General features: G+C 66.4%; 48 protein-coding genes (2 of these 48 running past the window's edge). 28 read left to right on the top strand and 20 right to left on the bottom strand.

From position 1 onward, the window contains the following. Both BHK69_RS16465 and BHK69_RS16460 read left to right on the top strand, forming a co-directional pair. Positions 1-114, top strand: partial view of a Gfo/Idh/MocA family protein gene (locus BHK69_RS16465; RefSeq protein ID WP_069691039.1) — the final stretch only. It extends 939 nt beyond the left edge of the window; only the last 114 of its 1,053 coding nucleotides appear in the window; the start codon falls outside the window, past its left edge; its stop codon occupies positions 112-114. Positions 115-119: 5 nt separating this feature from the next. After that, the gene (locus BHK69_RS16460; protein WP_069691038.1) at positions 120-1,994 is read left to right on the top strand and encodes a bifunctional sugar phosphate isomerase/epimerase/4-hydroxyphenylpyruvate dioxygenase family protein; all 1,875 of its coding nucleotides are present in this window, start codon (positions 120-122) and stop codon (positions 1,992-1,994) included. Positions 1,995-2,099: 105 nt separating this feature from the next. Here BHK69_RS16460 and BHK69_RS16455 read toward each other — a convergent pair whose 3' ends face one another. Continuing rightward, positions 2,100-3,113 carry an MBL fold metallo-hydrolase gene (locus tag BHK69_RS16455; protein ID WP_244548221.1) on the bottom strand — a complete coding sequence of 338 codons (1,014 nt, stop codon included), beginning with the start codon at positions 3,111-3,113 and terminating at the stop codon, positions 2,100-2,102. A 381-nt stretch (positions 3,114-3,494) separates the two neighbouring features. Between BHK69_RS16455 and BHK69_RS16450 the strand changes: the two genes are divergently transcribed. Beyond that, positions 3,495-4,457 (top strand): LysR family transcriptional regulator, encoded by a 963-nt coding sequence (locus BHK69_RS16450; RefSeq protein WP_069691037.1) that lies wholly within the window; start codon positions 3,495-3,497, stop codon positions 4,455-4,457. 200 nt (positions 4,458-4,657) lie between these two features. Then, the gene (locus tag BHK69_RS16445) at positions 4,658-5,782 is read left to right on the top strand and encodes a zinc-dependent alcohol dehydrogenase family protein (protein ID WP_069691036.1); all 1,125 of its coding nucleotides are present in this window, start codon (positions 4,658-4,660) and stop codon (positions 5,780-5,782) included. Here the strand turns inward: BHK69_RS16445 and BHK69_RS16440 are convergent. The 7 genes from BHK69_RS16440 to BHK69_RS16410 form a co-directional block, all read right to left on the bottom strand. Beyond that, positions 5,769-6,494: a class I SAM-dependent methyltransferase gene (locus BHK69_RS16440; RefSeq protein ID WP_069691035.1), complete on the bottom strand. Its 726-nt coding sequence runs from the start codon at positions 6,492-6,494 to the stop codon at positions 5,769-5,771. The two genes, BHK69_RS16445 and BHK69_RS16440, sit on opposite strands and share 14 nt — an antisense overlap. A 113-nt stretch (positions 6,495-6,607) precedes the next feature. Continuing rightward, entirely contained in the window at positions 6,608-8,041 is a 1,434-nt protein-coding gene (locus BHK69_RS16435; protein ID WP_069691034.1) for an aldehyde dehydrogenase family protein, read from the bottom strand. 131 nt (positions 8,042-8,172) lie between these two features. Next, positions 8,173-8,892, bottom strand: a complete 720-nt coding sequence (locus tag BHK69_RS16430) for an ABC transporter ATP-binding protein (RefSeq protein WP_199578912.1) — start codon at positions 8,890-8,892, stop codon at positions 8,173-8,175. Positions 8,893-8,894: 2 nt separating this feature from the next. Next, positions 8,895-9,644, bottom strand: a complete 750-nt coding sequence (locus tag BHK69_RS16425; protein WP_069691033.1) for an ABC transporter ATP-binding protein — start codon at positions 9,642-9,644, stop codon at positions 8,895-8,897. After that, on the bottom strand, positions 9,641-10,588 hold the full coding sequence (locus tag BHK69_RS16420) for a branched-chain amino acid ABC transporter permease (RefSeq protein WP_069691032.1): 948 nt from the start codon (positions 10,586-10,588) through the stop codon (positions 9,641-9,643). Before BHK69_RS16420 ends, BHK69_RS16425 begins: the two co-directional genes overlap by 4 nt. Further along, positions 10,588-11,481: a branched-chain amino acid ABC transporter permease gene (locus BHK69_RS16415; protein ID WP_244548220.1), complete on the bottom strand. Its 894-nt coding sequence runs from the start codon at positions 11,479-11,481 to the stop codon at positions 10,588-10,590. Before BHK69_RS16415 ends, BHK69_RS16420 begins: the two co-directional genes overlap by 1 nt. Positions 11,482-11,673: 192 nt before the next feature. After that, entirely contained in the window at positions 11,674-12,978 is a 1,305-nt protein-coding gene (locus BHK69_RS16410; protein ID WP_069691030.1) for an ABC transporter substrate-binding protein, read from the bottom strand. A gap of 237 nt (positions 12,979-13,215) precedes the next feature. Between BHK69_RS16410 and BHK69_RS16405 the strand changes: the two genes are divergently transcribed. From BHK69_RS16405 to BHK69_RS16395, 3 genes are all read left to right on the top strand, one after another. Then, a complete protein-coding gene (locus BHK69_RS16405; RefSeq protein WP_069691029.1) occupies positions 13,216-14,406 on the top strand; it encodes a CaiB/BaiF CoA transferase family protein in 1,191 nt (396 codons plus the stop codon). Positions 14,407-14,561: 155 nt separating this feature from the next. Next, a complete protein-coding gene (locus BHK69_RS16400) occupies positions 14,562-15,719 on the top strand; it encodes an acyl-CoA dehydrogenase family protein (RefSeq protein WP_069691028.1) in 1,158 nt (385 codons plus the stop codon). Between the two features lie 194 nt (positions 15,720-15,913). Next, a complete protein-coding gene (locus BHK69_RS16395; protein ID WP_069691027.1) occupies positions 15,914-16,774 on the top strand; it encodes an HTD2 family dehydratase in 861 nt (286 codons plus the stop codon). A gap of 6 nt (positions 16,775-16,780) precedes the next feature. Here the strand turns inward: BHK69_RS16395 and BHK69_RS16390 are convergent, their stop codons facing one another. Beyond that, positions 16,781-17,407, bottom strand: a complete 627-nt coding sequence (locus tag BHK69_RS16390; RefSeq protein ID WP_069693719.1) for a glutathione S-transferase family protein — start codon at positions 17,405-17,407, stop codon at positions 16,781-16,783. A 112-nt stretch (positions 17,408-17,519) separates the two neighbouring features. Here BHK69_RS16390 and BHK69_RS16385 point away from each other — a divergent pair, with 112 nt between their 5' ends. The 3 genes from BHK69_RS16385 (at position 17,520) to BHK69_RS16375 (ending at position 21,591) form a co-directional block, all read left to right on the top strand. Then, positions 17,520-19,475 carry a bifunctional 2',3'-cyclic-nucleotide 2'-phosphodiesterase/3'-nucleotidase gene (locus tag BHK69_RS16385; RefSeq protein ID WP_069691026.1) on the top strand — a complete coding sequence of 652 codons (1,956 nt, stop codon included), beginning with the start codon at positions 17,520-17,522 and terminating at the stop codon, positions 19,473-19,475. Between the two features lie 2 nt (positions 19,476-19,477). Next, entirely contained in the window at positions 19,478-20,089 is a 612-nt protein-coding gene (locus BHK69_RS16380; protein WP_069691025.1) for a hypothetical protein, read from the top strand. A 170-nt stretch (positions 20,090-20,259) separates the two neighbouring features. Beyond that, positions 20,260-21,591, top strand: coding sequence for a GDSL-type esterase/lipase family protein (locus BHK69_RS16375; protein ID WP_083269486.1), 1,332 nt, complete (start codon positions 20,260-20,262; stop codon positions 21,589-21,591). A 211-nt stretch (positions 21,592-21,802) separates the two neighbouring features. Here BHK69_RS16375 and BHK69_RS16370 read toward each other — a convergent pair whose 3' ends face one another. After that, positions 21,803-22,702 carry a LysR family transcriptional regulator gene (locus BHK69_RS16370; RefSeq protein ID WP_069691024.1) on the bottom strand — a complete coding sequence of 300 codons (900 nt, stop codon included), beginning with the start codon at positions 22,700-22,702 and terminating at the stop codon, positions 21,803-21,805. 108 nt (positions 22,703-22,810) lie between these two features. Here BHK69_RS16370 and BHK69_RS16365 point away from each other — a divergent pair, with 108 nt between their 5' ends. After that, positions 22,811-23,821 carry a bile acid:sodium symporter family protein gene (locus BHK69_RS16365; protein ID WP_069691023.1) on the top strand — a complete coding sequence of 337 codons (1,011 nt, stop codon included), beginning with the start codon at positions 22,811-22,813 and terminating at the stop codon, positions 23,819-23,821. A gap of 57 nt (positions 23,822-23,878) precedes the next feature. On the opposite strand, the gene BHK69_RS16360 is transcribed toward BHK69_RS16365, so the two are convergent. The 3 genes from BHK69_RS16360 to ccrA form a co-directional block, all read right to left on the bottom strand. Continuing rightward, complete coding sequence (locus tag BHK69_RS16360; RefSeq protein ID WP_069693717.1) at positions 23,879-25,567, bottom strand: acyl-CoA dehydrogenase family protein; 1,689 nt, start codon at positions 25,565-25,567, stop codon at positions 23,879-23,881. A 166-nt stretch (positions 25,568-25,733) separates the two neighbouring features. Next, entirely contained in the window at positions 25,734-26,618 is an 885-nt protein-coding gene (locus tag BHK69_RS16355) for a DMT family transporter (protein WP_069691022.1), read from the bottom strand. 343 nt (positions 26,619-26,961) lie between these two features. Then, the gene (gene ccrA, locus BHK69_RS16350) at positions 26,962-28,224 is read right to left on the bottom strand and encodes a crotonyl-CoA carboxylase/reductase (protein ID WP_069693716.1); all 1,263 of its coding nucleotides are present in this window, start codon (positions 28,222-28,224) and stop codon (positions 26,962-26,964) included. 429 nt (positions 28,225-28,653) lie between these two features. Here ccrA and BHK69_RS16345 point away from each other — a divergent pair, with 429 nt between their 5' ends. After that, the gene (locus tag BHK69_RS16345; RefSeq protein ID WP_069691021.1) at positions 28,654-28,962 is read left to right on the top strand and encodes a hypothetical protein; all 309 of its coding nucleotides are present in this window, start codon (positions 28,654-28,656) and stop codon (positions 28,960-28,962) included. Positions 28,963-29,063: 101 nt separating this feature from the next. Here the strand turns inward: BHK69_RS16345 and ubiG are convergent, their stop codons facing one another. After that, positions 29,064-29,819: a bifunctional 2-polyprenyl-6-hydroxyphenol methylase/3-demethylubiquinol 3-O-methyltransferase UbiG gene (gene ubiG / locus BHK69_RS16340; RefSeq protein WP_069691020.1), complete on the bottom strand. Its 756-nt coding sequence runs from the start codon at positions 29,817-29,819 to the stop codon at positions 29,064-29,066. A 152-nt stretch (positions 29,820-29,971) separates the two neighbouring features. On the opposite strand from ubiG, the gene BHK69_RS16335 reads away from it, so the two are divergent. Beyond that, a complete protein-coding gene (locus BHK69_RS16335; RefSeq protein WP_069691019.1) occupies positions 29,972-31,210 on the top strand; it encodes an aspartate kinase in 1,239 nt (412 codons plus the stop codon). Between the two features lie 137 nt (positions 31,211-31,347). Here the strand turns inward: BHK69_RS16335 and BHK69_RS16330 are convergent, their stop codons facing one another. Next, on the bottom strand, positions 31,348-32,145 hold the full coding sequence (locus BHK69_RS16330) for an NAD(P)H-dependent oxidoreductase (protein ID WP_069691018.1): 798 nt from the start codon (positions 32,143-32,145) through the stop codon (positions 31,348-31,350). 93 nt (positions 32,146-32,238) lie between these two features. Between BHK69_RS16330 and BHK69_RS16325 the strand changes: the two genes are divergently transcribed. The 9 genes from BHK69_RS16325 to BHK69_RS16285 all read left to right on the top strand — a co-directional run bounded on the left by BHK69_RS16325 (position 32,239) and on the right by BHK69_RS16285 (position 42,372). Further along, positions 32,239-33,165 carry a LysR family transcriptional regulator gene (locus BHK69_RS16325; RefSeq protein WP_069691017.1) on the top strand — a complete coding sequence of 309 codons (927 nt, stop codon included), beginning with the start codon at positions 32,239-32,241 and terminating at the stop codon, positions 33,163-33,165. 226 nt (positions 33,166-33,391) lie between these two features. Further along, complete coding sequence (locus BHK69_RS16320) at positions 33,392-34,741, top strand: methyl-accepting chemotaxis protein (RefSeq protein WP_069691016.1); 1,350 nt, start codon at positions 33,392-33,394, stop codon at positions 34,739-34,741. Between the two features lie 161 nt (positions 34,742-34,902). Continuing rightward, a complete protein-coding gene (locus BHK69_RS16315; RefSeq protein ID WP_069691015.1) occupies positions 34,903-36,468 on the top strand; it encodes a GMC family oxidoreductase in 1,566 nt (521 codons plus the stop codon). A 61-nt stretch (positions 36,469-36,529) separates the two neighbouring features. Continuing rightward, on the top strand, positions 36,530-37,573 hold the full coding sequence (locus BHK69_RS16310; protein WP_069693715.1) for a phosphotransferase family protein: 1,044 nt from the start codon (positions 36,530-36,532) through the stop codon (positions 37,571-37,573). 12 nt (positions 37,574-37,585) lie between these two features. Further along, positions 37,586-38,860 (top strand): acyl-CoA dehydrogenase family protein, encoded by a 1,275-nt coding sequence (locus BHK69_RS16305; RefSeq protein ID WP_069691014.1) that lies wholly within the window; start codon positions 37,586-37,588, stop codon positions 38,858-38,860. Between the two features lie 50 nt (positions 38,861-38,910). Beyond that, complete coding sequence (locus tag BHK69_RS16300) at positions 38,911-39,468, top strand: GbsR/MarR family transcriptional regulator (protein WP_069691013.1); 558 nt, start codon at positions 38,911-38,913, stop codon at positions 39,466-39,468. Between the two features lie 89 nt (positions 39,469-39,557). Continuing rightward, positions 39,558-40,226: a DUF4166 domain-containing protein gene (locus tag BHK69_RS16295; RefSeq protein ID WP_069691012.1), complete on the top strand. Its 669-nt coding sequence runs from the start codon at positions 39,558-39,560 to the stop codon at positions 40,224-40,226. Further along, entirely contained in the window at positions 40,223-40,651 is a 429-nt protein-coding gene (locus tag BHK69_RS16290) for a thiol-disulfide oxidoreductase DCC family protein (RefSeq protein ID WP_069691011.1), read from the top strand. The genes BHK69_RS16295 and BHK69_RS16290 overlap by 4 nt, the downstream gene beginning before the upstream one ends. Beyond that, positions 40,648-42,372, top strand: a complete 1,725-nt coding sequence (locus tag BHK69_RS16285) for a saccharopine dehydrogenase family protein (RefSeq protein WP_069691010.1) — start codon at positions 40,648-40,650, stop codon at positions 42,370-42,372. The genes BHK69_RS16290 and BHK69_RS16285 overlap by 4 nt, the downstream gene beginning before the upstream one ends. 18 nt (positions 42,373-42,390) lie before the next feature. Here the strand turns inward: BHK69_RS16285 and BHK69_RS16280 are convergent, their stop codons facing one another. The 5 genes from BHK69_RS16280 to BHK69_RS16260 form a co-directional block, all read right to left on the bottom strand. Then, positions 42,391-45,480, bottom strand: a complete 3,090-nt coding sequence (locus tag BHK69_RS16280; RefSeq protein WP_069693714.1) for an efflux RND transporter permease subunit — start codon at positions 45,478-45,480, stop codon at positions 42,391-42,393. A gap of 44 nt (positions 45,481-45,524) precedes the next feature. After that, positions 45,525-46,742, bottom strand: coding sequence for an efflux RND transporter periplasmic adaptor subunit (locus BHK69_RS16275; protein WP_069691009.1), 1,218 nt, complete (start codon positions 46,740-46,742; stop codon positions 45,525-45,527). Between the two features lie 20 nt (positions 46,743-46,762). Next, positions 46,763-47,245 carry a MarR family winged helix-turn-helix transcriptional regulator gene (locus BHK69_RS16270; protein ID WP_069691008.1) on the bottom strand — a complete coding sequence of 161 codons (483 nt, stop codon included), beginning with the start codon at positions 47,243-47,245 and terminating at the stop codon, positions 46,763-46,765. Positions 47,246-47,389: 144 nt separating this feature from the next. Next, positions 47,390-48,040 (bottom strand): transglutaminase-like domain-containing protein, encoded by a 651-nt coding sequence (locus BHK69_RS16265; RefSeq protein ID WP_244548219.1) that lies wholly within the window; start codon positions 48,038-48,040, stop codon positions 47,390-47,392. A gap of 111 nt (positions 48,041-48,151) precedes the next feature. Further along, positions 48,152-49,354 carry a pyridoxal-phosphate-dependent aminotransferase family protein gene (locus BHK69_RS16260; protein ID WP_069691006.1) on the bottom strand — a complete coding sequence of 401 codons (1,203 nt, stop codon included), beginning with the start codon at positions 49,352-49,354 and terminating at the stop codon, positions 48,152-48,154. Between the two features lie 191 nt (positions 49,355-49,545). Between BHK69_RS16260 and BHK69_RS16255 the strand changes: the two genes are divergently transcribed. From BHK69_RS16255 to BHK69_RS16230, 6 genes are all read left to right on the top strand, one after another. Then, complete coding sequence (locus BHK69_RS16255) at positions 49,546-50,241, top strand: GntR family transcriptional regulator (RefSeq protein WP_425285573.1); 696 nt, start codon at positions 49,546-49,548, stop codon at positions 50,239-50,241. 234 nt (positions 50,242-50,475) lie between these two features. Next, a complete protein-coding gene (locus BHK69_RS16250) occupies positions 50,476-51,474 on the top strand; it encodes a Bug family tripartite tricarboxylate transporter substrate binding protein (RefSeq protein WP_069691005.1) in 999 nt (332 codons plus the stop codon). Between the two features lie 215 nt (positions 51,475-51,689). Continuing rightward, positions 51,690-52,190, top strand: a complete 501-nt coding sequence (locus BHK69_RS16245) for a tripartite tricarboxylate transporter TctB family protein (RefSeq protein WP_069691004.1) — start codon at positions 51,690-51,692, stop codon at positions 52,188-52,190. A gap of 19 nt (positions 52,191-52,209) precedes the next feature. Next, positions 52,210-53,733: a tripartite tricarboxylate transporter permease gene (locus BHK69_RS16240; protein WP_069691003.1), complete on the top strand. Its 1,524-nt coding sequence runs from the start codon at positions 52,210-52,212 to the stop codon at positions 53,731-53,733. Positions 53,734-53,886: 153 nt separating this feature from the next. Beyond that, positions 53,887-56,823, top strand: a complete 2,937-nt coding sequence (locus BHK69_RS16235) for an FAD-binding and (Fe-S)-binding domain-containing protein (RefSeq protein ID WP_069691002.1) — start codon at positions 53,887-53,889, stop codon at positions 56,821-56,823. A gap of 210 nt (positions 56,824-57,033) precedes the next feature. Continuing rightward, a protein-coding gene (locus BHK69_RS16230; RefSeq protein ID WP_148663458.1) for a beta-propeller fold lactonase family protein crosses the window boundary here: on the top strand, positions 57,034-57,036 show its 5' end (the start). Its footprint extends 1,266 nt past the window's final position; 3 of the gene's 1,269 nt are visible here — the first part of the coding sequence; the start codon lies at positions 57,034-57,036; its stop codon lies beyond the right edge, outside the window.

Below are 57,036 nucleotides of genomic sequence, written 5' to 3'. Positions count from 1 at the left end.
CAGCCCATCACCAGCGCCGCTGACGCCGCCCGCACGCTTGCGGTCGTCGAGGCCATCAGTGAGGCTGCGCGGCGTGGAAGCCTCGTCACCATCGACCACCAGGCAAGGGCGTAAGCGGCATGAACCCGACCTCGATCGCGACCGTCTCGCTCAGCGGCGATCTCACGGAGAAACTACAGGCCATCGCCGCAGCCGGGTTCGACGCGGTCGAGGTCTTCGAGAACGATTTCCTGACCTTTGACGGCAGCCCGCGCGACGTCGGCAAGATGATCACCGATCTCGGCCTTACGATCTCGGCCTTCCAGCCTTTCCGCGACTTCGAGGGCATGCCCGAGCCGCTGCGGGCGCGAACCTTCGCCCGGGCGGAGCGCAAATTCGCGATCATGAACGAGCTCGGTGCCGAGCTGATGCTGATCTGCTCGAATGTCTCGCCGCAATCGCTCGGCGGCATCGACCGGGCAGCGACCGATCTGCGTGAACTCGGCGAGCTCGCGGCGAAATTCGGCGTGCGCGTCGGCTTCGAGGCGCTGGCCTGGGGCCGCCACGTCAACGACTATCGCGACGCCTGGGAGATTGTGCGCCGCGCCGGTCACGCGCGCATCGGGCTGATCCTCGATTCCTTCCACACGCTGGCGCGCAACTCGCCGGTGGAGCCGATCGCCTCGATCCCCGGCGACCGCATCTTCCTCGTCCAGCTCGCCGATGCGCCCAAGCTCGACATGGATGTGCTGAGCTGGAGCCGGCATTTCCGCTGCTTTCCCGGCCAGGGCGATCTTGCCGTCGCCGATTTCGTCAGGGCGGTCGAGGCGACAGGCTATTCCGGGCCGCTCTCGCACGAGATCTTCAACGACCAGTTCCGGGCGGGCTCGGCCCGCCGGCTCGCGACCGACGGCATGCGCTCGCTGATCGCGCTCGCCGACCAGACCACGCCGCATCTGCCGCCGCGCGCGCATGTCGAGGGCGTCGAGTTCCTCGAATTCGCGCTGGACGAGGATACGGCCGCCGATCTCGCCGCGCTGTTCAAGGCGCTGGGCTTCCAGCAGACCGGCACGCATCGCAGCAAGATGGTGACGCGCTGGAGCCAGGGCGGCATCAACCTCGTGCTCAACACCGAGAAGGACGGTTTTGCCCAGTCGCATGCGATCATGCATGGGCCCGGCGTCTGCGCGATCTGCCTGCGCGTCGACAATGTCGAGCAGACCATGGCCCGGGCGCGGGATTTAAAGATCACGGCCTTCGAGCAGCCCGTCGGCCCCGGTGAGATGCATATCCCCGCCATTCGCGGCGTCGGCGGTTCATTGATCTATTTCACCCAGGCCACTGGCGAGCTCGCCCATATCTGGGAGAAGGACTTCGTCGCCAGGCCCGATGGCGCCGCGCCTGCGCCCGCCCTCCTGCAAAGCGTCGATCACATCTCCCAGTCGATGGACTATGAGGAGATGCTGTCCTGGCTCTTGTTCTACACCTCGCTCTTCCATCTCGAGCGCATCCCGCAAACCGCGATCGCCGATCCTGCCGGCCTCGTCGAGAGCCGCCCGATCGTCAGCGCCGACGGCTCATTGCGCTTCGTGCTCAATGGCTCTCAGGCGACGCGGACCCTGTCCTCGCGCTTCGTCTCCGAGCATTTCGGCTCGGGCGTGCAGCATATCGCCTTCAGCGCGCCCGACATCTTCGCGGCGGTGACGGCGATGCGCGCTGCGGGCCTCTCCTTCCTCGACATTCCCGAGAACTATTACGAGGATCTGGAGGCGCGGCACGGGCTCGATCCGGATTTCATCGACGCCTTGCGCGATCACCACATCCTCTATGACCGCGACGGCGAGGCCGAGTTCCTGCAGGTCTACACCCATGTCTTCGCGCAGCGCTTCTTCTTCGAGATCGTCGAGCGGCGCGGCGGCTATGCGGGCTTCGGCGCGGTGAACGCAGCCGTCCGCCTCGCCTCGCAGGCGAGAGAGGCGCGGCCCGTGACGGTGCCGCGGCCGTTGAGGGATTGAGGTGCTACCGTCATTGCGAGGAGCGCAGCGACGAAGCAATCCAGGGGGACTGAGCCCTGTCCTCTGGATTGCTTCGCTTCGCTCGCAATGACGGGTTCCGCACCGTTACCCCCGCAGCATCTGCATCGGCGTCGGATAGTAGCGGAAGCCGTCGCCGGCCTTGGCGAGGTTGCCGAAGCCCGGCCAGGCGAAGTGGTAGGACATCACCGGCGTCTTCTCGTCGGCCAGGATGGTGAGCAGCTTCACGCGCGATTCCACCGCCTGTTTCGGGTCGAAATCATAGGCGAATTCAAGCCGGGGCTTCTCGGTCAGCAGGATCGCGTGATGGGTCAGATCGCCGAGGAAGGCGAAGGATTTGCCTGAGGACGCCACCCTGAAGATGTGGTGCCCCGGCGAGTGGCCGGGAGCCGCGATCGCCTGCACGCCCGGCAGGAATTCCTGGCCGTCCTTGAAGAAGACGATGCGGTCCTTGACCGGCCTGAGATTGGCGCGGGCATGCTCGCCGAAGGCCTTGAACGGCGTGCCGAGCCGCGCATCGTCGAGCCAGAAATCATAGTCGATCTGGCTGATATAGATCTGCGCGTTCGGGAAATGCGGCTTGCCGTCCTGGGAGGAGATGCCGCCGATATGGTCGATATGGGCGTGGCTGATGACGATGGCGTCGATATCCTCCGGCTTGATGCCGGCTTCCGCCATGCTCTTCAGCAGGCGGCCCGTGGTCGGGCCGAAGGCCTTGGAGAAGCCCATGCCGGTGTCGAACATGACGAGCCTGTCGCCGAAATTCACGATCGGGACGTTCTGCTCGAGGACGACATTGTCCTTGGCCAGGAAGTTGTTCTCCAGCATGCCGTAGACGGTTTCCTTGGGCACGCCGAGGAAGCTCGCGCCGGGATCGCCCAGCGGCAGCGGCCCGTCGGAGACGACCGTGACCTCGGCCGTGCCCAGCATGAAGCGGTAGAAATAGCCGGACTGGGTGTTGGACAGCGGCGCCTTGGCCAGGGCCGCGCCTCCGAGCGGAAGCGTGGCGCCCGCAGCAAGCGCGGCGGCGCCACCGAGAAATCCGCGGCGGCTGGCATGGGCGATGCTGGAATGGGGATGCATGATCGTATCCTCGGACATTGCGCTTCCTCCTGAGTGAAACGGTTCCAGCGTTACCGCTGGCATTCTTGTCGACGGAGACCGGGTGGCCTGGAGCGGCCTTGTTGCAAACCCATACCTCTCGAAAGCCCTGCCTCGCGCCGGAGGATGCACCTGCCCCAAGGGCGTGACCAATATCCCTTCGCTCTATCCGGCATAAGCGAAAGCTGGGGCCGGAGAGGTTCCCCTGGCGCGCAAACTGATTCAAGCGATCGCACCAAACGCCTGTGATCGTTCCGATTTCGGGAATCGACCCGGGAGACGCATGCCGCTGCGCCAGGCCCGCTCTGGCCATCGCGTGCGGGCGACGCTACCAACGTCAGGGAGGCCTCAGCGGCCGGCCAGAAACTGAGAAACCCAGCGATGGATTTGCGCCAGCTTCGCTATTTCACCGCGATCGTCGAACAGGGCTCGTTCTCGAAGGCCGCCACCAAGTTGCGCGTGGCGCAGCCGGCGTTGAGCCAGCATCTGCGCCATATGGAAGACGAGCTCGGCGTTGCGCTGCTGCATCGCGGCACGCGCGGCGTGCTGCCGACGGAGGCCGGCGAGCGGCTCCTGCTGCGCGCCCGGGCGATCCTGGCGGAGTTCGCCGAATTGCGCGACAGCGTCCGCGGTGAGGCCGCCGCGCCCGGCGGCGAGGTCCGCATCGGCCTGCCCGGCACGGTCAGCGAGCAGTTCAGCGTGCCCCTGATCCAGGCGGCGCGCGAGCGTTATCCTGCCGTGCGCATCCGCATCGCCGAGGCGATGAGCGGCTTCGTGCTCGACTGGCTGCGCCGGGGCGAGGTCGATCTCGCCGTGATCTATGCGATCTCGGATCCGAAGGGGCTCGGCATCCATCATATCCTGACCGAGGAGCTCTGCCTGTTCGGCCCGCCCGCGCTCGACGCGGTGAAGACGCCGCCCGGCGGCACGGTGACGCTCGCCGAGGCGGCGGCTGTCGACCTCATCCTGCCCGGGATCGGCCATGGCCTGCGCGACCAGATCGACGAGGCGGCCGCCGGCGTCGGCGCCACGATCCAGCCCGCGATCGAGATCGAATCCTATACGCAGATCAAGCGGCTGGCCGAGCGCGGCCTGGGTTACGGCATCCTGCCGCGCATGGCGGTCCGTGCGCAGGAGAAGGCAGGCCTCTTCCAGACCTGGCGCATCGAGCAGCCCTCGCTCTACCGCAAGGTCTATCTCGCCTATTCGACCGAGCGGCCGATGCCGGCGGCGGCGCGCGCCATCGGTCAGCTCTCCTGGGAGATCCTGCGCGGGCTCGTCAGCGACGAGAGCTGGACGGCGACGCTGGGCGAGGATGGCGATCCGCCCGCCTTATATGGCTGATCGCGTTTTCGTCTTTGACAGACGCCAGCGGCCACCCGAATTTCGCAACCGAGAGCCGAAGCCGTCATTGCGAGCGCAGCGAAGCAATCCAGGAGCGGCAGTACTCTACGTCCTCCTGGATTGCTTCGTCGCTTCGCTCCTCGCAATGACGGCCAGTAGAACCGCAGGCCAGACACTGCAAAATCCGAGGAAACACGCCTTTGAAAATCCGTGCCGCCGTCCTGAATGCCAGCCCTGTCGCCGCGCCCTATGCGCTGAGCAAGCCGATGTCGATCGATGAGGTCGAGCTCGCGCCGCCCGGCCCCGGCGAGGTGCTGGTCAGGGTGCGCGCGGCGGGCTTATGCCACTCCGACCTCTCGGTGATCGACGGCAACCGCCCTCGCCCCGTGCCGATGGTGCTCGGCCATGAGGCGGCGGGCGAGGTGGTCGGGACCGGCCCGGGTGTGCAGGACCTCAAGCAGGGCGACCGCGTCATCATGGTCTTCGTGCCCTCCTGCGGGCATTGCTCCCCTTGCAGCGAGGGGCGCCCTGCCCTGTGCGAGCCCGGCAATGCCGCCAACGGCATCGGCGAATTGATCGGCGGCGGGCGAAGGCTCTCCGCGGGGGGCAAGCCGGTGCATCACCATGTCGGCGTCTCCGCCTTTGCCGAATACGCCGTGATCTCGCGCCATTCGCTGGTCAAGATCGAGGCCGACATCCCCCATGAGATCGCGGCCTTGTTCGGCTGCGCCGTGCTGACCGGCGTCGGCGCAGCGGTGAACACGGCAAAGATCCGCGCCGGCGAAACCGTCGCCGTCGTCGGCCTCGGCGGGGTGGGCCTGAGCGCGCTGATGGGGGCGGCAGCCTGCGGCGCCTCGCGCGTCATCGCGGTCGATCTCGCGCAGGACAAGCTCGCAATCGCGCGCGAACTGGGCGCGACCGATACGTTCAACGCCGGCGATCCCGGCGTGGTCGAGGCGATCCGGGCGGCGACCAAGGGCGGCGTCGATCATGGGCTAGAGATGGCGGGCTCGGTCAAGGCGCTCGACCTCGCCTATCAGATCACCAGGCGCGGCGGCACGACCACGACGGCTGGCCTCGCCAACCCGGCACATACGCTCTCGCTTTCGCCCGTCAGGCTCGTCGGCGAGGAGCGCACGCTGAAGGGGTCCTATGTGGGCTCCTGCATCCCCGTGCGCGACATCCCGCGGTTCATCGAGCTTTACCTGCGCGGCAAGCTGCCGGTCGACAAGCTGCTGACCAGCACCAGCGGGCTCGACGGCATCAATGAAGGGTTCGATGCGCTGAACGAAGGGCGCACGATCCGGCACGTCATCCGTATGTGAGCGGGTTGACGACCGGTGGCGGGCCGACCGGCACCTTGAGATGGTGCAGCCGCAGGGGCTGGCGCAGCAGATAGCCGCGCACGTCCCGCTCCGAGAGCGTCTCGAACCGGGCCAGCATCTTCCCCAGCGCCTCCCTGGCCCGATCCTGGCGCGTCGTATCGACGCCGACGGCGCGCTCGATGAAGGCCGAGGCATCGGCAAAGGCCTCGACGCGGTCGTACTCCATGCAGCGGCACTCGCTCAGGATGCCGCGCCGCCCGGCGCGGATGATCGCGTCCTGCGCGGCCTGGCGCACCACCGTCTCGTCCTCGATCAGCCGCAACGCATCGTAGAACGTGCCCTCGGACAAGGGCTCGATGACGACGACGCTGCCGCCCTTGCCGACAACGCGGGCCGCCTCTTCCAGCGCAAGCAGCATGTTGGGCACCGGCAGATGGTGCAGGCTGTTGAGGAAGACCGCGACATGGATGCTCGCGTCGTTGAAGGGCAGCTGCTCGGCGCCGGCCTTCTGCACATAGGCTGTCGGCACCGCACGGCGCGCCGCCTCCACCGCAGTCTCGTCGATGTCGATCCCGGCAACACGCGCGCCGCGTTCGACGAGGCCCTGCATGAGATGGCCGCCACCGCAGCCGATGTCGAGCATCCGCCGCCCCTGCAACGGTGCAAAGAGGCTTTCGAGGATGTCGAGGGTATCGCCTGCGGGTCGATTCATGATTCTGGCAATGGTTGCTCTGACGGCGAGCCGGCGCAAGGTCGCGTTTTCCGCCCCCTGCGCCGCCTCTCTCGCCGTTTAGTAGCTCTCGCCCTCGACCTGCAAGCTCACATCTAGCCGTGCTTGTGCACGATCGTCTTGGTCACCGCGAACTCCTCCAGCGCGATGAAGCCCTTCTCGCGGCCATGGCCGCTCTTGCCGGTGCCGCCGAAAGGCAGTTCGATGCCGCCGCCGGCGCCGTAGCCATTGATGAAGACCTGCCCTGCCCGGACGCGCCGCGAGACGCGCTGCTGGCGGCCGCCATCCCTGGTCCAGACCGCGGCGACGAGGCCGTAATCGGTCGAATTGGCCAGCTTGATGGCGTCCTCCTCATCCTCGAAGGAGAAGGCGGACAGCACCGGGCCGAAGACCTCCTCCTGCTCCAGCCGGTTGCCGCGCGGCACCTGGCCGAACAGGGTCGGCGCGACGTAGAAGCCGCCATTGGGCACGCCCTGGGCGATCTGGCCCTCGGCCAGCACCGGGATGCCCTGCTCGCGCGCCTGGTCGATGAAGCTCTGCACGCGACCGCGCTGCTTGGCGTTGATCACCGGCCCGCAATCGAGATCCATCTCCGGCGTGCCGGCGCGCAGCTTCGAGAACTGCTTGGCGACCGCGCCGACGAACTCGTCATAGACGCTCTTCTGCACCAGCACGCGGCTGCCGGCCGAGCAGGTCTGCCCGGTGTTCTGGACGATCGCCTTACAGACGATCGGCACGGCTGCATCGAAATCGGCGTCGTCGAAGACGATCTGGGGCGATTTGCCGCCGAGTTCGAGCGTGCAGGGGATCAAGTGGTCGGCGCAGGCGTGCTGCACCATCTTGCCGACCTCGGGCGAGCCGGTGAAGGACATGAAGGCGATGCCCGGATGCGAGCAGAGCGCCGCGCCGGCCTCATGGCCGCGCCCCGCGACGACGTTGATCGCACCGTCCGGGAAGCCGACCTCGCTCGCGAGTTCGGCAAGGCGAAAGGCCGTGGCGCAGGCATCCTCGGCCGGCTTCAGCACGACCGCATTGCCCATGGCGAGAGAGGCGGTGAGCGAGCGGCCGAACATCTGCGCCGGGTAGTTCCAGGGCAGGATATGGCCGGTGACGCCATGCGGCTCATGCACCACGCTGACGCTGTAGCCGTTCAGGAACGGAATGACGTGGCCATGCACCTTGTCGGCAGCGCCGCCATAGAACTCGAAATAGCGGGCGGTCGCGTCGATATCGGCCCTGGCCTGCGCCATCGGCTTGCCGGTGTCGCGCGCCTCGAGCTTGGCGAGCTCCTCGAAATAGTCCTGCAGCTTGAGCCCGAGCTTGGAGATCAAGCGGCCGCGCTCGGCTGCCGTCAGCTTGCCCCAGGCGCCGTCGAAGGCGGCGTGGGCGGCCTTGACCGCGGCGTCGATGTCAGCGGCGTTGCCGCAGGCGATGCGGGTGAATTCCTCGCCCGTCGCGGGCGCCAGCTTGGCGATGGTTTCGCCCGTCTGGCCAGCGACATAGCGGCCGTTGATGAAGTGCTGATTCATGGGCGTTTCTCCTGTTCCGTCTTTGCGTCAGCGTCATTGCGAGGAGCAAAGCGACGAAGCAATCCAGGGGGACGCAGCGCGGCCCCTCCTGGATTGCTTCGCTGCGCTCGCAATGACGGCGCCGGCGCGTCTCAACGCATCCCCGCCGCTGCCAGCGAACTTGCCGCGAGCCCGCCCTCGACTTCGGTGACCTCGCCGCGCTCGATCGCATAGGCGCGCTCGGCGAAATTGCGCAGCAGGCTGGGGTTGGATTCGGTGATCAGCAAGGCGATCTCGGGATGGCTGTCGCGCAGGGTGCGCAGGGCAGCGGCATAGCGGTTGGCCAGCACCGGGGCCAGCCCCTGAAACGGCTCGTCGAGCAGGATCACCCGGTTACCGATCATCAGCGCGCGCGCCAGCGCCGCCATCTTGCCCTGCCCGCCGGAGAGGCCTGCCGCGGGGCGATGGCGTAGATCCGCCAGTTCCGGCAGCACGGCGTAGATACCGTCGAGCCGCCGCGCGATCTCGGGCGCGCCGAGCTTCATCACCTCGGCCGGCAGGCGGATATTCTCCTCGATGGTGAAGGTCGAGAACAGGCGGCGATCTTCGGGCGCATAGCCGATGCCCAGCCGCGGCCGCTCATGCGGCTTCACCTCCAGCAGCGGCCTGCCGTCAAAGGCGATCGCGCCTGCCGTGACCTTCATGAAGCCCATGATCGCGCGCAGCAGGCTGGTCTTGCCGGCGCCGTTGCGGCCGATCAGGGCGACCGTCGCGCCCTCGGCCAGGGCGAAATCGACCTTGCGCAAGACCTGCACGCCCTCGATCTCGGCCGAGAGGCCCTTGATCTCCAGGATGTCCTTGGTGCGCGGCATGATCAGACGACCTCCCCGATCACGCTCTCGCGCACGTCCGGATGGTTCAGGATCTCCTCGGGCGAGCCTTCCAGCGCGATCCTGCCGCCCGACCAGACGGCGACGCGATTGGCGTAGCGCGCGACCACATCCATGTCGTGCTCGACGAAGATCGCGGTGGTTGCGCGGGCGTCGAGCGCGCGGGTCAACGTATCCATGACCTGGAATTTCTCATGGCTGGAGACGCCGCTGGTCGGTTCGTCCATGAAGATCAGATTCGGCTCCAATGCGAGCGCGAGCGCGATATCGATCAGCTTGCGCATGCCCTCAGGCAATTCGCGCACGATGCGGTGGCCGGTGTCCTTCAGCCCGACGATCTCGAGCAGCGCCCACATCTCATCGATCTTGGGATGCTTCGTGAGCTTGAGGAAAGGCGACCAGCTGCCCTCGCGGGCGCTCAGCGCCAGCAGCAGGTTCTCGATCACCGTGTTCTCGAGGAAGAGCTGCGGGATCTGGAAGGAGCGGCCGATGCCGAGCCGGGTGATCGCGCGCGGCGAGAGCGCGGTGATATCCTGGCCTGCGAAGATGACCCTGCCCGACTGCGGCTTGATGTAGCCGGTGCAGAGATTGATGAAGGTGGTCTTGCCGGCGCCGTTGGGGCCGATGATGGCGATGCGCTCATTGGCCCGGACCTGAAGGCTCGCGCTATTGGCGGCCTGCACGCCGCCGAAGCGCAGTTCAAGGTCGCGGGCTTCGAGGATGAACTCACTCATCGCGCGGCCTCCCCGGAGGCGCGCTTGCGGCCCGCGATCAGCCCGTAGAGCCCGCTCGGGGCGAAGAAGATGATCACGAGCAGCATGATGCCGAGCACGGCGTGCCAGGTCTCGGGCGCATAGACCGCCGCATAGCCGCGGATGATCTGGAACATCAGCGCGCCCAGGAACGGGCCGGCGACGCCACCGACCCCGCCGAGGATGGCGATGAAGACGAACTCGCCCGAGCGTATCCAATAGGCCAGCTCCGGCGTGACATGCCCGGAGACCAGCGCGATGATCGCCCCGCCCAGCCCCGCCAGCAGCCCTGAGAGCAGATAGGCGCCATAGAGCACCTTGCGGCTGGAGACGCCGAGATATTCGAGCCTGGTCTCGTTCGACTTGATCGCCTCCAGCGCCTTGCCGCCGGGCGAGGCGAGATAGCGCGCCACGAACAGCGCGGCGACCGCGGCCAGCGCCAGGGTGATGTAGAACATCCAGAACTCGAAGCTCTCGCGCTCCAGCGTCATGCCCAGAAGCGTCGGGCGCGGCACGCGCTTGCCGTCGGCTCCGCCGGTGATCGAGAACAGCTTCTCCAGCAGCGAGAAGAACACCATCGAGATGGCGAGGTTCAGCATGCCGAAGAAGATCGCCCGGTAGCGCACGATGAAGAGGCCGACCAGCGCCGCGACAAGTCCCGAGGCGGCGGTCGCGATCGGCACCAGCAGCAGCACTTCATGGCCGAGATGGGCTGCGGCCATGAAGGCGACGACATAGGCGCTGAAGGCGAAATAGAGCCCATGGCCGAAGGAGACCTGGCCGGCGCGCAGCAGCACCAGGATGCCGAGCGCCGCCAGCCCCTCGCAGAGCGCGACCGTCAGGATCACCGTCGACCAGGGGGAGAGCAGCGGGAAGGCGACGAGCGCGATCAGGAGCCCCGCGCCGATGAGATATTGGCGCGACATCAGACCTTCCTCGTCTGCACGGTGGTGAAGAGGCCTTCCGGCTTGATCAGCAGCACGACGACCATGATGAGATAGGGGATCAGCACGTCGAATTCCGGCGCGAAATAGACTGCGGCGGAGCGCCCGAGCCCGATCATCAGCGCCGCCACCGCCGCGCCCTCGATGCGACCGAGCCCGGCCGTGGCCGCGACCGCGAAGGATAGCACGATCATCCCTGAACCGATGCCGGGCGTCAGCGAGGTCGTGGCCGAGGACAGCGCCCCGCCGAGTGCCGCCAGGCTCGCGCCGATGATGAAGGTGAAGAGGTAGATCCGGGTCGCGTCGATGCCCATCGCCATCGCCGCCTCGCGGTCCTGCGTCACCGCGATGATGGCGCGCCCGAAACTCGTCCGGCGCAGAAACCAGCGCAGGCCCAGCAGCACGACAAGCGCCACCAGCGGGATCAGGATGAGCTGATAGCTGGTGTAGAAGATGCCGAAGACCTCGACGGTGCCGAGCCAGTTCATCGGCGCATTGGCGAAGAGCGGCTGTGTGCCGAAGACGACCTTCTGCGCATCCTCCAGGATCATGAAGACGGCGAAGGTGACGAGGAGCTGCAGCACCTCCTCCTTGCCGTAGATGCGCCGCAGCAGCAGCGCCTCGACCGTGCCGCCGACGACCACGCCGACGAGAACGGCCGAGATCAGGAACAGGGGGAAGGCCAGCCAGGTCGGCAGTCCCATCCCGGCCGCCGCCAGCACGGCCGAGGCCGCGACATAAGCGCCGATCGCATAGAACGAGCCGTGGGCGACGTTGAGCACGCCGAGCACACCGAAGATCAGCGACAGCCCGACCGCGACCAGGAAGATCAGCGAGCCATAGGCCAGGCCGTCGAGCGCGGCGAGAAGGATCATTTCTGGAGGCATTTAGGGATCGTTCTTGGGTTTTCGATTCAAGCTCTCGCCGTCTTTGCGAGGAGCAAAGCGACGAAGCAATCCAGGGGCGTCGAGCGAGACCTCTGGATTGCTTCGCGGAGCCTGTACTCGGGCTTGCCGAAGGCAAGACCCGGGTGCTCGCAATGACGGGAAGGGTTCAGAGCGAGGCCGTCACTTCACGTAGTCGAACGTCTCGATCGACTTGTCGTTGACCAGCTCCGGCTTGACCTTGGCGAACCAGTCCAGCGACTTCTCGCCGAGCGGCGTGGTCACCAGCTTGCCGGGGTAGAGCGCGATCTTGTCGTAGACCGCGAAGGGGTATTCCGGCACGCGCTTGGTCGTGCCGAGCATCTGGTCCTCCAGCCCCTGATGGTCGGAGCGGATCGTGATGGTGCCGGTCAGCGACTTGAACTCCAGCCCTTCGAAGGCTGCGATGACCTGCTCCTTGCTCGGCCATTTGCCGCCAGCCGCGGCTCCGGCCTTCTCATAGGCCTTCACCAACCCGGTCACGGCCTGGTTCATATGGAAGGTCGGATAGATCGGATAGGCGCCGGTCTTGGCCTTGTAGGCCTTCACGAAAGACTGCATCTCGGCTGTGTTCTTGTATTTCGGATGCAGGAAATAGTGGTCGCCGCGCGAGCCGACGATGACGCCCTCCGGCAGGACGGCGCCGAGACGCTCCAGCGAGCTTTCGGCCAAAGGCAGCACGAAGGTCGACTGCTTCAGCAGCCCGCGCGCCGCCGCCTGCTGCACGAAGGTGTCGAGATCGCCGCCCCAGGAGGTCGAGATCACGACATCGGGCCGCAGCGCCGAAAGCCTGGTGATCTCGGTCGAGAAATCGGGCGCGCCGAATTTCGGGAAGAGCTCGGCGACGATCTTCACATCGGGCTTCAGCGCCTTGAGCCCGGCCTGGAGCAAGGCCCAGGATTCACGGCCCCAGGCATAGTCCTGGTTGACCACCGCCACCGTCTTGAAGTCGGGCTTCACCTTCATCAGGTAGAGCAGCGTCGCCATCATCTCGGCGCCCGCATGGCCTTGGGTGCGGACCGAGTATTTCCACTTGCCCTCTTCGAAGATGGTCTGAGTGCCGCAATCCCACATCACATTGACGACCTTGAGGTCCTCGGCGACGGGGGCGAGCGCATTGCAGGAGCCCGACGAGATCGCGCCCAGCATGATTTGCGCGCCCTGATCCTGCACGACGCGGCGATATTCGGAGATCAGCTGGTTGGTGCCGGCGCCCTCATCGACATAAACCGGCTTCACCGGCACGCCCAAAATGCCGCCCTTGGCGTTGATCTCCTCGAAGAACAGATCTGCCGCGGCCTTGCCGGGTACGCCGAACACCGAGGCCGGCCCCGACAGGAAGGTCGCGATGCCCACGACCAGCTCCTTGGGCTTCTCCTGCGCGGCGGCCGGCAATCCCAGCAGCGCCGTTGCCGCAAACAGCGCAGCCGCCAGCTTCGTCCTGACCATGTTTCTTCTCCCTGAATTCCTCGTGGAACGCGCTCTTGCCGGCGCGTTGCCTAGGTCGAAGGGGCGCATGGGCGAGGTAAAGCCACAAGTAGGATAAAGCGATGAAGGCCATAGCGAGAACCTATAGAACACCGCCGCCCGCCCGGTTTTCGCTATGGTCCCCATCGCAAAACGCTATTTGACTTGCGACGTCGAGATGGTCGCTTTCGGCCGTATCAAAGACAGGCCGGCTCAACGATGACGAATGCTCTCGATGGAATTCTGGTAGTGGCGCTGGAGCAGGCGGTGGCGGTGCCCACAGCAACCTGCAAGCTCGCCGATGCGGGGGCGCGCGTCATCAAGCTGGAGCGGGCCGAGGGCGATTTCGCGCGCGGCTATGACGACTACGCCCGCGGGCTCTCCTCCTATTTCGTCTGGATCAATCGCGGCAAAGAATCCTGCCGGGTCGACCTGAAGCAGCCGGACGACCGCGCCATGGTCGAGGCCATGCTGGCTGAAGCCGATGTCTTCATCCAGAACCTCGCGCCCGGCGCGACGACGCGTCTGGGCTTGGGCGCGACCGAATTGCGCCAGCGCTATTCCAAGCTGATAACCTGCGACATCTCCGGCTACGCGCCCGGCACGCCGCATCACAGCCGCAAGGCCTATGACCTGCTGGTGCAGGCGGAATCGGGTCTTTCGGCCATCACCGGAACCGAGGATTCCGGCCCCTCCCGCATCGGCGTCTCGATCGCCGACATCGCGACGGGCCAAGCCGCCTATGCGGCGATCCTGGAAGCCCTGCTGCGGCGGGCGCGGACCGGCCAGGGCTCGGCGATCCAGCTCTCGCTGTTCGACACGCTCGGCGACCTGATGAACGTGCCTTATCTGACGCGCCGCTATGGCGGCATCGAGCCGCCGCGCGTCGGTCTCGCCCATCCCTCGATCGCGCCTTATGGCGTCTTCGCCACTGCCGACGGCAACATCCTGATCTCGATCCAGAGCGAGCGCGAATGGCAGATCCTGGCGCGCGAGGTGCTGGGCAGCGAGGCACTGGCGAGCGATCCGCGTTACGCCAGCAATGTGCTGCGCGTGCGCGAGCGCAAGGCGCTCGATGCGGCGATCGGGGCGATCCTGAGCGCGCGGCCCTTCGCCGAGGTCGCAGCCGCGCTCGACCGCCACGCCATCGCCTATGGCACGGTCTCCAGCGTCGGAGACCTGATCACACATGTTGCGGCGACCACGCTGACGGTGGAGACGCCGGCTGGCCCCGTCGAGGTGCTGGCGCCGCCGGTAATCGTCGATGGCGAGCGCATCGCGATGCGGCGCGTGCCGGCGCTCGGCGAGCATGACGAGGCGTTGAGGGCCGAGTTCGGGGGCCCGTCGCATGGTTCAGGAACCTCGCCGTCATCCCGGGCAAGCGCAGCGCAGACCCGGGATCCATCGTAGGGCCAATCCTTTGACGGGTCTGGCTCTACGATGGATCCCGGATCGGCGCGGCGGAGCTGCGTCCTTGGGCCGGCCGAAGGCCGGACCCGAGGGCCGCTTGTCCGGGATGACGCGGAGGTTGGTCAGACACAGCAGCGAGACGAGCCACGAAGACCATGCAACACACTCCCAATCACACCGATATCCGCGACGCCGTCGCAAAACTCTGCGCCGGCTTTCCCGGCGAATACTGGCGCAAGCTCGACCGCGAGATGGCCTATCCGACAGAGTTCGTCGCTGCGCTGACGCAGAGTGGCTTTCTCTCGGCGCTGATCCCGGAGGAGTATGGCGGGGCGGGCCTCTCGCTCTCGGCCGCCACCGTGATCATGGAGGAGATCCAGCGCCAGGGCTGCAACGGCGCCGCCTGCCATGCGCAGATGTACATCATGGGCACGTTGCTCAGGCACGGCTCACTTGGGCAGAAGCAGAGCTATCTGCCTGGGATCGCCTCGGGTGAATTGCGCTTGCAGGCCTTCGGCGTCACCGAACCGACGAGCGGCACCGACACGACGTCGCTGCGCACGACTGCGCGACGCGAGGGCGACCATTACGTCGTCAACGGCCAGAAGATCTGGACGAGCCGGGCGGCGCAATCGGACCTGATGCTGCTGCTCGCCCGCACCACGCCGCGCGAGGAGGTCGCCAAGCGCACCGAAGGTCTCTCCGTCTTCGTGCTCGACATGCGCGAGGCCTCGAAGGCCGGCCTGACCATCCGGCCGATCCGCACGATGATGAACCACGCCACCACCGAGGTGTTCTTCGACAATGTCCGCGTGCCGGCGGAAAACCTGATCGGCGAGGAGGGCAAGGGTTTCCGCTACATCCTGTCGGGCATGAACGCCGAGCGCATCCTGATCGCCGCCGAATGCGTCGGCGACGCCAAATGGTTCATCGAGAAGGCCTCCGGCTACGCCAAAGAGCGCCAGGTCTTCGGCCGGCCGATCGGCCAGAACCAGGGCGTCCAGTTCCCGATCGCCAGGGCCTACGCCAATATGCGCGCCGCCGAATTGATGGTGCGCGAGGCGGTCAGGCTCTATGAGGCTGGCGAAAACTGCGGGGCGGAAGCCAACATGGCCAAGATGCTGGCGGCGGACGCCTCTTTTGAGGCGGCCAATGCCTGTATCCAGACCCATGGCGGCTTCGGCTTCGCCGAGGAATACGACATCGAGCGCAAGTTCCGCGAGACCCGCCTCTACCAGGTCGCGCCGATCTCGACCAATCTGATCCTGTCTTATCTCGCCGAGCATGTGCTGGGCATGCCCAGGTCGTATTGAAACCTGTTTTGAGGAAGGGCGCGGGGAACCCCTCTCCTGTAAGGAGAGGGGCAGGGGTGAGGTGTAGGCCAGATATCGTTGGCTTGAGCCGTCCGCGGTGAGACCGTCGCTTGGCTGGTCAAAGGGCCGACCCCTCACCCTGCCCTCTCCCTACGGGAGAGGGTTCCCCGCGCCCATACATCCAAGGACGCGCTATGAACATCACCCACCTCAAATCCTGGATCGGCAAGTCGATGGAGGCCTCCGACATCGTGACGCCACGTCTCGTGCAAAGCTTCGCCGCGACCTTCGCGCCGCATCTGGCGCCCTATCCCGAGGGCGAGGCGCCGCTCGCCCTGCATTGGTGCCTGGCGCCGCCGATCTCGCCGATGAACGCGATCGGCAGCGACGGTCACGCCGCCAAGGGCGAATTCCTGCCGCCCGTGCCATTGCCGCGCCGGATGTGGGCCGGCGGGACGATCGAGACGCTGGCCCCCTTGTGCGAAGGCGATCTGGTGACGCGCCGCTCCAGCATCGCCGATGTCAGCTTCAAGGAAGGCCGCACCGGGCCGCTCTGCTTCGTCGCGGTCGATCATGAGATCGTCACGGAGCGCGGCGTGGCGCTGCGCGAGCGCCACGATATCGTCTATCGCGAGGCGGCAAAACCGGGCGATCCGGCGGCTGCGCCCGCCCCAATCGAGACGCCTGCCCTAGCCGAGCCGGAAGCCGCCGATCTCGCCTGGGAGGTCGCGTCGAGCCCGGTCTTCCTGTTCCGCTATTCGGCGATCACCTTCAACAGCCACCGGATCCATTACGACCTGCCCTATGTCACGAGCGAGGAAGGCTATGCCGGCCTCGTCGTGCATGGGCCGATCCAGGCGACGCTGATGCTCAACATCATCGCGACGCTCTCGGCCGGCGAGCCGATCAAGTTCGACTATCGCGGCGTCAGCCCCCTGATCGCGGGCGAGCCCTTCAAGGTGAAGGCCAGGCGGCTGCCCGATGGCGCGATCAAGGCCTGGACGGAAGGCGCGGACGGGCGCCTGCGCATGGAAGGCGTCAGCCGGGCGGGCTGACGCATCTCAGGACGGCGGAATGAAGGGCTGGGAGATCTCCTGGAACAGCGGCAGGGCTTCGTGCCGGTCGGCATGGGCGGCGAGCGCTGGGTATTCGGCCCAGGACACCAGCCCCGGATGCGCCTCGCCCAGAAAACGCAGCGCGACCGCAACGGCGATATCGGCATGGCCGATCCCGCCACTGAGCCAGTATTCGCCCGCTCGGCCGGCGCGATCGGTTTCGAGGACGCCGAGAACGGCGAGGATCTGGACGCGGCACCTGTCGGCCCAGAGATCCGAGATCTCCCGGTGCAGCCGCTGCTCGTAGAACAGGCTGACGGCCTTGTCGGCGAGCCCCATGGCGAGCGCCGCGACCCTCACAGCGCGATGCCGGGCCGGCTCCTGCCGCGGGAACAGCGCGCGCTCGGCCGGCACGAGACCGTCGAGGAAATCGATCGCGCTCGGGCTGTCGACCAGCACCGCGCCATCGTCCAGAACCAGCGTCGGCACGCGCGTCAACGGGTTATAGCTGCGGATCTTGTCGGCGTCGCCGAAGACCGACCAGGGCCGATGCTCGAAGGGCAGGCCGTAGAGCTTCAATGCAATGGCAACGCGCCGCACGAACGGGGAATCATACTGGCCAATCAGGATCATCGCGCGCCTTGTCGAATTGCCGCCTTCCGGCCGGAACAGCGTCATCTTCCACGTGTCACGCCAGCGCCGCAATGCTAGCTTCTCGTCCGCCCAACGAGATCAGGAGCCAGCTATGTCAGGCGAAACGCAATTCAACCGCCGTGACACGCTGAAGGCGGGAGCAGCGATAGCCGCAAGCGCCGCCCTGCCCACGATCGCCACCGCCCAAGCTCCCGCACGGATGAAACTGCGCCTGCTCGAGACGACCGATCTCCACGTCAATGTCGTGCCTTACGACTATTTCCGCGATGCAGCCGACGACACGGTCGGCCTTGCCAAGACCGCGAACCTGATCAAGGCGGCCCAGGCCGAGGTCAAGAACAGCATGCTGTTCGACAATGGCGACTTCCTGCAGGGTTCATCGCTCGGCGACTACATCGCCTACAAGAAGGGGCTGAAGGCCGGCGACACCCACCCCATGCTCGCCGCCATGAACGCCCTGCCCTATACCTGCGGCACCTTCGGCAATCACGAGTTCAATTACGGGCTCGAATTCCTCGACAACGGCATCGCCAAGGCCGAGTTCCCGCTGGTCTGCGCCAATATCGAGATGACCAGCGGCTATCCGATGGTCGATCCCTGGCGCTTGTTCGAGCAAAGCTTCGAGGACGAATCCGGCGCCCAGCACGTCCTCAAGATCGGCGTGATCGGCTTCGTGCCGCCGCAGATCATGCAATGGGACAAGGCCAATCTCGACGGCAAGCTGGTCGCGGGCGACATCATCAATGCGGCGACGAAGCATCTGCCGGAGTTGCTGAAGGCCACGCCCGACATCGTCGTGGCGCTCTGCCATTCCGGCATCGCCGGCGGCGAACGCAAGGGCATGGAGGAGAATGCGGCGCTGCATCTGGCCAAGCTCGACGGCATCGACGTCGTCCTGACCGGCCACCAGCATCTGGTCTTCCCCGGCGGCAAGGCCTTCGACGGCATTGCCGGCGTCGACAACGTCAAGGGTTCGCTGCACGGCAAGCCGGCTTGCCAGCCCGGCTTCTGGGGTTCGCATCTCGGCATCATCGACCTCGATCTCGAAAAGCGCGGCGAGCGCTGGCAGATCGCCGATTTCAAGGTCGAGCCGCGGCCGATCTACGAGCGCACGCCCGACCGCAAGATCGTGCCCAAGGCCGCAACCGACGCCGCCATTCTCGCCTCGGTGAAGACCGACCATGAGGCGACGCTGAGCTATATGCGCGAGCCGGTGGGCGCGACCCTGAGCCCGATCAACAGCTTCTTCGCGCTGGTCACCGACGATCCCTCGATCCAGATCGTCACCGACGCCCAGGCGGCCTATGCCAAGGGGCTGATGGCGCAGACGCCGATGAAGGCGCTGCCGATCCTCTCGGCCGCCGCGCCGTTCAAATCCGGCGGGCGGGCGGGGCCGGCCTTCTTCACCGACATTGCCGCCGGGCCATTGGCGCTCAAGAACATCGCCGACATCTATCTCTACCCGAACACGGTGCAGATCGTGAAAATCACCGGTGCGCAGGTGCGCGAATGGCTGGAGCGCTCGGCCGGCATCTTCAACCGCATCGACCCCGCCAGGACCGAGGAGCAGCCGCTGATCAACGAGGGTTTCCCGGCCTTCAATTTCGATGTGATCGACGGCGTGACCTATCACATCGATGTCACCAAGGCCTCGCGCTATGACGGCGACGGCAAGCTCGTCGCGCCCGATGCCCACCGCATCGTCGACCTCGCCTTCCAGGGCAAGCCAATCGACGAGGCAGCCGAGTTCATCGTCGTCACCAATAATTACCGCGCCTCGGGCGGCGGCAATTTCCCGGGCACCAGGACGACCGTGGTGCTGGAGGCGCCCGACCTCAACCGCGACGTGGTCGTGCGCTACATCCTGGAGAAGAAGACGATCGATCCCAAGGCCGATGGCAACTGGGCGATCGCGCCCTTGCCGGCCGGGGTCAACGCCACCTTCGTCACCTCGCCGGCTGCCGCCGGAAAGCTGCCCGCGGGGCTGAAGGCCGAGGCTGCGGGCGATGGCGGCGAGGGCTTTGCGAAGTGGCGGTTGAGGGGCTGAGCGTGAGGGCTTTTGCCGCCGCGCTCTCGTTCTGCCTGCCTCTCGCGGCGACCTGCGCTGCCCAGCAGCCCGAGGTGCTGAGTTGCATCGGCCCTTTCGCCCGCGCTGCCAACGAGGCGGCGCTGGTCAAGGCGTTCGGACAGCAGAATGTCGCGCGCGCCGAGATCGATGTCGGCGAGGGCATGACCGAAGCGGGAACGATCGTCTATCCGCGCGACCCGAAACGGCGGCTCCAGGTGCTCTGGCACGAGAGCAAGGCGCGCAGCCGGCCTGCCTCGATCAGCATCCCACTGGGCGCCATCTGGCGCATCGACGTGCCCGGCGTGCAGCCTCCGATCCGCCAGGGCATGACGCTTGCCGAGGTCGAAGCCGCGAATGGCCGCCCCTTCGAGATTCTGGGCTTCGGCTGGGACCGGGGCGGCCATGCCGGGGACTGGAAAGGCGGCCGCCTTTCCAAGCCCGACGGTGGCTGCGAATTGTCGCTCCGGTTTGATCCCGAGCCCGGCTTCCTGGCCATGGAGGCGATTTCGGGCGACAGGCCGTTCAGTTCGGCCGATGCACGGATGCGGGCGGTGAAGCCGGTCGTCGTCGAGGTCCGGCTGAACTGGCCGTGAGAGTAGGTTGGGGTGTTGTCCCGCTAGCTCACGCGCGGCACGCCGCAGAGCGCGCGGCACGCTACTGCTCGGATGAGCCCAAGGACTTGTGGGCCCAAGCACTTCTGAGCCCAAGGACTTGCCGCATCTCCTGCGAGCCAGCATGCTCTCGAAAAAATCGGGAGGACCACATGCTGCGGATCATCTTGGCCATCATGACGCTTCTATCGGGACTGGCGGGCGACGCCATGGCGCAATCGGGCACTCTTGCCTGGAAGACGAGTTGGACTGCCTCCGCGCAAGGGCCCTACCCCATCGGGAATCCTTCAGCCCAACCCGACCAGCGCTTCGCCTTTCCCGATCCGGCCGCGGGCGCGAACGACCAGAGCTTTCGCCTGATCCTGCGCCCGAGCCTGTGGGGGCGACAGGCCCGGATCCGCCTGACCAATGCCTTCGGCACGAGACCCGTGACCTTCGATGATGTCCATGTCGGGCTGCAGCTCGGCTCGGCCGCGCTTGTTCCCGGCAGCAACCGGCCCGCGACCTTCGCCGGCAAAGCCTCCTTGACGCTCGAGCCCGGTGCGTCGGCCTGGAGCGACCCGGTCGATCTGCCCTTCGCGAGCGATCCGGCCTCGCCGCTGCTGCAGGGCCGCAAGCTCGCGGTCTCCCTGCATGTCGCGGGCGAAAGCGGCCCGATGACCTGGCATGCCAAGGCGCTGCAGACCTCCTATGTCACAGCGCCGCGCACTGGGGCAAAGGGTTCGGAGGAAGGCGAGGACGCCTTCATCAACCCCACCGCCTCCTGGTTCTTCGTCGATGCGCTCGACATGCAGGCGCCGGCCGACACGCCGGTGGTCGTCGCCTTCGGCGATTCGATCACGGACGGCACGGCCTCGACCATGAATGGCGACGATCGCTGGCCCGACGTGCTGGCGCGCCGCCTCTCCCAACATTTCGGCGTCAACCGCGTCGCCGTGGTGAATGCCGGCATCGGCGGCAACCAGATCGCGGGACCGGCCGAGTATTCCCCAACCAAGCCCTTTCCGGGCGGCCCGGCGGCCACCCAGCGGCTGGAGCGCGACGTGCTCTCGCTTTCGGGCGTCACCAGCCTGATCTGGCTGGAAGGCATCAATGATTTCAGCAAGAACGGCAACGCAGCGGCTGAACCCGTTCAGAACGCCATGCGCGACGGCATCGCCAAGCTGCGGGCGCGCGGCATCCGTACCGTAGGGGCAACGGTCGTATCGGCCCTCGGCAGCACGAGCCCGGCCCATGGCCACCCCGAGCAGGATGAGAAGCGCAAGGCCCTGAACGCCTTCATCCGCAGCCCCGGCAGCTTCGACGCCGTGGTCGATTTCGACGCGGCGACGCTCGATCCCGCGACCGGTGGCCTCAAACCCGCCTTCGTGCCGGAGGCGACGACGGGCGGGCCGGGCGACAAGCTCCACCCCAACCGGACAGGCTATCAGGCGATGGGCTTCGCCATCGATCCCGCCGCGGTCGTGCTAGGGCTGAAGCGGTAGACCGCTTTCCGCACAGCCTGAATCGTCATTGCGAGCACCCGGGTCTTGCCTTCGGCAAGCCCGAGTACAGGCTCCGCGAAGCAATCCAGGGGACGTAGAGCGAGACCTCCTGGATTGCTTCGCTGCGCTCGCAATGACGGCGAGGTTCAAGCTAAATCATCGGAATCGAACAGCGCGGGGCCGGCTCAGTGCGCCAACCAGGAGCGGGGCGTCAAACACCGCCCGCGACATTGACTGCTGCCATCAGGCGCATCCGGGTCAGCCTGCCCCGGCTCTCGACCAGGGCATCAGCGAGAGCAGCCGCCGGGCCGCGCAGGACGCGCGCCGAGCCGACCACCACGAACTCGACTTGGCCAAGCGCCGGCAGGCCGCTCGCCGCCGATATGTCGGTGAGGCCCTGTGGCATCAATCGGCGCGAATGCGGCATGACGCCCAGGCCAGCGAAGACAGCGGCGCCGAGCCCACTCAGGCTGCCGGAGGTGCAGGCGATGCGCCAGGAACGGCCGGCCCGATCGAGCGTCGCGATAGCGATCTCGCGGGTGACGCTGGGCGGCGGGTAGAGCACAAGCGGCACGGGCTGCTTCGGATCGAGCGCCTGACCAGCCCCGACCCAGGCGAGATCGTCACGCAGCACCGAGCGGCCACGGGCATCACCCTCGCGGCGCTTGCAGAAGATCAGGTCGAGCGCACCGTGATCCAGCGTCTCGTAGAGCGTCTCGCTCAATCCCACGGTCAGTTCGAGATCGACGAGGGGATGACCGCGCACGAAGTCGCGCAGCAAATTGGGCAGGCCCGAGAGCACGAAATCCTCCGAAGCGCCGAAACGCAGCCTCTCGCGCGTCTTGGCACCGGTGAAGTAGCTCCGCGCCCGCGCATCGGCATCGAGGATGCGGCGGGCGAAGCCCAGCATCGCATCGCCGTCGACGGTCGTTTCCAGCGAATGCGTGTCGCGGTTCAGGAGTTTGCGACCGGCCGCAAGCTCCAACCTTCGGACATGGTGGCTGACCGTCGGCTGGCCGAGATTGAGGCGCGCAGCGGCCCGGGTGAAGCCGCCCTCCTCCACCACCGTAATGAAGCTGCGCAGCAGGACAGGGTCGAAAGGGTGCGGCATGGCTGGCGCCTTTCATTGCGAAACGTAATGACAATTAGCATATCATGTGGCGTTCCGTCATAAGCCGAAATGCGGGATATAGCGGCCCTCAATCAAGGAGTGCTCCCGATGCGATCCCTGCTCGCCCGCTTCGCGCCAGATCCCTACATCATGGCGCTGCTCGGCACGGTCGCCTTCGCCTCCGTCCTGCCGGCCCATGGCGAGGGTGCCCATGTCATCGGCCTCGTCACCAACCTCGCCATCGGCCTGCTGTTCTTCCTCTATGGCACGCGGCTTGCGCCCAGCGCGGCGCTGGAGGGCTTGCGCCACTGGCGGCTGCACAGCCTCGTGCTGGCGGCGACCTTCCTCGCTTTCCCGGCGATCGCCCTGCTCCTGCGCCTGCTGATGCCGTCCCTGCTGACGCCCGGGCTGTGGGCGGGACTGATCTTCCTCTCGGTGCTGCCCTCCACCGTGCAGTCCTCGATCGCCTTCACCTCGATCGCCGGCGGCAATGTTCCAGCCGCGCTCTGCGCGGCCTCGGCCTCCAACCTCATCGGCATCGTGATCACGCCGCTGCTGGCGGCGCTGCTCCTGACCACGCAGGGGCACGGCTACCAGGCCGGCGCTGTCGGCGACATCCTGGTGCAATTGCTGCTGCCCTTCGCCGCCGGCCAGCTGCTGCGGCCCTGGATCGGCGGCTGGATCGCCAGCCACAAGCGCATGCTCGGCTTCGTCGATCGCGGCTCGATCCTGCTCGTCGTCTACACCGCCTTCAGCGAGGGCGTGACCCAGGGCATCTGGCACCAGCTCGATCTGGAGCAGCTCGGCGCGCTCGTCCTGGTCAATGTGCTTCTGCTCGCGACCGTGCTCGCCGGCACCCGCCTGCTGTCGCGCGCGCTCGGCTTCTCCCGGCCCGACGAGATCACCATCGTCTTCTGCGGCTCGAAGAAGAGCCTCGCGAGCGGCCTGCCGATGGCGAGCATCCTCTTCGCCGGCCAGTCGGTGGGCCTGATCGTGCTGCCGCTGATGCTGTTCCACCAGATCCAGCTCATTGCTTGCGCCGTGCTGGCGAAGCGCTATGCCGCAGCGAACGCGCCGGCGCCTGTGTTGGCAGGCAGCGAGGCGGTGGCGCGAAGCTGACGCGTCAAGGAGCTTCTTTCAGAGGCTGCGCCGGAAAAGAAACCGGTTCCAGCCCCCTCACCCCTCCACCAGCCTGCGCGCGATCACCTGCGCCTGGATCTCCGCCGCGCCCTCGAAGATGTTGAGGATGCGCGCGTCGCAGAGCACGCGGCTGATCGGATATTCCAGCGCGAAACCGTTGCCGCCATGGATCTGCAGCGCGTTGTCGGCTGCGGCCCAGGCGACGCGAGCGCCCAGCAGCTTGGCCATGCCGGCCTCGAGATCGCAGCGGCGCTCGGCGTCCTTCTCGCGCGCAGCGAAATAGGTGAGCTGGCGGGCGATCAGGATCTCGACCGCCATCATGGCGAGCTTGTCGGCGACGCGCGGGAAGGCGATCAACGGCTTGCCGAACTGGATGCGGTCCTGGGCGTATTTCAGGCCGAGATCGAAGGCCGATTGGGCGACGCCGACGGCCCGCGCCGCCGTCTGGATGCGAGCGGCCTCGAAAGTCTGCATGAGCTGCTTGAAGCCCTGTCCTTCGACGCCGCCGAGCAGGTTTTCCGCCTTGACCTCGAAGCCGTCGAAGGCGAGCTCGTACTCCTTCATGCCGCGATAGCCGAGCACCTCGATCTCGCCGCCGGTCAGGCCTGCAACCGGGAACGGGTCTTCGTCCGTACCGCGCGGTTTCTCGGCGATCAGCATGGAGAGGCCGCGATAGCCGGCCGCATCCGGGTCGGTGCGCACCAGCAGCGTCATGATGTCGGCGCGGACGGGATGAGTGATCCAGGTCTTGTTGCCTGAGACCTTCCAGACGGCCGCATCCCCCTGGCCATGCTTCACCGCCTTGGTGCGCAGGCTGGCAAGGTCCGAGCCGGTGTTGGGTTCGGTGAAGACGGCCGTCGGCAGCACCTCGCCGGCAGCGAGCTTGGGCAGCCACTTCTGCTTCTGTGCGTCCGTGCCGCCGCAGAGGATGAGTTCGGCCGCGATCTCGGACCGCGTGCCGAGCGAACCGACGCCGATATAGCCGCGAGACAACTCCTCCGAGACGACGCACATCGAGACCTTGGAGAGGCCCATGCCGCCGAATTCCTCGGGGATGGTCAGGCCGAAGACACCGAGCTCGGCCATCTTCTCGACCACCGGCATCGGGATGTAGTCGTTCTCGAGGTGCCATTCATGGGCGTGGGGCGTCACTTCGGCGGCGCAGAAGCGGCGCATCTCGCTGCGGATCGCCTCAAGCGTCTCGTCGAGGCCGGGATCGCCGACGCTGATCAAGCCATGGTCCTGGCTGAAGAGCGACACGAGGCGGGCGCGGTTCTCAGGCGTATTGCCTTCCGCGATCAGCGTCTCGGCCGCGTCCGAACGGGCAGCAGTGATCGCCTTGGCCGGGAGCCCGAGCGCGCCAAGCCGCACAATCTCGCCTTGGCTCATCGGGATGCCGCCGAAGATCTGCGCGGCATATTCGCCGGCGCCGATGCGGATGGCGTAGTCCTCGGTCGCACCGTAGCGGCCCTCGGCCTGGAGGCGCTCGCCATAGGCCTTCATCTCGCGCAGCGCCATGACATAGGTCGCAAGCCAGGAGAGACCGTGAGCGGCGTGCTGTTCGGCTTCGAGCTTCGCCGCGGAAATCTTGCCGTCGATCGTGACCTTCTGGCGCACCGCTGCGATCGCCTGCTCCAACAGCGTCTCGAAGCCGGGCAAGGCCGCGGCGATCAGGTTGATCGCGCTGTCAGGCATTCCGGATGCGGCGGCAGCGTTCGCGCTCATGATTTCTCTCCCTTTGTTGCGACGCAGCATAGGGCGAGTTTTCCAAAATCAGAAATGCCTCTTTGGGCGCAAAACGTCATTGCGAGGAGCGACAGCGACGAAGCAATCCAGGGGGACTGAACCCTGTCCCCCTGGATTGCTTCGCTGCGCTCGCAATGACGGTGGATTACTTTCGGCTCGCCAGCACGACGCCCACAACCGTCACCACCACGCCGGCGATCTGAACCGGCGACAGCGCCTCGCCGAAAAGAATCCAGGCTTCGCCCGCGACCAGAACCGGCACGAGATAGAGGAAGGTCGAGACGCGCGAGATCGCGCCGCGCCGGATCATCATCAGATAGAGCCCGACGCCGCCGAGCGAGAGCGCCAGCACCGACCAGGCCAGCACCAGGATCATGGTGAGGTTCCACTCGATGCGCATCGGCTCCAGCGCCCAGGCGAAGGGCAGCGTCACGATGAAGGCGGTGCCGTATTGCATGGCCGTGACCGTGCGCAGATCGCCCGAGACGATGCGGGCCTTCTGGTAGAAGGAGCCGAAGGTCACCGCGAGCATGGCGAGGACATTGATTGCAACCGGCAGCACGATGCCCAAAAGTGCCGCGGGTTCGACACCGACAAGCTTGGGCTCGAGCACCAGCGCGATACCGAGGAAGCCGCAGAGGATGCCGACCCAGCGGATCGGCGATATCCGCTCGCCTACGAGCGCCGGCGCGAACAGCGCGGTCAAAATCGGCTGGAGGCCCGCGATCAGGCCGGAAATGCCGGTCGGCAGACCGTTGCGGATCGCCCACCACAGGCCACCGAGATAGGCTGCGTGCAGCAGGACACCGGTGACGATGCAGTCGATGATGGCGCGCCGGCCCTTGGGCCAGGGCGCGCGCAGCGCGAAGGCGAGCCCCGCAAGCAGCACGCCGGCGCAGGCGAAGCGAATGGCCAGGAAGGTCAGCGCATCCGCATAGAGCGCCGAATAGCCGGCGACGACCCAGCCTGACGACCAGAGGAAGGTGAAGATGACGGGCGTGAACCGCAGGAACAGGGCGGAATCGAGCATGGGAACCGGCTTTCGGATGCCAGCCTGTAAAGCGGACGGCCCGGCCTGTCGCCCCATGTGGACGCGCATAAGCCATGTGCGGACTGATGCGCCGCGCTATTCGCCTCCTGCAAAAAAGCCCAGCGCCGTCTCGGCCGCTCCGGCAACCCGACCAATGCCGGGCTCTACCTGACCGCGATCATCTTCATCAGCCTGGTCAGCCTCTGGGGCTGCCGACGCTTGGGCGTGCGGTAGAATTGGGTGTGCGCTAGAATTGGTCGTGCGCTAGGATTGGGAGTGCGGTGAGACCGGGAGCAGGAAGCGCGCCTGACGCTCTGGCCGCCCTCTGCCCGCGCCGTCAAGCTCACCCCGCCAGCGCCTCCGCCACATCCTCATAGGTCCGCAGGCCCGTGCGCGGCGCTGTCACCAGCACCGCCATATTGCCCGGCGCATGCTCGTTCTTCCACATCTTCTGATGGGCGAGCGGGATCTTGTCCCAGGGGAAGACCTCGGACATGCAAGGGTCGACGCGGCGGTCGAGCACAAACTGGTTCGCCGCACTCGCCTGTTTGAGATGGGCGAAATGCGAGCCCTGCACGCGCTTCTGCCGCATCCAGACATAGCGGGCATCGAAGGTTATGTTGAAGCCCGAGGTACCGGCACAGAACACGATCATGCCGCCGCGCTTGGCGACGAGACATGAGACCGGGAAAGTCGCCTCGCCGGGATGCTCGAAGACGATATCGACATCCTTCTTGCCCGTGATGTCCCAGATCGCCTTGCCGAACTTGCGGGCCTCCTTGGTCCAGTCGTTGTATTCGGGGCTGTTGACCGTGGGCATCTGGCCCCAGCAGTTGAAATCCTTGCGGTTGATCACGCCCTTGGCGCCGAGGCCGAGCACGTAGTCGCGCTTGCTCTCGTCGGAGATCACGCCGATCGGGTTGGCGCCGGACGCCGCACAAAGCTGCACGCCGAAGACGCCGAGACCACCCGACGCACCCCAGATCAGCACATTGTCGCCGGGCTTGATGGTGTGGGGAGCGTGGCCGAAGAGCATGCGATAAGCGGTCGCCAGCGTCAGCGTGTAGCAGGCGGCCTCCTCCCAGGCCAAATGCTTCGGCTTCTGCATCAGCTGGCGCGACTGCACCCGGCAGAACTGGGCGAAGGAGCCATCCGGCGTCTCATAACCCCAGATGCGCTGGGATGAGGAGAACATCGGGTCGCCGCCATTGCACTCCTCGTCGTCGCCATCATCCTGGTTGCAATGGACAATGACCTCGTCGCCGACCTTCCAGCGCTTCACCTTGGTGCCGACAGCCCAGACGATGCCGGAGCAATCCGAACCCGCGACATGCAGCGAGCCCTTGTGGACGTCGAAGGGCGAGATCGGCTGGCCCAGCCCCGCCCAGATGCCGTTATAGTTGACGCCGCCGGCCATCACGAGCAGCAGCACCTCCTCCTCGCCGATCGCCCAGGTCGGGATCACCTCGATCTGGAAGCTCTCGATCGGCGGGCCGTGGCGCTCGCGCCGGATCGTCCAGGCGTACATGTTGGCCGGTACATGGCCGAGCGGCGGCAGTTCGTTCAGTTCGTAGAGATCCTTGAGCGCGGCCTGCGGCTTGGACATCGTCGTCTCCCTGTTCTTGTTCGCCGGCGGCTTATCGCGCGCGCTCGACTGCTCCCTATGGCTAGGCAGGTGATGATGCCGCGTCATGCTGCGCTGCGCCATCCCCCTAAGGAATTATACTGCAGCGCAAAAACGAACCGCATTTTCACCGGCGCCCTCCGCTTGCCGCATGCTACCGCATCAGACCAAATACGATATGCGGTCTGATGCGGTAGCGCTTTGATTTGGCATCGGCTTGTTCCGAAAACCGGTTCCCACTTTTCGGGCCGATGCTTGTTTTGATCTTGCATCGGCTTGTTCCGAAAACCGGTTCCCACTTTTCGGGCCGATGCTCGCTTTGATCTTGCATCGGCTTGGTCCGAAAACCGGTTCCCACTTTTCGGGCCGATGCTCTAGCATCTGCCGCCTGCCGACAGGATTCCCCCCGCGATGCGCGCTTATTCTCTGATGCTCGGCCTGCCCGATATGGCGATGCCGCAAATGCTCGTCCTGATCGCCATCATCGTCACTGCGGCCTTCGCGCTGGCCTGGATCGCCGACGCCATTCTCGGCGATGGCGGCTTCGGCGTTTTCTTCAACGCGGTGATCCTGCTCATCGGCGCCTTCATCGGCGCGCTGGTCTGGAAGCGCCTGGGCTATGCGATCGGCACCAGCCCGCAGGCCACGGCCGCCATCGTCTCCACCTGCGCGGGCATGGCGCTGCTGCTGATCGGCGGCGTGCTACGCCGCTGGATGTAATGTTTTCTACCTTGCCTCGGAACCAGACCGTCATTCCGGACAAGCCGCCCCCGGGACGACGCAGTGGTTCCGAGGACAGGCAGTAGGTCCCGGGAAACCCGTCAGGCCGGTTTGTAGGCCGCCAGCATGTAGTTGACGTCGGTGTCGCGCGCGGCCGACCAGCGGTCGGCGAGCGGGTTGTAGACCACGCCAGTGCTCTCGCCGAGATCGAGCCCACCGGCCTCGATCGCCGCGCCAAGCTCGTCGGGCGTCACGAACTTGTTCCAGTCATGCGTGCCGCGCGGCAGCCAGCGCAGCACATATTCCGCACCGACGATGGCGAGCGCGTAGGATTTGAGCGTGCGGTTCAGCGTCGCCATCACCAGGAGGCCGCCGGGTTTCACCGCCTGGCAGCAGGCCGCCACAAAAGCATCGACATCGGCGACATGCTCGACGACCTCCATCGCCAGCACGATGTCGAAGGTTCGGCCCTGCGCAACCAGCGCCTCAATCGTCTCCTGGCGATAGTCGATCGCCAGCCCGCTCTTCCCGGCATGGGCGCGCGCCACGGTGATGTTGGTCGGCGCCGGATCGAGCCCGGTCACTTGTGCGCCCAGCCGCGCCAGGGGCTCGGAGAGCACGCCGCCGCCGCAGCCGATATCGACCAGGGTCAGGCCGTCCAGCGCCGTCAGCGTCTTGGGATCACGCGAGAACTGCGCACAGGCCAGGTCGCGAACGAAGCCCAATCGCACCGGATTGAACTTGTGCAGCACCGCCATGGGGCCTTTCGGATCCCACCAGGTCTTGGCGATGGCCTCGAAACGCGCGACCTCGGCAGGGTCGATCGTCGAGCCGTCGCGCTGAGCCGTCGCCGCCATGGCCTTGTTCCTTCCTCTAATCAGAAGCTGACCCGCATCGCATTGACAGTCCGGCCGCCGCCCGTCATCTACACCGGCCTCGCGTAGGGCGCGAGGGTGACCTTTCGTCCCGGCTCGTCCGGGACTGTTGATTTGAGAGCCTCTGGACCGCCATGGCCCGTCTGGTGATGAAATTCGGCGGAACCTCCGTCGCCACTGTCGAGCGCATCAAGAACGCCGCCCGCCATGTGAAACGCGAGTTCGACGCCGGCCATCAGGTCGCGGTCGTGGTCTCGGCGATGTCCGGCAAGACCAACGAATTGGTCGGCTGGAGCAAGGAAGCCTCGGCGCTCTACGATCAGGCTGAGTACGATGTCGTCGTCGCCTCGGGCGAGCAGGTGACCTCGGGCCTGATGGCGATGGTGCTGCAGGAGCTCGGCCTGCCCGCCCGCTCCTGGCAGGGCTGGCAGATTCCGATCTACGGCTCGGACGCGCATGGCTCCTCGCGGATCGAGGCGGTCGAGCCCGCCGGCATCCTCGCCGGCTTCGACCGCAATCGCGAGATCGCGGTCTGCTCCGGCTTCCAGGGCGTGCACGCCTTGAGCAACCGTATCGTCACGCTGGGACGCGGCGGCTCCGACACCAGCGCGGTTGCGCTCGCGGCCGGGCTGAAGGCCGATCGCTGCGACATCTACACCGATGTCGACGGCGTCTACACCACCGATCCGCGCGTCGTGCCCAAGGCCCGGCGCATGGACAAGGTCTCCTTCGAGGAGATGCTGGAGATGGCCTCGCTCGGCTCCAAAGTGCTGCAGGTGCGCTCGGTCGAGATCGCCATGGTCCAGCGCGTGCCGACCTATGTGCGCTCCTCATTTGACGACCCCGACAATCCGAAATCTGGTACTCTTATCTGCGACGAGGACGACATCGTGGAACAGCAGATCGTCACCGGCATCGCGTTTTCGCGCGACGAAGCCCAGCTCACGCTCCGGCGCGTCGCCGACAAGCCCGGCGTGGCGGCGGCGATCTTCGGCCCGCTCGCCGATGCCAACATCAATGTCGACATGATCATCCAGGTCGTCTCCGACGATCAGGCGACGACCGACATCACCTTCACCGTGCCGACCGCCGATTACGAGCGGGCGAAGACGCTGCTGGAAAGCCGGCACGCCGACATCGCCTATCAGTCGCTGCAAGGCGCGACCGATGTGGTCAAGATCTCGGCGATCGGCGTCGGCATGCGCAGCCATGCCGGCGTCGCCGCGCGCGCCTTCCGGGCCCTGGCCGAGAAGGGCATCAACATCCGCGCGATCACGACCTCCGAGATCAAGTTCTCGGTGCTGATCGACGCCGCCTATACCGAGCTTGCGGTGCGCACGCTGCACTCACTCTACGGGCTCGATGCCGCGTAGGCCTGCGGGCCTTCACGGCGCCGGTACAAGCAACCCTCCAGCATCAGACCGAATATCGCGTTCGGTCTGATGCTGGAGGGTTTTGATTTTGCATCGGCTTGTCCCGAAAACCGGTTCACACTTTTCGGGCCGATGCTTTAGCCAGCTGCGCCCGCGCCATTCAGATGCAGCGCGAAGCCCGTCGCATCCGGCTCGCTCAGCTCGGGGCGCAGCTGCATGCTCGGGACCAGATAGTCGCCGCCATTCTGCGGCCGATAGCGGATGGTTGGGGTGGTCGCGAGTGTCCGCATCCTCTCGCGCAGGCGCTCGGCAACGGGCTCGAAGCCGGCCTCATCGAAACGATCGACTCTGTAGGCCACGAACGGCGGGAGCACGTCGTACCCCGGATAATAGAGGATCCCGTGATTGATCGGGAACAGCAGATCGTCGATCGGCCCGTTGATCCCGCGGGGGGCGTAATGCTCCTCCCAACCGCCGGCGGTCACGACCAACATTGCGCGTTTCCCCGCGAGGGTTCCCTCGCCGTAGCGGTCACCCCATCGCTGATCGCTGTGCTCGCCGACGCCATAGGCAAAGCCGTAGGCGAACACCCGGTCGACCCAGCCCTTGAGGATCGCCGGCATGGCGAACCACCAAAGGGGAAATTGGAGGATCAAGGTATCGGCCCACAGGAGCTTCTCGATTTCGGCTTTGACATCGTCAGTCAACGTGTTGGTGTCGAAGGCCTTTTTGGACGCCGCGACCGGTATGAACCGTCCGTCCGGCGCCAGCGAGGGGAAGTCGGCACGGTCTACCTCGGATTTCCAGCCGTCGGCGTAAAGGTCTGAAATCCGCACCTCATGGCCCTGGGCCTTAAGCTCCTCGATGGCGACGTCGCGCAACGCGCCGTTGAGCGAACGCGGCTCTGGATGGGCGAAGACAAACAGGATTTTCATGGTTCAGCGATCCCGGTGGGTTGATTGGCATTCAAGTAGCCAGAGCCCATGCGTTCCGTTAGATGTTGGCAATGCATAAGATTATGCCGGATTATGGATAGATCTGACGTCACGCTCGAACGCATGCGCAGCTTCGTCCGCGTCGCCGAGCGCGGCAGCCTGTCGGCGGTCGCGCGCGAGCTCGGGGTCGGGCAGTCGACGATCACCCGGCATCTGCGCGAGCTCGAAGAGGCCGTCGGCGTGCCGCTGCTCAGCCGGACCACCCGGCGCGTTACGATGACCGATGAAGGCGGCCGCTACTATGCCGACTGCATCCAGATCCTGCGCCTGGTCGAGCAGGCCGGCGACGAGGCGCGGGGCACGCGCGGCGCACCGGTCGGCACGATCCGGATCTCCTGCACCGCGGCGTTCGGGGTCCTGCACGCCAGCCGACTGATCTTCGCGTTCCAGGATCGTTATCCCGAGATCGGGGTCGATCTCAGCCTCACCGACGAACGCGTCGACCTTGTCCGGGAAGGCGTCGATATCGCGCTGCGCCTGGGCCCGCTCAGCGACAGCTCGATGAAGCTCAGGGTTCTCGGCCAATGCCGGCGCCTGCTGGTGGCGGCGCCGGATTACCTGGCGGCGCGCGGGCGGCCGACGACCCCGCGGGATCTCTCCGGCCATGAAGGCATCCGGATGTCGAATGTGGCGGGCAGCGACACGCTGACCCTGCAAGGGCCGGACGGCGCGCGCCATGTCGTGCCCCTCAGTGGGCGTTTCCGGGTCGACCACGGGCTTGCCGCGCGCGAGGCCCTGGCCGCCGGGCGCGGCATCGGCCCGACCCATCAATGGCTGGTCGGCGATCTCCTGGCGGCCGGCCGGCTCGAGGCGATCCTGCCCGACTATACGCTGCCTTTCGTGCCGCTGAGCCTGCTGATCGTTCCCGAGCGCGCCGGCATCGCCCGGGTCCGGCTGCTGGTCGACTTCCTCGCCCACGAGATCGGCGGCATTCCGGGGATCGAGACGCCGCGGTCCTAGAGCCGGATCAATGCGAAAAACCGGCACCCACTTTTCGCATCCTGCTCTTGCGTCAGATGGAGTTCCCGCCCAGGGCCACAGGTTCATTCATAGGCACGACGCAGCTTAAAATACGTGCAGGCAAGTTCCGGGATTCATTAAGACTTTGATGGGATTGTCTGAGCGGGGTCAAACTTTCAGGCTGCAGCATTCCTTGGACCGTAATCCGAAAACCGATTCATCGGGAGTGAAGCCTGTCGCCATCACCGGCACAGCCGTCGAGCGTCTCCTGCTTGCATCCGGCGTCGACGACCAGGCCCGTGTGATCGCCCGCTCCCTGCTGCCGACACTCTCTGCCAAGGCCGGCGATGCCTGCCACGCCTATTGCGACCATCTCGAGCGCTCGGTCGCCGATATGAAGCCCCATGTCGCCGAGCACCGCCAGGCGGTCGTCCAGGCCGAGGAACAGCATCTCAAGACCTTGTTCGGCGGCGAATTCGGCGAGGATTACGTCGCCTCCCTGAACAAGGCGGCCCTGACCGAGTTCGGCGACGCCCTGGGCATCCGCACGCGGCTGGGTACGACGCTGCGATTGATCGATCCGCTCTTCAAGGAAATCGGTCGCCGCCGGCGCTTCAGCAGCCGCAAGGCGATCGAGGAATGCGCTGCCCTGACCCGGCTGATCCTCTGCGACGCCATCGCCGCGACCTCCTGTCATCAACGGGCGAGCCGCATCAACCTGACGCAGCGCGAGAACCAGCTCCATCTGGCCGCCTCGTCCTTCCAGAACAACATCGTCCAGCTGTCGGAGAGCCTGAAGACGGCCGCCACCACCTTGAGGAACTACGCCGCGACCAGCCATTACCGCAGCGGCCAGGCGGACCGGGAAGCCACGCTTGCGGAGGATGCGGCGCGCGACTGCACCCAGCGCATCACCAGCACGGTCACGGCGACGAATGATCTGGTGCAGGCGCTCGACCATGTCAGCAGCGAGGCGCAGCAGAGCTTCTCGATCACCGGCCAGGCCGTCGCCGATACGCGCGAGGTTACCGCGTCGATCGCCGTGCTGGCGGAGGCTGCCGGTCGCATCGGCTCGATCGTGACCCTGATCCAGCAGATCGCGACCAAGACCAACCTGCTCGCCTTGAACGCCACCATCGAGGCGGCGCGCGCCGGCGAGGCCGGCAAGGGCTTCGCGGTCGTCGCCGGCGAGGTCAAATCGCTGGCGCACCAGACCGCCAGCGCCACCGCCGAGATCTCGACGCAGATCGCGCAAGTGCAGTCAGCGACCGAATCCTGCGTCAGCCATGTGAACTCGATCAGCCTGACCATCGCCCGGCTGGAGGAATCGTCTGCCTCGATCGCCCAGACGGTCCAGCAGCAATCGGCCGCCACGAACGAGATGGCCGTCAACACGCAGGAAGCCGCCACCAGGACGGAGGAAGGCCTGCTCTCGGCCCAGGCCGCGCGGATGTCGATCGGCGACGTCACCAAGATGTCGATCGAGCTCGACAGCGCCGCCGTCCAGGTCGAGGCCTCGGCCGGGATGATCAGCGACCTCGTCACGCATTTCCTGTCGAACCTGCGTGCGGCCTGAGGCTAGACAATGTCCGCGTTCCTCCGAATCGCGGAAATTCTCTAGCTCTTTGTTTTATCGCATTTTCCCCGCGCAAACGCTTCGCGTTTGCGCGGGAGAACCGGTGTCCACTTCGCTCGACAATGCTCTATCCTCCGCGACGCGTCCTTCGCGGAGTCTCCATGATCGAGAGCGACTACGACTACATCATCATCGGTGCGGGCTCGGCCGGCGCGGTCATGGCCGCGCGGTTGAGCGAGAATCCGGCGGTCCGCGTGCTGCTGCTCGAAGCGGGGCGCGATTTCCGCACGGCGGAGACGCCGGAGCATATCCGCATCCCCAATCCGATGCGGGCGATCGCCGACGACGATTATCGCTGGCCGCAACTGATGGCGCGCCGGACGGAGCGGCAGGAACCCAAGCTGCTCTGGCGCGGGCGGGCTGTCGGCGGCTCATCGACCATCAATGGGCAGATCGCGATTCGCGGCGTGCCGGATGATTTCGAGCGCTGGGCGGCGCAAGGCTGCACCAGTTGGGGCTGGGCCGATGTCCTGCCCTCCTTCAACCGGCTCGAAACCGATGTGAATTTCGGCGATGCGCCCTGGCATGGCGATAGCGGGCCGATCCCGGTCTATCGCGCGCCCGAGGCGCAATGGGGGCGGGTCGACCGCGCGCTGAAGGAGGCTTCGCTGGCTCTCGGCTATGGCTGGTGCGAGGACCACAACGCGCCGGAAGGCACGGGCGCCTCTCCCTATGCGATCAACAGCAGCAACGGCATCCGCGTCTCGACCAATGACGGCTATCTGGAGCCGGCGCGCGGGCGCGCCAACCTGACCATCATCGGCAACGCCCTGGTCTCCCGGCTCAAGGTCGAGGGCAATCGCCCGCATGTCAGCGGCGTCGAGGTCCGCCTCAACGGCGAGAGCTTCTCGCCGCGCGCCACCCGCGAGGTCATTCTCTGTGCGGGGGCGATCCATTCGCCCGCCATCCTGCAGCGCTCCGGCATCGGGCCGGCCGCACTCTCGGCTTCGCTCGGCATCCCCGTCATCGCCGATCTGCCGGTCGGCGAGAACCTGCTCGACCACCCGATCCTACCGCTGTTCCTGCGCCTCAGGGAGACCGCGATGGTCGACACGCCGATGCACCGCCACACCAATTGCTGCCTGCGCTACGGCTCGGGCCTCGGCGGCGCGGGCGAGAACGACATGATCGTGATCGCCGGCAACCTCGCCTCCTTCGGCGGCGGCGACCTCACGCTCGGGCGGCTCGCCGTCTCCGTCTACCAGGCCTTCAGCCAGGGCCGCGTCCGCATCACCACGACGGATCCGGGCATCGACCCGCAAGTGGATGAGCGCATGCTGTCCGACGAGCGCGACCTCATCCGCATGCGCGACGGCGTGCGCCGGGCCGAGGCGCTGGCCGCGACGGAGGCGGTGAAGGCGATCGCCTCGCGCGTCGAATACGGGCTGTCTGGACGCTCGATCGAGCAGCCATTCGATGCGGCAGAGCTCGACGCCTGGCTGTTCGAGGAATGCTCGGACGCGCAGCACGCCAGCGGCACCTGCCGGATGGGCGCAGCGGATGATTCCCGCAGCGTCGTCGATCCGCATTGCCGCGTGATCGGCTGCACGGGCCTGAGGGTGATCGACGCCTCGATCATGCCGGAGGTGGTGCGCGCCAACACGCATCTCAGCACGGTGATGATCGCCGAGAAGATGGCGGCAGAGATCGGCGGCGCCAGAATTTGAAACCCGGCCTGCGCCGATCGTCGCGTTGACCTCCCCCTCCGGCCTCACGATGATGCCGGGCATGACGACCGGCCCAACCTCGGCAGCCCTGGAATTCGACCCCGCGCGGCTCGACGCCTTCCTGCGCTCCGCCCTGCCCGGCCGGACCGGCGGCGCGATGGCGCTGGAGCGGATCAGCGGCGGCCAGTCGAACCCGACCTTCTTCCTGTCCTATCCGGATGCCGGCACGCGGCTGGTGCTGCGAAAGAAGCCGCCGGGGCCATTGCTGCCCTCGGCGCATGCGGTCGAGCGCGAGTACCGCATCCTCACGGCGCTGGCAGGCTCGCATGTCCCCGTGCCGCCGGTGCTGCTGCTGCACGAGCAGGATGATGTCGTCGGCACGCCCTTCTATCTGATGGAGCGGCTGGAGGGCCGCGTCTTCCACGACACCGCCTTGCCCGGCGTTTCCAGCGATGATCGCCGCGCCCTGTATTTCGCCATGGCCGATACGCTGGCCGCGCTGCATCGCTTCGACTGGCAGGCGGCTGGCCTCGCCGATTTCGGCAAGCCCGGGAACTATTATGCCCGCCAGCTCAGGCGCTGGGGCGGACAATGGCGCGAGACCAAGACTCGGCCCATCCCGGCGATCGAGCGCGCCATCGACTGGCTGAGCGAGAATCTCGACGAGAGTGCGGACACGACGATCGTCCATGGCGATTTCCGGCTCGGCAATCTGATGTTCGCACCCGACCGGCCGCAGATCGTCGCCGTGCTGGACTGGGAGCTCGCGACGCTCGGGCACCCGCTCTCGGATGTCGCCTTCTCCTGCCTGCCCTGGCATTCGACGCCGACGATGTATGCCGGCATTGTCGGGCTCGACCGCGCGGCGCTCGGCATCCCGACGCAGGCAGAATATCTTGAGCGCTATTGCGCCGCCGCCGGGCGCACTAGTGGGCCCGGGCGCTTCCACCTCGCCTTCTCGCTGTTTCGTTTCGCCGTCATTCTCGACGGTATCGCGGCCCGCGCGAAATCGGGCAATGCGGCGGCGGAGAATGCGGTCGCGGTCGGCGCGATGGCGGAGAGTTTCGCGCTGCGGGCTGACGCCGTGATCAACGACAAAAGCTGAACGAGGACCGCCATGGATTTCGCCTATTCCGACAAGGTCGAGGCCCTGCGGGCAAAGCTCCAGGATTTCATGGATGCCCATGTCCAGCCGGCCGATGCCGCCTGGAAAGATGAGGTCGAGGCCGGGCGCTATCCGATGGCGCTGATCGATGGCTTGAAGGCCAAGGCCAAGGCGGCCGGCCTGTGGAACCTGTTCCTGCCCGCCTTGAAGGCGGACGAGCCCGGCACAAGGCTAAGCAATCTCGAATATGCACCGCTCGCCGAGATCATGGGGCGGATCTACTGGTCCTCGGAGGTGTTCAACTGCAACGCACCCGACACCGGGAACATGGAAATCCTGCACATGTTCGCAACGCCCGAGCAGCGCTCGCGCTGGCTCGTGCCACTGATGAATGGCGAGATCCGCTCCTGCGTCGGCATTACCGAGCCCGGCGTCGCCTCGTCGGACCCGACCAACCTGCAGACCACGATCATCCGCGACGGCGACGACTACGTCATCACCGGCCGGAAATGGTGGACGACCGGGGCGCTGCATCCCAACGTCAAATTCTGCATCGTGATGGGGCTCTCGGATACGCGCCCCGAGGCCGATCCGCATAAGCGCCATTCCATGGTGATCGTGCCGATGGATGCACCCGGCCTCACCGTGATGCGCAACCTGCCGCTGCTGAACCATTTCTCTCCCGAGGGGCACACCGAGACCGATTTCGACCATGTCCGCGTGCCCGCCGCCAATATCCTGGGCGAGGAAGGCGCGGGCTTCGCGCTGGCGCAGGCGCGGCTCGGACCCGGCCGCATCCACCATTGCATGCGCTCGATCGGCCAATGCGAGGTCGCGCTCGAACTGATGATCGAGCGCGCGCTGCAGCGAAAAGCCTTCAGCCGCCAGCTCGCCGACTATGCCAATGTGCAGGACTGGATCGCCGAGGGGCGCATGGAGATCGACCAGGCCCGGCTGCTCTGCCTGCGCGCCGCCTGGATGATGGACACTCACGGCAACAAAGCCGCGCGTGTCGAGGTCTCCGCCATCAAGGTCGCCGCGACCCGGCTCCAGACCCGGATCGCCGACCGCGCCATGCAGGTCTTCGGCGCCGGCGGGCTCTCCAACGACACGCCGCTGGCCTTCATCTACTCCTGGGGCCGGGCGCTGCGCTTCATCGACGGCCCCGACGAGGTGCATCTGCGCACCATCGCCCGCGCCGAGATCAAGAAGCGCCAGGGCGCCAACCGCTCGACCTTCGCCGAGCAAGGGGTCAAGGCGCCCTATCAGAAGCCGGCCGCCGAATAGCTCCCGAGGAGAGGCTTGCGCCGGCCGGCGCCTTGTCTTATATTTCTGTCATGACAGAAATCACAGACACGAGAGAAGAACTCCCCGAACCGCTCGAGGCCTTCATCCTGCAATGGGGCGATCTCGGCGGACAGTGGGGCGTCAACCGCTCGATCAGCCAGATCCACGCCTTCCTCTATCTGGCCGAGCGGCCGCTGACCGCCGAGGACATTGCCGAGAGCCTCGACATGGCCCGTTCCAACGTCTCCAACTCGATCAAGGAATTGCTGGGCTGGAACCTGATCCGGCGCGTGCCCATGCGGCAGGACCGGCGCGACCATTTCGAGGCCGAGACCAATGTCTGGGAGATCGCGGCGCGCATCGCGGCCGGCCGCAAGCAGCGCGAGATCGACCCGGCGCTGACGGCGCTGCGCAATTGCGTCGAGAAGGCAGACCATGACCCAAAGGTCACCCCGGTCGCGCGGCAACGCCTGCACGACATGCTGGAGTTCACCGCCGCGCTCGACCGCTGGTACGGCCAGATGCTGTCGATCCCGCAGGGCAAGCGCGACATGCTGATCCGGCTGGGATCGAAGATCGCCTCCTTCCTCCCCGGAGGAAAGGGCTGAAACGGGCGGGTTTGGAGCGTTTTCGAGCGAAGCGGATACTGGTTCGCGTGAAGACAACGCGTTGAAACAAAGAGCTGGAGCAAGCCACCATGTCGGCTCATGCACACAGGCAGACACAAGAGCCCGCCGGGCATGCCACGACGCCCGCCCTTACCGATCTGCGCTTCCGCGCCCTGCTAGGCACCCGGTCATGGAGCGACCTTCCCGCCGACGTCCAGCGCCGCTTCTCCAAGCGCTTGAGCGGCAACGCCGCCGCGGCCTATGTCGGGCGGATCACCGAGCTGCGCATGAACCGGGCCGGGCGCATCCTGTCGCAGGCGCTGCGCCTGATCGGCGCGCCCTTGCCGATCTGCTTGGATACGGACGTCGCCAGCGTCGTCACCGTGACCGAGGATGCCACGACCGGCGGCCAGGTCTGGACCCGGCTTTACGCCAAGCAGGCCGGCTTTCCGCAGGTCATCCATTCCGCCAAGCGCTTCTCGGGCCCGACCGGGCTGGAGGAGTATATCGGCTTCGGCATCGCGATGGCGCTGACGCTCCATGTCGAAGGCGGGACGCTGCTGTTTCGCAGCGCCGGCTACAACCTCCAGCTCGGCCGTTTCCGGCTGCCCTTGCCCGCCTGGCTCTCGCCCGGCGCGCTGACCGTCAGCCATGCCGAGACCGGCCCCGGCGCCTTCGCCTTCACGCTGCACCTCGCCCACCCGCTCTTCGGCGAATTGCTTGATCAGACCGGGCATTACCGGGACCAGCATTCATGAGCCAGCCTCCTGGGAACACCCCGCTGATCTGGCTCTATGACGGCGTCTGCGTGCTCTGCTCGGGCGGCGTGCGCTACGCTTTGCAGCATGAGCGCGACCAGGCGATGCGCTTCGTCGCGATCCAGTCGCGCGAAGGGCGCGAACTGGCGCTGGCCCATGGCATCGATCCCGACGCCCCCGAAAGCTTCCTGTTCATCGAGAACAGCGTCGCCTTGCCGAAATCTGACGGCGTGCTCGCTTTGATCAGGCATCTCGGCGGCCCGGCGCGGCTGCTGCTGGCGGGGCAATTCTTGCCGCGCGCCCTGCGCGACTGGCTTTATGACCGCATCGCACGCAACCGCTATCGCCTGTTCGGCCAGAAGAGCTCCTGCGAGATGCCCGATCCGGCCCAGCGCCACCGCTTCAGCCTGCCCGAGGCATCATGACGACCAAACGCGTGCTGCTGATCGGCGGAACCGGCGTCTTCGGGCAAAGGCTCGCCCGGCATCTTGCCGGCATGGACGGGCTCGACCTCACCATCACCTCGCGCAGCCAAGCCAAAGCGCGCGCGCTCGCCGACAGCATCGCGACCGCCGCGACGACGACCATCCTGGGCATCGGCCTCGACCACCGGCGCGATCTCGACTCGGCGTTGGCGATACTCTCGCCCTGGCTGGTCATCGACGCCTCCGGGCCGTTCCAGGGAGCAAGCTATGACGTTCCGCGTGCCGCGCTGACGGCCGGCGCCCATGTCGTCGATCTCGCCGATGCGCGCGACTACATCCTCGGTTTCGGCCCGGCGCTGGACGGCCTCGCCCACGAGCGCGGGCTCGTCGCGCTCGCCGGTGCGAGCTCGACGCCAGCCTTGTCCTCGGCTGCTGTGACAGCGTTGACCGAAGGCTGGCGGCGCATCGACACGCTCGACATCACGATCACGCCCGGCGGGCGCAGCGAGGTCGGCGAGGCGGTGATCGCCGCGATCCTGAGCTATGCCGGCAGGCCTATTCCGATCTGGTGCGAAGGCGAACTCCAGGAGACGCATGGCTGGGTCGATGGGCGGCGGGTGGCGATGCCGGGTCTCGGCTCGCGCCGGGTCGCGGCCGTCGAGACGGTCGATGCGCAATGGCTCGGCCCGCGGCTCGATGTGCGCTCGCGCATCGCCTTCCAGGCCGGCCTCGAATCGCCGATCGAGCAGTTCGGCATCGGCATGCTGGCGCGATTGCGCAAGCGCGGCTGGCTCGGCGAATTGAAGCCATTGATCCCGGCCCTGCTGGCGGGGCGCAGGCTGACGCGGCTGCCGACCTCCGATCGCGGCGGCATGCTGGTCGAGGCGACGGGGCTCGATGCGAACGGCGAATTGCGGACGGCGCGCTGGTCTCTGCTGGCCGAGCAAGGCGATGGGCCGCATGTCCCGACGCTGCCCGCTGCGGCCGCATTGCGCGCCTTGCTCGCAGGGCAGATCGCGCCCGGAGCGCGGCCGGCAGCCGGTGCACTGACGCTCGCCGCCATCGCGGCTGAAATGACGCCCTATGCGATCAGCACGCATCGCCAGACGACAAGTCATGGCGAAGCGGTCTTCGAGGCCGCCCTCGGCGAGACGGCCTTCGCGGCGCTGGCCGCGCCGCTCCAGGCTCTGCATGGCAAAAACGGCCCGCCGGTCTGGCATGGCCGTTCCGAGATCGAGACCGGCGACGGCTTCATCGCCCGGCTGCTGCGCAAGATCATCGGCCTGCCGCCTGCCGGCCGGGACATCCCGCTCACCTTCTCCATCGAGCGCATCGCCTCCCCCTCCGGCCCGGCCGAGCTCTGGACGCGAAACTTCGGCGGGGCTCGGTTCTCGTCGCGGCTCTCGACGGATGCCAAGGGCGCGCTTTTCGAGGCGTTCGGGCCATTATCCTTCAGGCTCGACCCGGCCGCGCGCGATGGCGGGCTCGCGCTTCCCGTCGCAAGCCTGCGTTGCCTGGGCCTGCCCCTGCCCGCGTTCCTGCTGCCGAAGTCAGACGCGCTGGAATATGCCGACACTGAGGGGCGCTTCCGCTTCGACGTGAAGCTGACGCTGCCCTTCATCGGGCTGCTGACGCACTATAAGGGCTGGCTGCTGCCCGCCGACGGCGCAGACGAGCCTCGTCTGGAGGCGGTGCGCGCCACATCACATTCGGTGGGCTGAAACGCGGAGCCCCCACTCCTACTCCGCCGGAGCGGGATGGGCGTGCGCGGCCGCCTCTCCCAGCTTCTTCTTGCGCGTGAACAGCCAGTCGAGCCCGTTCGAGAGCCGCTCCATGTAGAGGAACAGCACCGGGGTGATGAACAGCGTCAGCACCTGCGAGATCATCAGCCCACCGACCACGGCGATGCCGAGCGGCTGGCGCAGCTCGGCGCTGGCGCCGGCGCCGAGCGCGATCGGCAGCGTGCCCATCAAGGCCGCGAGCGTCGTCATCAGGATCGGCCGGAACCGCATCACGCAGGCCTGGTGGATCGCGTCCTGCGGCGTCTTGCCCTCGCGTTTCAGCACGAGCGCCACGTCGATCATCATGATCGCGTTCTTCTTGACGATGCCGATCAGCATCAGGAGGCCGATGATGGCGATGACCGAGAGATCGAGCCCGAAGAGCCTGAGCGCACCCAGCGCGCCGATCGCGGCCGAGGGCAGCCCGGTCAGGATCGTCAGCGGATGGATGAAGCTCTCATAGAGGATGCCGAGCACGATATAGATCGTCAGGATGGCACCCGCGATCAGCAGGCCCTGATTGGCGAGCGAATCCTGGAAGGTCTTGGCCGTGCCGGCCAGCGTCGTCGAGAGCGATTTCGGCAGGTTGATCTCGGCCTTCAGCGCCTCGATCTTGGTGACGCTGTCGCCGAGCGCGACGCCCGCCGGCAGGTTGTAGGAGATCGTCACGGCCGGGAGCTGGCCGAGCTGGTTGACGGTGAGCAGGCCCGTCGTGCGCTCGACACGCGCGAAGGCGCTGAGCGGCACCAGATTGCCATTGCTGGCGCGGATGCGGATCTGGTCGAGCTTGTCGGCCGACCAGCCGCCCTTGGGATCGAACTCGACGATGACCTGATAGCTGTCGCCGGTGGTGTAGATGGTCGAGACCTGACGCACGCCGAAGCCGGAATAGAGCGTCGAGCGCAGGATGTCGGAGCCGATCTTGAGCTGGTTGGCCTTGTCGCGGTCGATCACCAGCGTCGCTTCCGCCGCGCTGTTCTGCAGATCGGTGGTGACGTCGATGAAGGTCGCGGGATCACGCGCCATCGCGTCGGCGAGCTTCAGCGACCATTCGTTCATCAGGCCCTGGTCAAGCCCCTGCACGACGAGCTGATACTGGCTCTTGGAGGCGCGCGCTCCGATGTTGAGGTTCTGGACCGGCGTCATATAGGCGGTGATACCGGCGATCGGCGCGAGATCGCGACGCAGGCCGGCAAGCACCGCCGGTAGCGGCGGCCGCTCGTTCTGAGGCTTCAGCTCGACAAAGAGGCGGCCGGCATTGAGGGCCCCGGCATTGCCGCTGCTGCCGCCGACCGTGGAGGCGACATGGGCGACGAAAGGCGAGCGGCTGAACACATCCGCCACCTGCGCCTGGAGCGCCTGCATGGCCGGGAAGGAGACGTCCTGGCGCGCCTCGGTCGCGACCTGGAGCTGGCCGATATCCTCCTGGGGGAAGAAGCCCTTGGGCGCGCTCTGGAGCAGCCAGACACTGAGAGCAAGCGTTCCGAAGAAGGCCAGCAGCATCACCGGCTGGAAACGCAGGCACACCGTCAGCGCCCGGTCATAGCCACGCAGGATGCCGTCGAACCCCGCCTCGAGCACGCGTCCGAAGGCGTTTTCCTTGTGGTGCTCCGAATAGCCGCTCAGCAACCGCGAGCACAGCATCGGCGTCAGCGTCAGCGAGACGAAGGCCGAGGCCAGGATCGAGACCGTCACGACCACCGCGAATTCGTTGAAGATGCGGCCGATGACGCCGCCCATCAGCAGAACCGGGATGAAGACCGCGACCAGCGAGAGCGAGATCGAGATGATGGTGAAGCCGATCTCGCCCGCGCCCTTGAGCGCCGCCTCATAGGCCGGGATCCCGTCCTCCTCCATATGGCGGACGATGTTCTCCAGCATCACGATGGCGTCGTCGACGACGAGGCCGACCGAGAGCGTCAGGCCGAGCAGCGAGATGTTGTCGATCGAGAAACCGAAGGCATACATCGCCGCAAGCGTCGCGATGATCGAGATCGGCACCGCCACGGCAGGGATGAAGGTCGCGGCGAGGCGGCGCAGGAAGGCGAAGATCACCATCACCACGAGGCCAATCGTCAGCAGCAAGGTGAACTGGACGTCGTCCACGGCCATGCGGATCGAGACCGAGCGGTCGTTCAGCAGGGATAGCGAAGCCGCAGCCGGCAGTTGCTCCGAGAAGGCCGGTAGCATCGCCTTGACCTTGTCGACGACCTCGACGGTGTTGGCATCGGGCTGGCGCTGCACGGCGAGAACCACAGCGGGCATGCCGTCATAGGCGCTCGATGTCAGCGAATTCTCGACGGAGTCGATGACCTTGGCGACATCGCCCAGGCGCACCGGCTTGCCGTTGCGGGTCGCGATGATGACGTTGGCGAACTGCGCGGCGTCGGCCAGCTGGGTGCGGGCCTGGATGGTGAGCTGCTGGCTGGTGTTCTGCAGCGTTCCGACGGGCGTGTTGGCGTTGGTCGCGGTGATCGCCGCCTGCAGGTCGTCGACGCCGATGCCGCGCGCGGCCAGCGCGATCGGGTCGATCTGGATGCGGACTGCGTATTTCTGGCTGCCGAAGATCAGAACCTGCGCGACGCCATCGACCGTCGAGAGCGCCGGCGAGATGACCTGCTGGGCGAAGGCATCGAGCTGCGAGAGCGGCACGACATCGCTCTTCAGCGCCATCAGGATGATCGGCGCATCGGCCGGGTTCACCTTGCGATAGCTCGGCGGCGTCGTCATCTCGAGCGGAAGCTGCTTCTGGGCGCGGGTGATGGCGGCCTGCACGTCGGCGGCGGCCGCATCGATATTGCGGTTCAGCACGAACTGGATCGCGATCGAGGTCGACCCCTGGGCGTTCGTCGTCGCGATCGAATCGATGCCGGCGATAGTGGCGAACTGCTTGACGAGCGGCGTCGCAACCGAGGTCGCCATGGTGTCGGGCGAGGCGCCGGGCAATTGCGCGGAGACGTTCACCACCGGGAATTCCGCCCGCGGCAGGGCCGCCACCGGCAGGAAGCGATAGGCAAACAGCCCCGCCAGCACGAGCGAAGCCGACATCAGGATCGTCGCCACCGGGTGGCGGATGCAGAAGCCGGAGATGTTCACGACTTGGCTCCCTGCGCGATGGGCGTGCCCTGCGCGGCCGGATCGGCCGGCGCGCTGTCCTTGGCGGCGCGCTCACGAATGCGCACGCCCGTCTTGAGCCGCATCTGGCCGTCGGTGACGACGCGCTCGCCGGGCTCGAGCCCCTCGCTCAGCGCCGTACGGTCGCCATCGCTCAGCGCCACCTTGATCTGGCGCAGCTCGGCCGTCTGGTCGGCCTTGGCGACATAGACATAGGCGCCCTTCTGGCCGGTCTGGACGGCGACGGTGGGAACGACCGTCGTGCCCATCAGGGTGTCGGCGGCGATCTCGACATCGACATACTGGCCGGGCCAGAGCGCGAGGTCGTCATTGCTGAAGGAGCCCTTGGCCGTGATCGTGCCCGAGGTCATGTCGACAGTGGAATCGACGAAGTTCAGGGTTCCCTGAGCGGACGGCTTGCCGGAATCGGGCACGCTCGCCGTCACGGGAACGGCGCGGCCGGAGCCGAGCGCCCGCTGCAGCACCGACAGGTCGCGCTCGGGCAAGGTGAAGGTGACCCGCAGCGGCTTCATCTGGGTCAAGGTGACGAGGCCCAGACCGGTGCTGTTGGCTCCGACGAGATTGCCCGGCGTGACCTGGACCGCGCCGGCCCGGCCGTCGATTGGCGCCAGGATGCGGGTGTAGCCGAGCTTGAGCTTGTCGGCGTCGAGCGTCGCCTTGTCGGAGAGGATGGTCGCGGCAGCCGAGCGCTCATCGGCCGTCGCCTGGTCGACCGATTGCTGCGTGCCGGCATTCTTGACGAGCAGTTGCTGATAGCGCGCGAGGTCGGCCTCGGTGCGCTTATGGACCGCCTGATCGCGGGCGATCGCCGCCTCGTCCTTCTCGATCTGCGCCTTGAGGTCGCGGTCGTCGAGGGTGAAGAGCAGGTCGCCAGCCTTGACGAACTGGCCGTCGACGACGTGCTGCTCCATGAGCTGGCTGTCGAGCCGCGACTTCACCACGACGCTGGCCGGCGTCTCGATGAAACCGATGGCGCGCTTGCGCACCGGCATATTGGCCCGCTCGGCCAGCGCCGTCACCACGGCGACAGGAGCGCCCTCGCCGTTGCGCCCGGCACGGGCCGAACGCGCACCGTCACCGGGATCGACGGCGCCACGAGACGTCGTGAACCAGGCGCCGGTCGAAACCGCGACCGTGGCCAGGAGAGCAATCGAGAAAAGGGTCTTGCGCTGCATCGGTGAGTGGCTCCGGGGGATCAAGCGGCGCTGTCGGCGAGATTCGCCGCAAGCTGTGTCAGGCGTTCTTGTTTGTGCAGGCGGATGCGTTCGCTCACCGCGGCAAGCGTCTCCAGCGTCGTGATGATCGCTGCCTCCTCGACGCCATCCAGCACTTCGCCGGCGATCTCGCCGCGCACCGTGTCGAGATCATCGACCAGCGCGCGTCCATCGGGCGTCAGATGCAGGAGGTAGGCGCGTCGATCGTTCGGGTCTGGCCGGCGTTCGACCAGTTTCTGCTGCTCCAGCCGGTCGAGCAGCCGCCCCACCGAGATCGGCTGGACGTCAAGCTGCTCGGCCAGAGCGGCCTGGTTGAGGCCTTCCTGGCGGCGCAGGCGCCCGAGCACGCCCCATTGCGCGCGGGTCGTGCCATGCTGATGGGCGCGCTGGTCGACATAGGCCCGCAGGAGCCGCGCGGTCTCGACCAATTGGAACGTCAATTCACGCTTCAGGGGGCGCTTCATCTGCCGTGCCTCATATCATAAGCCTGCTTACGATATGAGCGGCGATTGCGGCGATTTCTGGATCGCCTTCGCAGTTGCACAATTTCCCGAGCGCAATCTGGCGTTGGCCACTGGGCGGCATTTTTTGACCGCGCTTCTGCGCGCTCAGGCCTTCGCTTCCTGCTCCATCGAGGCGCCGCGCAGGCCGCCGGGAATGCAGAGTTTCGGATAGAGCCGCGTCATTTCGATGATCAGGAATTTCACCGGCACGTCAAAGAAGGCGCCGTGATCGGCGATATAGGCCATGAATTCGCGGCCCTGCCCGTCAAAACTCTGGAGCAGCGCGTCATGCCGGCCGTCGAAAGGCAGCGGCGCAACGCCGAGCTTCGTGCACAGGCTCGCATTGAAGGTCGGCGAGGCTTTCAGCCAGCGGCCACCGAGAAAAACCTCGGCATAGCCGTGATAGGCGAAGATATTGGTGCCGACAGCCTCCAGCAGGCGCGGCGTGGCGAGATGGTTCATGACGTCGGCGAGGCCGATTCGCGCCGGGATGCCGAGCGCGCGGCACAGCGCGGCAAAGAGCGCCGCCTTGCCGACACAATAGCCCGTGCCGGCCGCAAGCACGGCGCTGGCGCGATAGCTGTCGGGGTCGAGATAGTCGCGATAGGGATCGTAGCGGATCTCATCCCGCACCGCAGCATAGAGCAGGCGCGCCTGGGCCGCCGGCTCGGCGACCCCCACTGTGAGACCCTGCGCCTGCGCGATCACATTGCGGTGATCGCTGTCGATGAATTCGGCCGGGCTCGTGAAGAGCACGTGGTGGCTGTCCTGCATCGTTTTCAAGCCCCACGCCGGAGGTGACGCGCGAAGCTTAGCACTACAGCGGCCGCCCCGCGACGGCGACGCGTCGCGGGCCTCGACCAGCCTTCAGGCCACTGCCGCGACCGACGCCTGATTGCCGTCGTCGCGCGCCTCGAGCGCGGCCATTGCCGCCATGACGCCGCCGCTGCGATGCGGCACGCCGGCCGCCGCCAGCCCCATCTCGACGCCCGACAGCGCGCCCAGCAGCATGAGTTCGTTGCATTCGCCGAGATGGCCGATGCGGAAGACCTTGTCCGCAACCTTGCCGAGCCCGGAGCCGAGCGAGATGTTGTATTTCTCCAGCGTGATCTTGCGGTAGCGGTCGGCGCTGTGGCTCGGCGGCATCATCACGGCAGTCAGCACCGGCGACTGCTCGGCCGGGTTCTCGCAGAGCACCTCCAGCCCCCAGGCCTTGACGGCGGCGCGCGTCGCGGCGGCAAGACGCTGATGCCGGGAGAAGACAGTGTCCAGCCCCTCCTCCTGCAGCATCGCGAGCGCCTCGCGTAGCCCATAGAGCAGGTTCGTCGCCGGGGTGTAGGGGAAGAAGCCGTTGGCGTTGATCTTCACCATCTCCTGCCAGTCCCAATAGGAGCGCGGCAACTTGTTGGTTTTCGAGGCGGCCATCGCCTTCTCGGAGATCGCGTTGAAGCTCAGCCCCGGCGGCAGCATCAACCCCTTCTGCGAGCCGGAGACGGTGACGTCGACCTGCCATTCGTCATGGCGATAATCGACCGAGGCGAGCGAAGAGATGGTGTCGACCATGAACAGGGCCGGGTGACCGGCAGCATCAATTGCCTTGCGGATCTCGGCAATCCGGCTCGTCGAGCCGGTCGAGGTCTCGTTATGGACGACCATCACGGCCTTGATGGCGCGGGCCTTGTCCGCGACGAGCCTCGCCTCGATCGCAGCCGGATCGGCCCCGCGCCGCCAATCGCCCGGGATGAAATCGACATTGATGCCGAAACGCGCCGCGATCTGGCGCCAGAGCGTGGCGAAATGGCCGGTCTCCGCCATCAGCACGGTATCGCCTGATGAAAGCGTATTGACGATCGCGGCCTCCCAGGCGCCGGTGCCCGAGGATGGATAGATCACCACCGGCTGCGCAGTCTTGAAGACGGCCTTGCAGCCCTCCAGCACCGTCTTGCCGAGCCTGGCGAATTCGGCGCTGCGATGGTCGATGATCGGCATGTCCATGGCGCGCAGGACACGATCTGGGATCGGGCTCGGCCCCGGAATATGCAGGAAATGTCGACCCTGCTGCGTTGCCATGGCGTGTCCTCCTCGGTGCGCGTTCTTGGCGCGCGTTTCGACTGCGCGTTCTTCATAGCCGATTTTTTGCATTCATTTTTTGAGAATGCAATCGTCTATTGGAACTCAAACTAGGCGCCGATCATCTCGACAGCCGAGCAAGCTTCGCGTACCCAATAGCTATGACGAGTACAATTCCGGACCTGGGAATCATGGAGATTTCGGCGACCGAGCTGCGCGACACGCCCGCCGCCGAGGCGCCCCGGGCGGCGGTCTCGCTGCATGACGGGCTAGTGACGGCGCTGCGCGACTATATCGTCGAAGGCAATCTCGCCGATGGTGCGCGCATTCCCGAACGCCTGCTCTGCGACCGCTTCGGCATCTCGCGCACGCCCTTGCGCGAAGCGTTGAAAGTGCTCGCCGCCGAAGGGCTGATCGACCTGCTGCCCAACCGCGGCGCGCGCGTGCGCGAGTTGAGCGCTGAGGATCTGCGCGAGCTCTTCGACGTGATGGGCGGGCTGGAGGCATTGGCCGGACGCCTGGCCTGCGAGCGCATTTCGGACGCAGAAGTGGCAGAAATCGAGCAAACACACCATGAAATGTACCGCTTCTACCTGCGACGCGAGATGCATGGCTACTTCCAGTGCAACCAGGCGATCCATCGCATGATCGTCGAGGCGGCCGGCAATGCGACGCTGAGCACGACCTATGCCAGCTTCGCCGGGCGTATCCGCCGCGTGCGCTATTCGGCGAATCTCGCCAAAGAGCGCGATCGCTGGGGCGAGGCGATGCGCGAGCATGAGGCGATCCTGGACGCGCTGCGCCGGCGCGCCGGCAGCGAACTCAGCGACATCCTGTTCCAGCACCTGCGCAACAAGCGCAAGGCGGCGCAGGCGGAGATCGCTTAGCAACCCTTCGTCATTGCGAGCACCCGGGTCTTGCCTTGGGCAAGCCCGAGCACAGGCTCCGCGAAGCAATCCAGGAGGACGTGGCGCGCGAAGGCTGGATTGCTTCGCCGCGCTCGCAATGACGGTTGGTGGTCATTTTGCGTCGTTGTAATTTTCAGATTGAATGCAGATTTTTTTGGTTCTAGGCTCCCCTCACGACGCCGTCAGAGCGCGACTTAAGGGAGGTTGAGGATCATGAAGCAGCATTGGCTCGCCGTATCCGCGTTGCTTACCGCGTCGGCGTTACTTGCCGGCGTCGCGCCCGCAGCCGCCTGGGAGCCGACCAAGGCGATCGAGATCGTCGTGCCCTTCTCGGCCGGCGGCGCCTCCGACCAGATGGCCCGCACGATCCAGGGCATCATCCAGAAGAACCAGCTCACCACCCAGCCGATCATCGTCGTCAACAAGCCGGCCGCCGGCGGCGCCGAGGGCATGCTCGACATCCAGAAATCGGCCGGCGACCCGCACAAGCTGATCACCACCTCGAGCGGCATCTTCATGACGCCGATGGCGACCAAGCTGCCGCTGAACTGGCAGGACTACACGCCGGTCGCGATGATGGCGCAGGATTCCTTCCTGCTCTGGGTCAATGCGAAATCCCCCTACAAGACCGCAGCCGATTTCATGGCGGCGGCCAAGGCGGCGCCCGAGCCGCTCAAGATCGGCGGCACCTCGTCCAAGCGCGAGGACAATTTGCTCGTCTTCGGCATGGAGAAGACCGGCGGCGTCAAATTCGCCTATATTCCCTATACCAGCGGCGGCCAGGCCTCGACCCAGCTTTCGGGCAATCATGTCGATGCCAACACCAACAACCCGGCCGAGGATCTGGCGAACTGGCGCGGCGGGGCGACTAGGCCGCTCTGCGTCTTCGCCGAACAGAAGATGGCCTATAGCGAGAAGGTCGCGGACGGCCTGTCCTGGGCCGACATCCCGACCTGCGCCTCGCAGGGGCTCAACGTCAGCTACCAGATGCTGCGCGGCATGTTCATGCCCGGCAAGGTGACGAAGGAGCAGCAGGCCTTCTATGTCGAGCTGTTCAAGAAGGTCTCGCAGAACGCGGAATGGAAGGAGTATCTGGCGCGCAACGCGCTCGTTCCCGATTATCGCGACGGTGACGCCTTCGTGCAGTTCCTCAAGCTCGACGAGGGCAAGCACGCCAAGCTGATGAGCGATGCCGGCTTCATGGCCAAGTGAGGCTTGGCCCCAAGTGAAGACTGGCCCAATGACGCTTTCGCCCAACGACAATGCGCTCCGTCATCCTGGGCGACCGAAGGTCGTCCCGGGATCCATCGGAGGGCTCCGGAGCTCTCCGATGGATCCCGGAGCTGCGCGGCAGAGCCTGTCCTTGGGCCGGCCCAAGGCCGGACCCGAAGGCCGCTTGTCCAGGAGGACGGCGTGGGAGGTGATTGATGTCGAACGTCACTAAACCAGACGAGCCAACGCGCGGCCTCTCCCGCCGCCCGGTCGAGATCACCACGGCGCTCCTCCTGATCGGGCTCGGCCTGCTCGTGCTCTACGATTCCTATGGCCGCGGCGCGGGCTGGGACAATGGTCCGCAGAACGGCTTTTTCCCGGCGCGTGTCGGCTGGATCTTCCTGGCCGCCTCGCTCTTCATCCTGGTGCAGTCCTTCCGCACCGAGAACCGCGTCTTCGTCAGCTATGAGCAGCTCGGCCAGGTCGCGCGGGTGTTCGCGCCGCTGGTGCTGTTCGTGGCGCTGATCCAGCCGCTCGGCCTCTATGTCGCCGCGGGCATCTTCATCCTCGTCTTCATGAGCATCGTCGCGACCTCGCGCTGGTGGGCGGTCGTGCTGACGGCGATCCTCGTGCCGCTCGCCTGCTTCTGGGTGTTCGAGCTGCAGTTTCGCGTACCGCTGCCGAAAGGCCCGTTAGAGGCCCTGCTCGGCTACTAGAAAACGCTAGGGACAAGCGATGGACGATTTCTCCTCCCTGATGGCCGGCTTCCAGGTGGCGCTTTCCTGGCACAATGTCGGCTTCATGGTGATCGGCGTCGTGCTCGGCATCATCGTCGGCGTGCTGCCCGGTCTGGGCGGGCCCAACGGCGTCGCGATCCTGCTGCCGCTGACCTTCGGCATGGACCCGACCTCGGCGATCATCCTGCTCTCCTCGATCTATTGGGGCGCGCTGTTCGGCGGAGCGATCACCTCGATCCTGTTCAACATCCCGGGCGAGGCCTGGTCGGTCGCGACGACCTTCGACGGCTACCCGATGGCCGTGCAAGGCAAGGCCGCGGAGGCGCTGACGGCCGCCTTCACCGCCTCCTTCATCGGCGCGCTCTCGGGCGTGATCCTGATCACCTTCGTGGCGCCGCTCGTCGCCTCCTTCGCGCTCAGATTCGGGCCGGCCGAGTTCTTCGCCGTGTTCCTTCTGACCTTCTGCTCCTTCATCGGCATGGGCCGCGAGAACCGCGCCAAGATCCTAGCCTCGCTCTGCATCGGCTTCCTGCTCGCGGCGGTCGGGCTCGATTCGATCTCGGGCGATCTACGCATGACGTTCGGGTCGACCGAATTGATGCGCGGCTTCGATTTCCTCGTCGTGGTGATCGGCCTGTTCGGCGTCAGCGAAATCATGCTGACCGTCGAGGAGGGCCTGGTCTTCAAGGGCAAGCAGGCCAAGATCGACCTCAAGGTGGTGCTGCGCACCTGGGCCGGGCTGCCGCGCTATTGGGCGACGCTGCTGCGCTCCGCCATCGTCGGCATGTGGATGGGCGTGACGCCGGGCGGGGCGATCGCCGCCTCCTTCATGGGCTACGGTCTCGCCAAGCGCTTCTCGCGGCAGCCCGACAGCTTCGGCAAGGGCAATATCGAAGGCGTGCTTGCGCCCGAAACCGCAGCCCATGCGGCGGGCACCAGCGCGCTCCTGCCGATGCTGGCGCTCGGCATTCCAGGCTCGGCGACGGCTGCCGTCCTGCTCGGCGGCCTGCTGGTCTGGGGGCTGCAGCCGGGGCCGCTGCTCTTCGTCGAGCAGAAGCAGTTCGTCTGGGGGCTGATCGCCTCGATGTATCTCGGCAATCTCGCCGGGCTTATCATCGTGCTGGCGACCGTACCGCTATTCGCAGCGATCATGCGCATCCCGTTTTCTTATGTCGCGCCGGTGATCCTGATCGTCTGCGCCATCGGCGCCTACACGATCTCGAACTCGATCTTCGACATCTGGCTGATGCTGGGCTTCGGCCTCGTCGGTTATGTCTTCAAGAAGCTCGACTACCCGCTCGCGCCTCTCGTATTGGCGCTGGTGCTCGGCGACAGGGCCGAGGACTCGTTCCGCCAGGCGCTGCTCGGCTCGGGCGGCAGCCTCAAGGTCTTCGCCGCCAACGGGCTGGTGACGACGTTGGTCGGGCTGGCGCTGTTCCTGCTGCTCTGGGGGCCGGTCATGGACGGGATCGGCGCATTGCGGCGGCGCGGGCGGGCTGTCGAAGCGAAGGCGGCCGAATAGGATGGGTCCGTCATTGCGAGCGAAGCGAAGCAATCCAGGAGCCGTGGAGCGAGCCGTTCTGGATTGCTTCGCGGAGCCTGTACTTGGGCTTGCCGAAGGCAAGACCCGGGTGCTCGCAATGACGATCGCTACCGGCGAGGCCGAGACACCACAATGACGCAAGCAGCGCTCGCCAAAGCCCATTCCCGCAATCTCGGCCTCGAACGCCGTCTCGCCCGGACGCTGGAAGGCGAGGTGCGCTTCGACGCCTTCACGCGCGGGCGCTACGCCACCGACGCCTCGATCTACCAGATCGTCCCGCAGGGCGTGGTCTTCCCGAAATCGGAAACCGATATCGCGGCCGCGCTGACGATCGCCGCCGAGCACGGCGTGCCGGTGATCGCGCGCGGCGGCGGCACCTCGCAGAACGGCCAGCCGATCGGCGATGCGCTGATCCTCGATATGAGCCGGCATTTCAACGGCATCCGCGATTATGACCCGGCGGCCGGCACGATCTCGGTCGCGCCCGGCCTCGTGCTGGAGGCGCTCAACGCGCATGTCCGGAAGGACGGGCTGTTCTTCCCTGTGGAGCCCTCGACGGCGAGCCGCTGCACCATCGGCGGGATGACCGGCAACAACTCCTCGGGCGCGCGCTCGCTGCGCTATGGCAAGACGGTCGACAATGTCATCGCCATGAAGGCGCTGTTCCACGACGGCGAGCCCTTCGCGCTGGGCGATCGTCTAGCTGGCGACAATCAGTCGATCAGGGCGCGCGATCTGATGACGCGGATGCTCAAGCTGGCCGACGGGCACCGGGCCGAGATCGAGGCGATCTTCCCCAAGGTGCAGCGCCGGGTCGGCGGTTATAATCTCGACGAGCTCCTGCCCGCCCGGCCGAACCTCTCGCATCTGCTGGTCGGCTCGGAGGGCACGCTCGCCATCACCACCGAGGCGACGCTGAAGCTCTCGCCGCTGCCGGCGCATCGCGTCATGGGCGTCTGCCATTTCCCGAGCTTCCGTTCGGCGATGGAGACGACGCGCCATATCGTGGCGCTCGGCCCGGTCGCGGTCGAGCTCGTCGACAACAATGTGCTCGTGCTCGGCGCCGACATCCCGCTCTTCGTGCGCACGCTCGCCGACATCACCAGGGGCCAGCCGAACTGCCTGCTGCTGGTCGAATTCGCCGGCGATGATCTCGCTGCGCTCAGGCACGACCTCAAGCGCCTCGACCAGTGCATGGCCGACCACGGCTTTGCCGAGGCCGTCGTCGAGGTGGTCGAGCCCTCCAGGCAGAAACCGGTCTGGGAGGTGCGCGAGGCCTGCCTCAACATCATGATGTCGATGAAGGGCGACGGGAAGCCGGTCTCCTTCATCGAGGATTGTGCCGTCCCGCTGGAACATCTCGCCGACTACACCGACGCCGTCACCGCGCTGTTCGAGCGGCATGGCACACGCGGCACCTGGTATGCCCATGCCTCGGTCGGCTGCCTGCATGTCCGCCCGATCCTCAACATGAAGGACGAGGCCGGGGTCAAGGCGATGCGCGGCATCGCCGAGGAGGCTTGCGAATTGGTGCGCCGCTTCAAAGGCTCCTATTCCGGCGAGCATGGCGACGGCATTTCGCGCTCGGAATTCGTCGAGCCGATGTTCGGCGGCCCGCTTACCCGCGCCTTCGAGCAGGTCAAGGACGGCTTCGATCCCGACAACCGTTTGAACCCCGGCAAGATCGTGCGCCCGCTCAGGATGGATGATCGCAGCCTGATGCGCTTCGCGCCTGGCTACGCCACGCCGATCCCGGCTGAAACGGCGCTCGATTGGTCCGACTGGGGCGGGCTCGGTGGCGCCGTCGAGATGTGCAACAACAACGGCACCTGCCGGAAGATGACCGGCGGCACGATGTGCCCCTCCTGGCGCGCCACGCAGGACGAGACCCATCTGACGCGCGGGCGGGCCAATACGCTCAGGCTCGCCATCTCCGGCCAGCTCGGGCCGGACGCCTTCACCTCGCCGGAGATGAAGCAGACGCTCGATCTCTGCGTCTCCTGCAAGGGCTGCAAGCGCGACTGCCCGACCGGCGTCGACATGGCGCGCATGAAGATCGAGTTCCTGCACCATTATCACCGGCGCCACGGCCTGCCGCTGAAGGAGCGCCTGATCGCCTTTCTGCCGCGCTATGCGCCTTATGCGGCCAAGCTCTCAGCCCTGATCAACCTGCGCGACCGCATTCCGCTGCTGGCACGGCTCTCCGAGCGCTGGCTCGGCTTCAGCGCGCGGCGCTCGCTGCCGGTCTGGCGCAGGCCCTGGGCGCAAGCCGGCCGAACTGCGACACCGGGCGACGTGAAGGGCGACGGCCGCGACCTCGTGCTCTTCGGCGACAGCTTCAACCGCTATTTCGAACGCGAGAACCTCGAAGCCGCCGAGCGCGTGCTGGCGGCTGGCGGCTATCGCCTGCACAAGGTCGAGCCCAGGGATGGCGGCCGGCCGCTCTGCTGCGGGCGCACCTTCCTCTCGGCCGGGCTCGTCGACGAGGCGCGCGTTGAGGCGAAACGGACGCTCGAAGCGCTCACGCCCTTCGTCGCCAGGGGCGCGCGCATCGTCGGCCTTGAACCCTCCTGCCTGCTGACCTTCCGCGATGAGTTTTCGGCGATTTTGCCCAAGGCGGAAGCCGAGCCGGTGGCGAGCGCTGCCTTCCTGCTCGAAGAGCTTCTGGCCGCCGACCTCAAGGCGGGGACCACCACCCTACCCCTCAAGGACCAGGCCGGCCGCATCGCGCATCTGCACGGCCACTGCCACCAGAAGGCTTTCGCGGTGATGGGCGCGGTCGAGGCGACCTTGCGCGCCATTCCCGGCCTCGATGTCCGCCCGATCGAATCGAGCTGCTGCGGCATGTCGGGCGCCTTCGGCTATGGCGCGGCGACGATCGACGTCTCCTTCGCCATGGGCGAGCTCGCCTTGCTGCCGGCCGTGCGCAAGGCCGGCGCGGGCGATCTCATCGTCGCCGACGGCACGAGCTGCCGCCACCAGATCCATGACGGCGCGGGCCGCGAGGCGATGCATGTCGCGCGCGTGCTCGCCGAGGCCCTGGAGGACAAAGCCAACCAGCCAAGCTGATCAACGACCCGGCAAACGGGCGATCCAACGGGAGGAACGACCATGCTAAAGCGTTTTCGAGCGAAGTGGACACCGGTTCGCGTGAAGAAAGCGCGTCAAAACAAAGACGTAGAGCAGTTTTGCGATCCAGTCGGATCGAAAATTGCTCTACGGACGACACTTCTGGGCAGCGCGATCCTGCTCTGCTCGATGGGACATGCGCATCAAACCATG

The sequence above is a fragment of the Bosea vaviloviae genome (assembly GCF_001741865.1).
Lineage (GTDB): Bacteria > Pseudomonadota > Alphaproteobacteria > Rhizobiales > Beijerinckiaceae > Allobosea > Allobosea vaviloviae.
Note: the sequence above shows the minus strand (reverse complement) of the source record. Positions and strands in the feature narration are given on the sequence as shown.

What these genes read in the sequence shown, in the direction of transcription:
- BHK69_RS16405 (WP_069691029.1), top strand. Translation starts at nt 13,216, where the DNA reads ATGACGAATGCTCTCGATGGAATTCTGGTAGTGGCGCTGGAGCAGGCG.
- BHK69_RS16440 (WP_069691035.1), bottom strand. Translation starts at nt 6,494, where the DNA reads ATGAATCGACCCGCAGGCGATACCCTCGACATCCTCGAAAGCCTCTTT.
- BHK69_RS16235 (WP_069691002.1), top strand. Translation starts at nt 53,887, where the DNA reads ATGACGCAAGCAGCGCTCGCCAAAGCCCATTCCCGCAATCTCGGCCTC.
- BHK69_RS16305 (WP_069691014.1), top strand. Translation starts at nt 37,586, where the DNA reads ATGGATTTCGCCTATTCCGACAAGGTCGAGGCCCTGCGGGCAAAGCTC.
- BHK69_RS16385 (WP_069691026.1), top strand. Translation starts at nt 17,520, where the DNA reads ATGTCAGGCGAAACGCAATTCAACCGCCGTGACACGCTGAAGGCGGGA.
- BHK69_RS16360 (WP_069693717.1), bottom strand. Translation starts at nt 25,567, where the DNA reads ATGAGCGCGAACGCTGCCGCCGCATCCGGAATGCCTGACAGCGCGATC.
- BHK69_RS16400 (WP_069691028.1), top strand. Translation starts at nt 14,562, where the DNA reads ATGCAACACACTCCCAATCACACCGATATCCGCGACGCCGTCGCAAAA.
- BHK69_RS16335 (WP_069691019.1), top strand. Translation starts at nt 29,972, where the DNA reads ATGGCCCGTCTGGTGATGAAATTCGGCGGAACCTCCGTCGCCACTGTC.
- BHK69_RS16460 (WP_069691038.1), top strand. Translation starts at nt 120, where the DNA reads ATGAACCCGACCTCGATCGCGACCGTCTCGCTCAGCGGCGATCTCACG.
- BHK69_RS16245 (WP_069691004.1), top strand. Translation starts at nt 51,690, where the DNA reads ATGTCGAACGTCACTAAACCAGACGAGCCAACGCGCGGCCTCTCCCGC.
- BHK69_RS16370 (WP_069691024.1), bottom strand. Translation starts at nt 22,702, where the DNA reads ATGCCGCACCCTTTCGACCCTGTCCTGCTGCGCAGCTTCATTACGGTG.
- BHK69_RS16280 (WP_069693714.1), bottom strand. Translation starts at nt 45,480, where the DNA reads ATGTCGGCTTCGCTCGTGCTGGCGGGGCTGTTTGCCTATCGCTTCCTG.
- BHK69_RS16420 (WP_069691032.1), bottom strand. Translation starts at nt 10,588, where the DNA reads ATGTCGCGCCAATATCTCATCGGCGCGGGGCTCCTGATCGCGCTCGTC.
- BHK69_RS16250 (WP_069691005.1), top strand. Translation starts at nt 50,476, where the DNA reads ATGAAGCAGCATTGGCTCGCCGTATCCGCGTTGCTTACCGCGTCGGCG.
- BHK69_RS16410 (WP_069691030.1), bottom strand. Translation starts at nt 12,978, where the DNA reads ATGGTCAGGACGAAGCTGGCGGCTGCGCTGTTTGCGGCAACGGCGCTG.
- BHK69_RS16240 (WP_069691003.1), top strand. Translation starts at nt 52,210, where the DNA reads ATGGACGATTTCTCCTCCCTGATGGCCGGCTTCCAGGTGGCGCTTTCC.
- BHK69_RS16425 (WP_069691033.1), bottom strand. Translation starts at nt 9,644, where the DNA reads ATGAGTGAGTTCATCCTCGAAGCCCGCGACCTTGAACTGCGCTTCGGC.
- BHK69_RS16345 (WP_069691021.1), top strand. Translation starts at nt 28,654, where the DNA reads ATGCGCGCTTATTCTCTGATGCTCGGCCTGCCCGATATGGCGATGCCG.
- BHK69_RS16290 (WP_069691011.1), top strand. Translation starts at nt 40,223, where the DNA reads ATGAGCCAGCCTCCTGGGAACACCCCGCTGATCTGGCTCTATGACGGC.
- BHK69_RS16315 (WP_069691015.1), top strand. Translation starts at nt 34,903, where the DNA reads ATGATCGAGAGCGACTACGACTACATCATCATCGGTGCGGGCTCGGCC.
- BHK69_RS16390 (WP_069693719.1), bottom strand. Translation starts at nt 17,407, where the DNA reads ATGATCCTGATTGGCCAGTATGATTCCCCGTTCGTGCGGCGCGTTGCC.
- BHK69_RS16375 (WP_083269486.1), top strand. Translation starts at nt 20,260, where the DNA reads ATGCTGCGGATCATCTTGGCCATCATGACGCTTCTATCGGGACTGGCG.
- BHK69_RS16310 (WP_069693715.1), top strand. Translation starts at nt 36,530, where the DNA reads ATGACGACCGGCCCAACCTCGGCAGCCCTGGAATTCGACCCCGCGCGG.
- BHK69_RS16430 (WP_199578912.1), bottom strand. Translation starts at nt 8,892, where the DNA reads ATGCCGCGCACCAAGGACATCCTGGAGATCAAGGGCCTCTCGGCCGAG.
- BHK69_RS16455 (WP_244548221.1), bottom strand. Translation starts at nt 3,113, where the DNA reads ATGTCCGAGGATACGATCATGCATCCCCATTCCAGCATCGCCCATGCC.
- BHK69_RS16285 (WP_069691010.1), top strand. Translation starts at nt 40,648, where the DNA reads ATGACGACCAAACGCGTGCTGCTGATCGGCGGAACCGGCGTCTTCGGG.
- BHK69_RS16255 (WP_425285573.1), top strand. Translation starts at nt 49,546, where the DNA reads ATGGAGATTTCGGCGACCGAGCTGCGCGACACGCCCGCCGCCGAGGCG.
- BHK69_RS16365 (WP_069691023.1), top strand. Translation starts at nt 22,811, where the DNA reads ATGCGATCCCTGCTCGCCCGCTTCGCGCCAGATCCCTACATCATGGCG.
- BHK69_RS16260 (WP_069691006.1), bottom strand. Translation starts at nt 49,354, where the DNA reads ATGGCAACGCAGCAGGGTCGACATTTCCTGCATATTCCGGGGCCGAGC.
- ccrA (WP_069693716.1), bottom strand. Translation starts at nt 28,224, where the DNA reads ATGTCCAAGCCGCAGGCCGCGCTCAAGGATCTCTACGAACTGAACGAA.
- BHK69_RS16295 (WP_069691012.1), top strand. Translation starts at nt 39,558, where the DNA reads ATGTCGGCTCATGCACACAGGCAGACACAAGAGCCCGCCGGGCATGCC.
- BHK69_RS16355 (WP_069691022.1), bottom strand. Translation starts at nt 26,618, where the DNA reads ATGCTCGATTCCGCCCTGTTCCTGCGGTTCACGCCCGTCATCTTCACC.
- ubiG (WP_069691020.1), bottom strand. Translation starts at nt 29,819, where the DNA reads ATGGCGGCGACGGCTCAGCGCGACGGCTCGACGATCGACCCTGCCGAG.
- BHK69_RS16435 (WP_069691034.1), bottom strand. Translation starts at nt 8,041, where the DNA reads ATGAATCAGCACTTCATCAACGGCCGCTATGTCGCTGGCCAGACGGGC.
- BHK69_RS16275 (WP_069691009.1), bottom strand. Translation starts at nt 46,742, where the DNA reads ATGCAGCGCAAGACCCTTTTCTCGATTGCTCTCCTGGCCACGGTCGCG.
- BHK69_RS16415 (WP_244548220.1), bottom strand. Translation starts at nt 11,481, where the DNA reads ATGATCCTTCTCGCCGCGCTCGACGGCCTGGCCTATGGCTCGCTGATC.
- BHK69_RS16325 (WP_069691017.1), top strand. Translation starts at nt 32,239, where the DNA reads ATGGATAGATCTGACGTCACGCTCGAACGCATGCGCAGCTTCGTCCGC.
- BHK69_RS16395 (WP_069691027.1), top strand. Translation starts at nt 15,914, where the DNA reads ATGAACATCACCCACCTCAAATCCTGGATCGGCAAGTCGATGGAGGCC.
- BHK69_RS16270 (WP_069691008.1), bottom strand. Translation starts at nt 47,245, where the DNA reads ATGAAGCGCCCCCTGAAGCGTGAATTGACGTTCCAATTGGTCGAGACC.
- BHK69_RS16300 (WP_069691013.1), top strand. Translation starts at nt 38,911, where the DNA reads ATGACAGAAATCACAGACACGAGAGAAGAACTCCCCGAACCGCTCGAG.
- BHK69_RS16330 (WP_069691018.1), bottom strand. Translation starts at nt 32,145, where the DNA reads ATGAAAATCCTGTTTGTCTTCGCCCATCCAGAGCCGCGTTCGCTCAAC.
- BHK69_RS16450 (WP_069691037.1), top strand. Translation starts at nt 3,495, where the DNA reads ATGGATTTGCGCCAGCTTCGCTATTTCACCGCGATCGTCGAACAGGGC.